We start from the raw sequence: 56,343 nt of genomic DNA on the forward strand, positions 1-56,343 counted from the left end.
TACCGAGGAATCGTTGGCAAACAGATCTCCCAGCAGGCTATCCAGCAGCGCAATACCCCTGTTAAGTACATCCGAGATAATGGCAAGCCCAAACTCCATTGCCACATACAGCAACAGCCGCTCTGTACTGCCTCCGTCACCTGCTGCCAGCAGCACTACTTCATCTATAATCAGCTTGCCAATATACAGCACGGCCAGGGGCACGGCAGCCTTAAAAAGACGTACTGCTACATTACCCAGGGTTAACGATGGACTTGCCTGCCAGATCAGGCGAAAAAAAGCCGGTAGGTGCTTTAGTGCAGACAAGCGCTGCTGGAGGCTTATTTTTTTATCGGGTGGTTTTTGATCTCTGCTTCTCATCCTAAGGTTAAACTACACAATGTCACTTTAACTAAACAACAGAATCACTACAAATGATCATTTCCGGCAACCGGAGCATCTAAAAAGAAATAATAAATAGTAAAATGTTACACCGCGGCAGCGGCGGCAGCTTTGCAATGGTTATGAATGCTAATCCTGATGTTGTTTTTTTGATACTTATTTAGAGATAAGCAAGCGATGTCAATACAGAAGAAACTCAATACTTTTCGCTCCCGCTTTTTACTGATCTATGGTACAGCTGCCTTTATCAGTGTTTTGCTTATAGTATCGGCTGGTATACTCGTTAACCGCGTTACCACAAAGTACCAGACGCTCTCCACTGTTATCGAACCACTGAAATTCAACCTCTTATCCTTTAACAGCGAATCAAACCAGCTTGCTGCCCACCAGCAGGCTTACTTGTTAAGCAACAGCGAGGAGTCTAAGGAATATGTGGCCTACGTTAGCAAAAGACTGCAGGACCGCATCAAGATTCTTACAGGTTATGCAGACACCCTTAAAGATGAAACAGTAAGTGCCGGCACTGAAACTCTTACAGTTGAAATGGGTAAAATGTTTGCCGCCTCCACACTGCTGGAGCACGCTGAAACAGCAGAACGGGAGATTATTATCAAAGACCAGCTGATGCCCGCCGTGCTTAAGATCAGCAAGCTAACAAAGGAGATGAACACCTACCTCTTTGAACAGCACCTAAGTGGCTTTACTGTAATGATGGAACGGCTGGAGAACGTTCAGCTAAGTGCGCTGCTCATTTACACGGTGTTAATGCTGTGCTTTTATTACATAATACATAAAACCTATACCTTTATTGTAGGCCAGGTAAAAAAGCTTGACCAGGAGATTGGTGAACTGGCAAAGGGTAACTTACCTGAAGAACTCTCCGATCCTGAAAATGAGCTGTCGTTTATCTCAAACTCTATAAACCAGTTACTGAAAAACCTGCAGGGGGTAAAGGAATTCTCCATCAGCGTAGGCAAGGGAGATTTTGAAAGTAACATTAGCGTATTTGATAATGCCGGAGACTTGGGTACCGCCCTGGCATCCATGCGCCAGAGCTTAAAAGAAGTATCTGCCGAAGACAAGAAAAGAGATTGGGTAAACCAGGGACTGGCTACTTTCCTTAGTATTATCCGCGATCATGGACATAATACCGAAGAACTGGCCTACCAGGTGCTGGCAAACCTGGTAAAATACATCAAGGCTAACCAGGGAGGCATTTTCATAGCAGACCAGGAACGGCATGAAACAAAGCTGCGGCTAGTTGCCTCCTATGCCTACAACCGTAAAAAGTATGTAGAAAAGGTATTGCTGCCCGGCCAGGGGCTGGTGGGACAGGCTTACCTGGAGCGGGATCACATATACCTGAAGGAGATTCCGCAGAACTACGTGCAAATCACCTCCGGCCTTGGCGATTCCACCCCGAGAACCATCTACATTCAGCCCCTGATAGTAAATGATGAGGTTATGGGTGTGCTGGAGCTGGCTTCTTTTGGCGATATAGCACCTTATGTGCAGGATTTTATTAAAAAAGTAAGCGAATCTGTTGCAGCAGCCATTGGAACCGCCCAAAACACCAGCCGGAACAAACAAATACTGGAGCAATCGCAGGAGCTGGCAGAGCAGTTAAGGGCCCAGGAAGAAGAACTGCGGCAGAATACCGAAGAGCTCCAGGCAACACAGGAAGAAATGCACCGCCGCATTCTGGAGCTTGAAAAAGAAAACCAGCTACTGCAAAGTAACAAACATGCATAATTGCCCTGCTTTTTGCCGGTGCACCATTTCTTAACTCCCTAGTTTGTGTAGATTTGTAAAAAGCTAAAATCTGCATGCAGCGCGAAGAAGCAGGACTACGCATTAAAGAGCTCCAGAACCAACTACATTATTACAACGAGCAGTACTACCAGCATCATAATTCGGTGGTAAGTGATTATGAGTTCGACCAGCTACTGGAAGAACTTATAGGGCTTGAAGCGGCTTTCCCCGAATTCAGAACCCCTGACTCACCCAGCCAGCGGGTAGGTGGCACCATTACCAAAGAGTTTCCTACGGTTTACCACCGTTTCCCGATGCTCTCGCTGGGCAATACCTACAGCGAGGAAGAGCTGCAGGAGTTTGATGCCAGGGTAGCCAAAGCCCTGGGCAGCGAAGCCTATGAATATTTCTGCGAGCTTAAGTTTGATGGCGTAGCCCTAAGCCTTACCTACGAAAACGGCGTGCTGGTGCAGGGTGCTACCCGTGGCGATGGCGTACGCGGTGATGATATTACCCCGAATGTACGCACCATCAACACCATTCCTCTGCGGGTAAATGCACAAGGAATGCCCCAGACCTTTGAGGTACGTGGTGAAGCCTTTATGCCCTTAAGCTCTTTTACACGTATTAACCGCGAGCGCGAGGAAAAAGGAGAAGCCCTGCTGGCAAACCCCCGCAATGCCACCTCCGGTACGCTTAAGATGCAGGATTCAGCCATTGTAGCCCAGCGCAAGCTGGATTGTTATGTTTACTCCCTGCTAAGCGATCAGCTGCAGTTAAACACCCATGCCGATGCTATTGCACTGCTGGAAAAGGCTGGCTTTAACGTATCGCCTACCTACAGGCTCTGCCGCAGCATCCAGGATGTAATCAAATACATAGAGGAATGGGAGTTTAAGCGGACCGAGCTGCCCCTAGAAACAGATGGCATCGTTATCAAGGTAAACAGCCTGGCACAGCAGTCGAGGCTTGGTTTTACAGCAAAGAGCCCGCGCTGGGCCATTGCTTTTAAATATAAAGCCAAGAGTGTAGCCACACAGCTGAATGATATTGAGTACAATGTAGGCAGAACCGGGGCTGTTACACCCGTGGCCCACCTGGAGCCAGTGCTACTGGCAGGCACCGTTGTAAAAAGAGCTTCTGTGCACAATGCCAATTTCATAGCCGATATGGACCTGCGCCGCGGTGATACTGTCTATATTGAAAAGGGCGGCGAGATTATACCTAAAATTACAGGTGTTGAATTTAGCAAGCGCAAACCCGACAGCATGCCTATTGTATTTCCGGAACACTGCCCTGTGTGTGGCACCGGCCTGGTGCGTAAAGAAGGAGAAGCAGCCCATTACTGCCCGAACGAACGTGGGTGTCCGCCACAGATTAAAGCAAAGCTGGAGCACTTTATACAGCGCCGGGCCATGAATATAGAAGGCATTGGTGAGCGCACCATTGAGCAGCTCTATGAGCGTGGGCTGGTGCATACGGTTGCCGACCTGTACAAACTTACCTACGATGAGGTTTTTGCGCTGGAGGGATTCAAGGAGCTTTCTACTCAAAACCTGCTTGCCGGTATTGACCAGTCGCGCCAGGCCCCTTTCGAGAATGTATTGTTCGGACTGGGCATCCGTTATGTGGGCAGAACAGTGGCCGAAAAACTGGCACGCAGCTTTGGTTCCATTGACCGCCTGGCACAGGCCTCATTCGAGGAGCTGATCAGCGTACCCGAAATCGGCGAACGGATTGCCCAAAGCATCCTCGATTTTTTCAGCCAGCCAGAACATAAACAGCTGGTACAAGAACTAAAAGATGCCGGATTACAGTTTGAAACTACAAAGCAGGCCGAAGCACCGGCCGACGGACCTTTAACAGGAAAAACCTTTGTGGTGAGTGGCGTTTTTGCCAATTATGGCAGGGATGAGATCAAGGAAGTAATTGCACAGCATGGAGGCAAGGTTACCTCCTCTATTTCTTCTAAGCTGGATTATTTGCTGGCCGGAGAAAACATGGGCCCTGCTAAAAAGCAAAAGGCAGAAGCAGCCGGCGTTTCCATCATCACGGAAGAAGAGTTTCGGAGCATGATAGGTATTGAAAGCTAATGTCTTTTTTACACGCCACCATATTACCCATGCGTGTACGTACGCAGCTTAGAAATAACAGGTCTAAGCGTGGAAGCGTTACCTACCGGGATGCAAAGAAAGTTGGTATACTCTTTACCATGAACAGCCTTGATGATTATGAATCGATCAGGCAGTTCGAAAACAGGCTAAAAAAAGATGGAAAAGAAGTGAATGTATTAAGTTACCTGCCAAAAAACGTAGAAAACTTTCATTTTCACTACGACATCTTTTCAATAACCGACTTTTCTGCAACAGGCCAGGTAAAAGCGGGCAATATCACTAACTTTCTGGAGCAGAAGTTCGACTACCTGATTTGCCTGGACAAGGAACCAAACCTGTATATTGAGTATATTTTAGCTGCCAGCGCTGCCAGGTGCCGTATTGGCAACTATGTTGAAAATAAAGAGTCCTTGTTTGAATTAATGATACGCCTGAACGGAAATAATTCCGTGAACAACCTTATTCAACAAATTTACCATTACACGAACAAATTCTAATGAATACTAAATTTACCGGTGTAGGCGTGGCACTCGTTACCCCTTTCACGGCAAAGGGAGAAGTTGATTATGATGCCCTGGACCGGCTCCTTCGCCATACTGCCGAGGGAGGAGTAGATTATTATGTGGTTCACGGCACCACCGGTGAATCTGTTACCACTACAGTTGCTGAAAAAGCCGAAGTTTTACGTTTTGTAAGGGAAAATAACCCCCACAAGCTGCCTATCATGTACGGCCTGGGTGGCAATAACACCCCTGCCCTGCTTAAAAAGGTTAAGGAAATGGACCTGGAGGGTGTGGATGCCATTCTTTCCGTAAGCCCCTACTATAACCTGCCTACCCAGGAGGGCCTGTATCAGCATTATAAAGCATTTTCAGAGGCCTCTCCCGTGCCCGTAATGCTCTACAATGTACCTACCCGTACGGCCCGTAACCTTAATGCAGAAACAACACTGCGCCTGGCCGAACTGCCAAACATTATTGGGGTGAAAGAAGCATCGGGCAACCTGGTGCAGTGTGCAGAAATCGCCAGCCATAAGCCGCAAGATTTTCTTCTGATCAGTGGAGATGATATGCTCACCATTCCTATCATTTCTCTTGGTGGCAAAGGCATCATCTCGGTTTTGGCTAACGCTTTGCCTACCCTCTTCCAGACCATGACCCGCAATGCCCTGAAAGGAGACTTTGATACCGCCCGCCAGGCATTATTTGCCTTACTGGAGCTAAATCCCTACATCTACGAAGAAGGTAATCCTGTAGGCGTTAAACAGGCGCTCAAATGCCTGGGCATTTGTGAGAACTCAGTGCGGCTGCCACTTGTACCGGCTTCTTCAAAACTGTGTGAAAAAATAGAGGCAACTGTTCAGAAGCTGAAAGCTATTGCATAAATAAATGCACAATTGATATAAAAGCTTCAGAAGATGGAGCAAAAATAAAAGCGACACTTTGCAGTGTCGCTTTTATTGTATAATAATCTTAGTAAAGTCTGATGCAGTTTATTCAGAATGTAGATTCTTACTTTTGTTCTGCGTCGTTCTTTTTATTCTGAACTTCAACGCGTATCTCCTGGGCAAGATTTTTAAGCTCCTGCATACCTTTGCGAACGCGTGTACCAGCAGCCTGGTTTTCTTTGTCGTAGAACTTCTGGAAGTCTGACTCAAGCGACATTACCAGGTCTCTGATTTGGTCGAAGCGGTTCATAAATTGGCTTAAGTTTGGTTAACTGATTAGGATTTTTATTTTAAAAGCAATATAGCTATTTCATTAAAAATCGCAAATCAATACCCCCTTTTAAGCGTCAAACATGGCCATTTTTGCTGCATATTCGTGGTTTACATATGCACCAGTATCCAGTTTATGCTTGATTTCAGAGAAAGCCTGAATTGTTTGAGCCACATCTTCCAGGGTATGTACCGCTGTAGGTATAATGCGCAGCATGATAACGTCTTTTGGCACTACCGGGTAAATTACCACAGAGCAGAAAATGTTATAATTCTCACGCAAATCTTTGTTAAGAATGGTAGCCGCACTAAGCGCACCTCTTAAAAATACAGGGGTTACGGGAGAGGTAGTAGTTCCAATATCGAAACCTTTCTCACGCAGACCAGACTGCAGTGCATTTACGATCGTCCACAGTTTTTCCCTGTGCTCAGGCTGGGTACGCAGCATTTCCAGACGCTTGCGTGCTCCTTCCACAAAGATCATGGGCAGTGCCTTGGCAAAGATCTGTGAGCGCATGTTGTATTTCAGGTAGTCGATAATATCGCGGTTACCGGCTACAAACGCACCAATGCTCGCCATTGACTTGGCAAATGTAGAGAAGTAAAGGTCAATGTCGGCCTGTACACCCTGAGCTTCTGCAGCACCTGCACCAGTTGGGCCCATAGCACCAAAACCATGTGCATCGTCAATGAAAATACGGAAGTTGTACTTTTTCTTCAGTGCAACGATATCCTTTAGGTTGCCCATGTTGCCCGACATACCGAAAACACCTTCGGTAATAACCAGGATACCGCCACCAGTCTCGGCAGTGATGCGTTCTGCACGCTTCAGCTGTTTCTCCAGGGCCTCCATATCGTTATGCGAGTAAACGAACCGCTTACCCATATGCAGGCGAACGCCGTCTACAATGCAGGCATGGGATTCTGAGTCATACACGATCACATCATGGCGGTCAACCAGGGCATCGATAATAGACACAACCCCCTGGTAACCAAAGTTAAGCAGGTAGGCAGATTCTTTTTGAACAAACTGAGCAAGTTCATTCTCGAGCTGAAGGTGCTGATCTGAATTTCCAGACATCATACGCGCACCCATCGGATAGGCAGCTCCCCAGCGGGCAGCAGCATCGGCATCCGCCTTGCGCACATCAGGATGATTGGCAAATCCAAGATAGTTGTTTAAGCTCCACGTGAGAACTTCTTTACCACGCCATACCATGCGTGGTTTGATCTCACCCTCCAACTTGGGGAACATGAAATAGCCTTCGTCAGCTTGCGAATGCTTTCCTAGAGGTCCCCGGTCCTGCAGTAGTTTTTCAAACAGATCCAAGACTGTTAATAGTTATGTTGTACAATTCTACGGTCAAAACAAAAAACACTCAAAAGTAAAATTAATTCCCGACTGTACAAAATAGGCTATAAAATTCCTGCTGCTTCTTCGGTTTTAGCCCATTAATTAGTAGCATTGTACACTTTCAAAAGTACAAAACAGATTTTTTATTTCAGATATGCATAAAATCAAGAAACTACTGATTGCCAACAGGGGAGAAATTGCGCTTAGGATTATCAGGTCTGCCAGGGAAATGGGTATTCGCACCGTTGCAGTTTTCAGCGAGGCCGACCGCCATGCCCTGCATGTACAGGCTGCCGATGAGGCTGTTTGCCTGGGTCCGGCTCCTTCTGCAGAGTCTTATTTACTGGGTAATCGTATTATTGATGTATGTAAAGCGCTTGGGGTTGATGCCATTCACCCCGGCTATGGTTTTCTTTCTGAAAATGCAGGATTTGCCAAAAAAGTAGAAGAAGCCGGCCTCATCTTTGTTGGCCCCTCCGCTCATGCCATAGAAATTATGGGCAGCAAGCTGGCTGCAAAGGCTGCAGTAGCCAAGTATGATATTCCCCTGGTACCAGGTACAGCCACAGCCCTTACAGATGTTGCCGAGGGCAAACGCAAAGCAGCAGAAATTGGCTACCCGGTGTTGATTAAGGCAAGCGCTGGTGGTGGCGGTAAAGGTATGCGGGTAGTTGAGCAGGCCCAGGATTTTGAAGAAGGCATGCAGCGGGCCATCAGCGAGGCTACCTCTGCCTTTGGTGATGGATCGGTATTCCTGGAGAAATTCATTACCTCCCCGCGCCACATAGAGATACAGGTAATGGGAGACCACCATGGCAACATTGTCCACCTGTTCGAGCGGGAGTGTTCCGTACAGCGCCGGCATCAGAAAGTGATAGAAGAAGCGCCCTCGGCAGTATTGACGGATGAAATACGCAAAGCCATGGGCGAGGCCGCCGTTATGGTAGCCAAAGCCTGTAATTATTACGGCGCAGGTACGGTAGAGTTCATTGTTGATGAGCAGCTGAATTTCTATTTCCTGGAAATGAACACCCGCCTGCAGGTAGAACACCCGGTTACAGAAATGATCACCGGTGTAGACCTGGTAAAGGAACAGATCTATGTAGCAGAAGGCAAGCCACTATCTTTTAAGCAGGAAGATCTGCACATCAATGGCCATGCCCTGGAACTAAGGGTTTATGCCGAAGACCCTGCCAATAACTTTTTGCCGGACATAGGCACACTGCAGACCTATCGCCGCCCCCAGGGTCCCGGCATCAGGGTCGATGATGGCTTTCGGCAGGGCATGCAGATTCCCATTTATTACGATCCCATGATAGCCAAGCTGGTTACCTGGGGCAAGAACCGGGAGGAAGCACGCCTGCGCATGTTAAGGGCTATTGAAGAGTACCAGATTACCGGTATCACTACTACCCTTCCCTTTGGCCGTTTTGTGCTGGAGCATGATGCTTTTATCAGCGGCCGATTCGATACTAAATTCGTAGAAAAATATTTCAGGCCTGAGTTGTTACACCCCAAGCCCGATGCTGATGAAGAAATGCTGGCAGCTGCCCTCGCAATCTATCTTCACAGCAACAAAACCACAAAGGTTAGCAATGAGCAGGCGGTTACAGCAGCGCCCTCTAAATGGCGTAAACGTAGCAAACAATAAGAACAGAACATGGCCGAGATCCAAGCATTCCGGGCCTGGCGCTTTAACCAGGAACGGTTCAGGAACATAGATGAACTTACTTCTCCCCTCTTTGATGTAGTTTCGCAACGTCAGCGGCAGGAGCTCTATCAAAACCCATACAACAGTATACATTTATCGGTACCGGCGGGAGATAATCCTGCCCATGAAGCTGCCATGAGGCTTGAAAACTGGAAGCAGCAAGGCGTGTTGCTGCAGGATAAGCTGCCGACCATTTATGTGCACTACCAGTACTTTACCTTTCCCGGCTCCTCGCAGGAGTTTGTTCGCAAAGGCTTTGTATGCTACATCAGGGCCTACGACTGGGACGAAAAGGTGCTGCTAAGGCATGAAAACACCATTCCCAAATCAGTAAATGACCGTCTTGAGCTGCTGCACGCAACCCAGCTGAATGTTAGCCCTACCCACGGACTCTACACCGATCCTCATTTTGAACTCGAGGGGTACATGGACGAAAGCATGCAGAAACCGGTGTACGAATCTGAAGATTATCAGGGCGTGCGGGACTGCATGAGCGTTATTCATGATGCCAGGGTAATAAAACGGTTCCAGGAAGTACTTTCGGATAAGCAGGTAATTCTGGCCGACGGTCACCACCGCTACGAAAGCTCCCTGATGTACAGAAAGCAGCGCACAAAAGAAAATCCTCACCATACAGGTGCAGAAGGTTATAATTTTCACCTGATGTACCTTACCAACACTGAGGGAGATGACATACGCATTATGCCAACCCACCGCCTGATCAGTGGCCTGGCAGACTTTGATGAAAAAGCATTGCTTCAAAAACTGGATCCCTACTTTATCATCAAGGAGCTTGATAATCCTTATGATGTAAACACCATTATACTGGGTAAAAAATGGGCCTTTGGCCTGATCCTGAAAGACATTACCTACAAGATCAGGCTTAAACCGGAGGTAATAGAACTGTTACACTGGAAGATGCCACAGGAGGTAAAAGAACTGGACTTGACGGTACTTCATTACTTTGTAATAGACAAAGCTTTGGGAATTGCCGGTAAAGACCAGCGGCGATCGGAGCACATTAGCTTTGAGCGAAACTTTGCCAACTGCCTTACCAAAGTTCTGAAACAGGAAGCACAATGTGCACTTATCATCAAGGACATTTCCATGGAAGATGTAAAGCGGGTATGTTACAGCGGCTATACCATGCCACAAAAATCTACCTACTTCTATCCTAAAATGATCAGCGGTTTTTTATTTGGCTCAATTAAGGAAGATGAATTTACCTTACCCGATTATTTTAGCTTCTAACTCGCCGCGCCGCCAGGAGCTGCTCAGGAGTGCGGGCATTTCCTTTTCGGTAAAGGTGAAGGAAACTGACGAAGTGTTTCCTGCAGCTATGCCTGCCGGAGAGGTAGCACGTTTCCTGGCCGAAAAAAAAGCAGATGCTTTTGTGGATGAGCTGGAGGATGCCCTGCTTATAACAGCAGATACTACCGTAGTATTAGGAGAAGAAGTACTCAATAAACCAGCAGATGCAAAAGAGGCGGTAAGCATGCTAAAGCGCCTTTCCGGCACCAGTCACAAAGTAATTACCGGCGTATGCCTGCTGCAACGGAAAAAAAAAGTTATCTTCGATGATATAACAGTAGTCTATTTCAGGCAGTTGGATGAGGAGGAAATAGATTACTATGTTTCCAATTATAAGCCATTTGATAAAGCCGGCAGCTACGGGATTCAGGAGTGGATAGGCATGGTGGGCATCGAAAAGATTGAAGGCTCGTATTACAATGTAATGGGTTTACCTGTTGAAAAACTGTACAAGCACCTCAAACAACTGTAACATGACTTTTAAATGCCTGTCAGCATCACTCTTGATTTTTATTTTACTGCTTTCTGCCTGTAACAAGCAGGAGAAGGTGCCGCTGCCGGAAAACCTGATGCGCCTGACCAATGGCAGCCACAAAGACTGGCGGCTGGAGAAAGTAACATATATTTTATTCAATGTGGTAGACCAGATCCCTGACTGCCAGAGAGATGAAATATACCGCTTTTATTCAGATGGAAGAGGTGAAATACTCAGTGGCCCCAACCCCTGCCCTCCTGCAGACCCGGAAAACCCAACACCAGAACCTGAAGTACAGGCTACCGGCACCTGGTCATTTGTTGGAAATGGAGAAGAAATTCACATCAACTGGCAGGATAAAATGGACTGGGAGGCCAGGGTGGATGAACTGACTGACAGCAAACTGGTGGTTACTGGTATTGTATTTGATAACTACAGGGTAACAGCCACCTTCCGGCCTTTGTGAGAAGGGTATAAAGTTTTAGTTATGAGGTATGGGTAGCTGGTACCGCTGGGAGTATCAAAAAGCATCATAGCTTACGGATCTATTTTCTTTTTCTTACCTCTCGGAGTATAGTAGAACCAGTCGTTTGATTTTTCACCCCCTTTCCAGCTTCCTGTATATTCCAGCTTACCATTATCGCGGTAGTACTTCCACAGACCTTCTTCTTTACCCCCGGTAAAACTTCCCTCCTGCCAGATCTGTCCGTTATCGTAGTAAAACTTCCATTGTCCTTCCGGAAGTCCATTTCTATAGCTACCCTCTCTGATCAGCACTCCAGCCTCATTCCAGAACCTCCAGCGCCCCTGGTGCAGGTTTTTCTCAAACATACCGCTACTTCTGGCTTGCCCGTTGCTGTGGTAGTAATAGGCAGAATCCTGCAGCAGCCCCTGTACATAATGCTCCTTTCCTATCAGCTTTCCGCTGAAATCAAAGCTTAAGACCTCTCCCTGCAAATGGCCCTCACGGTACTGCTCCAGCGCATTGGGAGTACCATCAGGATAAAAATACTGCCACTGCCCTTGCCGCAATCCACCCTTCAGGACTCCGTATGCCTTTACAGCACCATTGGCATAATACAGGGTATCAGCCACTTGTGCATTAGACAAAAAGGGCAGAAAAAGCAATAACAATAAACATTTAACAGCTGTGCCTGATTTATTTAGAAGATTGTCTATGCTACGCATTTTTTTAGTTATTAGTCTGCTAAATGTATACCTGCTTGCAGAAGCCCAGCTTGTTTACCAGCTGACCGGGGCCAGGGCAGCCGGTATGGGCGGTGCTGCTGCACCGGTAACTGATGTGTGGGCACTGCATTACAACATTGGTGCCCTGGCGGGAGTTCAGGAAGCCACGGTTGCTGCCAGCTTCCAGAGCAGGCTTAACATACCGGAACTATCAACTGCCGCAATAACATTTTGTACACCGCTGCACACGGGTGTAGCCGGTGCAGGCATCAGCCGCTTTGGCTTTGGTGCCTACAGCCTTACCGAAGGCAGCCTTGGCTTTGCGCATCAGATCAACTTTGTTTCCATTGGCCTGCAGGCTGGCTTTGTTCAGGCTGCCACAAAAGGGTTCGGCAGCAGAACAGTGCCGCTGCTTTCCTTTGGAGGTACTGCAGAACTGATCCCAAAATTACGGTTTGGCGGCTTCGCATACAATATTACACAATCCCGCCTGAGTCCTGAAACTGGAGAATACATCCCTACCCTGTTGAGAGCAGGGCTGCAGTGGCAGGCTACTGAGCTCTTTTTGCTGGTTGTAGAAACAGAAAAGGATGTGGACTACCCAGCCAGCTTCAAAAGCGGCTTTGAGTACCGGCTGCGTCCATTCCTGGCCTTGCGCAGTGGTTTTAGCACCAGGCCAGAAAGCCTGCACGGGGGCATTGGATTTATAAGCGGGAAATTGAAAATAGATTATGCGCTGCAGCACCATCGCCACCTGGGCCTCTTGCACCATGCTAGCTTTAGCCTCACGTTAAATGACAAGAAATGAAAAAAGGGCTGCTATACATTTCTTTCTTCATTAGCACCTTACCCCTTTTAGCCCAGGAACCACCCCGCCCTGCCATTGATATTGAAAACTTTGCTGAAAGAATTTTTCCTTTACAGGAAGACGACCTTCCCTATGAAGAACTGTACGAGACCCTGCTGCTTTTTTACACCCAGCCCCTGGATCTGAACAGGGCCAGCCGGGAAGAACTACAGTCGCTCTACCTCCTGAACCACCGGCAGATAGAAAGCCTGTTACAGCACATCAACAGAAATGGTCCTCTGCTAAGCCTTTACGAATTACAGGCGGTACCGGGCTGGGATTTGGCTACTATTCAGCAGTTACTTCCATTTGTACGGGTACAGGAAAGGGGTCTGCATTCAGACAATCGCTCCCTGATAGAGCATATGTTTACTACAGGCACCCGCTTTGCGCTGCTAAGATGGGAAAGGCTGGCAGAACCGCAGGCTGGTTTTATTCCGGGGGCAGACTCACTGCCACCCGCCTTTACAGGCTCACCTGATAAATTGTACTTTAGGCTGCGCATGAGCAAAGCCCGCAGTTTTAGCATTGGCTTAACTGCAGAAAAAGATGCAGGGGAACAGCTCTCCTTCAGGCCTGCAGAGAAACAGTATGGAGCAGACTTTTATTCCTTCCATGCCATGATCTGGAACCGGGGACCATTTAAACGAATCGTGGTTGGCGACTACCAGGTACAGTATGGACAAGGGCTGGTGCTGGGAGCAGGCTTTTACCTGGGTAAAGGTTCTGAAACCATTACTACCGTTGCAAGACCCTCCCTTGGTATACGCCCCTACACCTCTGTGGTGGAAAGTGGCTTTTTTAAGGGAGCTGGCGTTACTTTTGGATCCCACAGAAAAGAAATAAGCCTGTTTGCCGGCAGTACTCCCAGGGATGCAAGCATTCGCAGCAGCACCGATAGCCTTGTTACTGCAGAAGATCGTTTCTTCTCTGCATTTCAGACTACAGGGCTGCACCGCACACGCACCGAACTGGCAAACAGAAATACACTGAGAGAAACAAACTTTGGCAGTGCCGGCCGCTGGCAGATAGCTCCGGGAAAATTCAGCATTGGTTACACAAGTTTATACACCCGCTTTAGCCAGCCACAACAGCCCCTGCCTCAGCTTTACAACCGCTTTGCTTTTAGAGGCCGCCATAACTTTACTGCAAGTGTTTTTACAGAAGCACACTGGCATCAGCTTGGGCTTTTTGGAGAATGGGCCATAAGTAAAGGAGGTGGCTGGGGTGGCATTACAGGCGTTATAGCCCCTATAAGCCAGGGGCTTGATGTTTCACTCCTGTACAGGCACTATACAAAAGACTTTTACAGCTTTTATGGCTCCGGCTTTGCAGAAGGTACACGGCTGCAAAATGAAAGCGGCCTGTATTGGGGGCTGAAGTACCAACACAGCAAAGCCTTGTGGCTAACTGCCTATGTTGACCGTTTCTGGTTTCCATGGCTACGATACCGGGTAAGTGCACCATCTGATGGTTATGAATACCTGTTGCGCCTGAACTGGCAACCTGGCAAGCAGCTAATTTTCCACGTCCAGTTCAGGAATGAGCTTAAACAAAGAGACATCTCCGGCCCCGATAAAACCAGAATACTGGCAGCGGGAAGCAAAAAGAACTACCTCCTGAACCTGGATTACAGACCCGATCAGGCACTGCAATTCCGCAGCCGTGTACAGTGGAGCAGCTTTCAGCAGCAGGGCATTTTTAGCCGTGGCTACGCCCTGATACAGGATGCCAGCTATGGTTTAGGCAACTGGCGCATAAGCACCCGTTATGCTCTATTCCATACCGACGATTGGGAGAACAGGCAGTATGCATTCGAGAAGGACGTGCTGTGGTCCTTTACGGTACCGGCTTACTACGGCCGGGGCATTCGTTACTACGCTATGCTGCAATGGAAAGCCGGGCCTAACCTTAGCTTTTGGTTCAGGTGGGCCCGCAGCCGTTACCGCGACAGAGAGGTGATTGGCAGTGGTCTCGAAAGAATTGAAGGCAGCACCCGCAGCAACCTTAAAATTCAGCTAAAATACGACTTTTAGGTCCGAATTTACAGCTACCAACTTTCCTGCAGGCAATCCGTAAAACCCTGATAGTATACAGCATGGTGAGCAGTATTAGATTCAGCCAAATTTGCTCCCATAAACTCTTAAGATTCCGCATGCAAGCTCTTCATTTTTGGATCAAGATCTACCAGCGAGCCGCTATCAAATCTGGTACACATTCAGCATCATCAGACAGATTTCTAATACTTCACACCTTTTTAATTTAAAAAATGCAGACCGTTACAAAGGAACTAATCAGGGCTCATACAGGAATTGCCTTTGAACTTAAGCAGGGACAGCTTTTAAAAGTTACAGACCCGGAGGGGGAGCAGGTGAGCGAGCTTATTTGTTATAACTTAAAAGATCTCGATGAATGGCTGTGCAGTGGCCGCACCCTTGACCATGCCAGAACCTGGGCCATCAGTAAAGGCGATGTACTGTTCAGCAACCGCAGCAACCCTATGTTCAGCATATTGGAAGATACCTGTGGCAGGCATGATTTTTTTCTTGCCCCCTGTAATCAGCACACCATTGAGCAGCATGGCGTAACAGAAAACCATCAGCAGTCCTGCCACCAGAACCTCTACCACAGTCTGATGGGGTGGGATATTGACCCGGATGAAATTTATACCACCTTCAGCATTTTTATGCATGTGAAGTTCAGGCATGATGGCAGCATAAGCATAGAAAAACCAGGCAGTAAAGCAGGTGACTATGTGGTTTTCAGGGCCGAAATGGACATGATCGTTGGACTTACAGCCTGCGCATCAGTACAATATAACAACGGCTCACTAAAGCCCATCGAGTTTGAGATCATGGATGCTTAATTGCTGGGATCCAGGCCTTAGCTAGGGTTAAATAGTGCAAGAGACAGGGGAAATACATTAACAGCAGCTTAAGCTGGCTGCAATTCCTATGACTAATTTTCCCTTCATATACTAAACTTATGTGTTGCGCTGGCTGAACAGAATACACTAAATAACCTTGATGCTACATATCCGTTTAAAGAATAGGATCTAACTTTAAACAATGCCACCAAATCCATTTAACAGCCAGGATGCCAGGCGGTATAGTAACTATAATGCTCTGGATAATACCCCCTACAAAACCGACAGTGAGTTTGGAGACTCGCCGCAACATAATTTTAATGAACATATTGCCAGGAAGTTAAACACCTTCATCATCAATAAAAACCATCCCTGCATCATGGCAAGATCTGCCTTTAGAAGCGGCAGCTGCCGCTTTGGGGTTTATCCGGAGCTGGGAAGTATAAACGCTACGGCAGGGCTTAGCAGAGACCTGATTAGTTTTCTGCACGAGCGTAGCAAAATTCCTGGTGCATACGCCTCATTCATGGCAGTTTTTCAAGCTCCCAAAAGTATGAGTGAAGCAGTATTTGAAGAAAAGCTGTGGCAACAGCTGAATTTGCTACATCAGGCGGCAAAACCATTTTATTCGTGGGACACCACCACCAGCAGCAACCCTGTTGACAGTAAATTTAGCTTTAGCTTTGGCGGAAAGGCTTTTTACATAGTGGGCATGCACCCGAACAGCAGCCGTAAAGCGCGCCGGTTCGAGTACCCCATGCTTGTATTTAACCTGCACGAACAGTTTGAGGCCTTACGCAACGAAGGTATCTATGAAAAGGTGAAATCTGTGGTCAGGCGAAACGACAAAAGGCTTCAGGGAACAGTTAACCCCATGCTGAAGGATTTTGGTGATGCATCAGAAGCCAGACAGTACAGTGGCCGTTCAGTTGCAGATAACTGGAAATGTCCTTTTCTTTCTTAACCCATATCCATCATGAAAAAGCTGATGAAAGGCAGAATATCTCCACAAAGTGGTGTTGCCTTTGAATTGAAAAAGGGGCAGTACCTGAAAATAACAGATCCCCTTGGTGAGCAGGTAAGTGACCTGATTTGCTATAAGCTGCACGACAAAGAGGAATGGTTAAGCAGCGGCCGCACTCTTGATTATGCAAATGCATGGCTGATCAAAAAAGGTCATATACTGTACAGCAACCGCAGCAATCCTATGCTTACTTTACTGGAAGATACCTGTGGCAGACATGACTTTTTGCTGACTCCCTGCAGCCTGGAGATGTTTCATAAACTATACAAAGTTAAAGGACACCACCCCTCCTGCCACGAGAACCTGTACTCTAATTTAAAAGCATGGGGAATAGCACCCGATGAGGTGCCTACTACTTTTAACATTTTCATGAACGTGCAGATATTTCCGGATGGCAGCCTAAGTGTAGAGCCGCCCCTGAGCAAAGCCGGAGACTATGTTATGTTCAGAGCTGAAATGGACCTGGTGGTAGGTCTTACTGCCTGTTCTGCGGGCCAATCGAACAATGGGAGTTTTAAACCTATCGATTATGAAATAAATGAATAACAGCACGAACTTAAATTTTGCGCAAAACGGCAGATAAAATACAGCGAAATAGATCAGCAACAGAGTTGTGAATATATTGCCTGGCTCCCCTCAAGCACCTGGTACAATCGGAACAATATTTTTTAATGTAGTTTGCCGTTGGGGGCAATGCAAACCTGTAAGAGCTGGAAGAAAGCAGCAAGCTAATACAGTGAACGCCAGCTGCTTCGGCACTAGCGTAGATGCAGCGGCATGATGTGGGTAAAATCACTTCCTGTTCTTATGATTATTTTATTTCGCACACGATTTAAAACCAACCATTTACACATTAGGCCGTATTAAATGTCATAAAACAACCGGAGATTTTACATGGCATTTTTTAATCCTTTTTGTAGTGAGGAGGCCATATCACATAGCAATTACCGCACCTTACATCAAAAAGAAATCCCCACCTTTGAGCCTGTTACAGGCCCAATGAAACAGACAACTGAAAAGGTTGCTCAAAAGCTTTCGGCATTTGTATCAACACTTAAGGCACAGGAGCAGCAGCATGGGCTGACAATCAGAAAAAAAAGCTGCAGCTTTGGTGTATACCCCCAGCTTGGAAGTGCTGCCGCTACTGCAGGCCTATGCCGGGATCTGGCCAGGTTTATACATGATCATAAAGAGGGAAAAGCAAAAAGCCCTACTTTCATGGCTGTTTTTACAACGCCTGCCAAGTTATCAGAAGAAGCATTCAATGAAAAGGTACAGGAGCTGACAGCACTAATGCGTAAAGCTGCCGAGCCCTTTTATTGTACCCCAGAATCTGCAAAAGAACAGGACCTGCACGAGGATCACAGTGTATTTTTTGCAGGCAGAATGTTGAAGGTAGTCAGTATTTACCGCAACACTTCACAGGGGCACCTGAAATTTGATTACCCCATGCTGGCCTTTTGTGTGCAGCAACAGGATGGTTCTGAAAACAAAAAGCAGCCTGGCTCCATAAAAAATCCAGTAAGGGCAACAGATTCCTTCAGTAAAATGGCAGGCAGTTACGGCAACGAAAAAGTAAAAGCTTAAAAATGAGGTTTAACAATGAAAAAAGCCTGCAACTTTATAGTTCCAGGCTTTTTTGTGCTTTCAGCATACCACAATTAGGTATGATATAGATGCACTAGTAACTTAAGAAGATGCCAGCTCCAGGATAGTTATTTCTGGAAGAATACCCACACGGCCGGGAAAGCCAAGGTACCCATAGCCACGGTTAACGTACAGGTACTGATTTCCCTCCTGGTACAGGTCGGCCCATTGCTTGTACATCCAGCTGGCAGGGCTCCAGCGGAAATCGCCAATTTCAACCCCAAACTGGAAGCCGTGGGTATGCCCGCTGAAGGTAATATCGATGTCCGGGAAGAGTGGCCTGATCTGACCGTCCCAATGGGTAGGATCATGAGAGAGCAACAGCTTTACGGGCATATCCTGTGTACCGGCATAGGCCTGTTCTAACCTGCCGTACTTGGGCCAGCGGCCGGTTCCCCAGTTTTCCACGCCTAGTATGGCTATTTCTTCCCCAGCGGTTTTTATGCGCCTGTGCTCATTCATAAGCAGGTCCCAACCCATTTGCCTGTGCACCTGAACCATGTTCAGCAGGTTTTGGCGCTTTGCCTCCTGGCTTGGCCATTGTATGTATTCCCCATAATCGTGGTTGCCCAGGGTAGAGTACACACCAAAGGGAGCCTTTAATTTGCTGAATATCGGAACGTAATCACGTACCTCGCTGGTCATGTTGTTTACCAGGTCGCCGGTAAAAAAGATAACGTCAGGCTTTTGCTCCAGGAGCATCTCCACGCCACCGGCAACAGCTGTTTTATTAAAAAAGCTGCCACTGTGAATATCGGAAAGCTGGGCAATTTTAAAGCCGTTAAACGCCTTTGGCAGGTTTGGCAATACCACACGGCGGTGGCGCACGCGGTAATCGTGGGCACCGCTTAAAATGCCAAAGCCCATGGTAACCATGGGCACTGCCGTTGCAACCAGGGCAGATTTTGCCAGAAACTCAGAGCGGGTAATGCCTGCAGGGGTTGTTGGTTGCTGCGGTGCAGAAGATGGAGCCTCCACATTGATGACCAGCTTACGCCAGCACCACATGAACAAGCGCCAGATATCATCTAGCAACAAAAAGAACCCACCCAGTACTTTGGATATGGTATAAGCCACCAGCCAGAACAGGATCCATTGCCTAAGTTCCGGTACCTGCTCCCTGATGTTGGTGAGGTTGTACACCGCCATCAGCACAATGGTAAAAGCAGATAAACCCCAGTAAACAATAAATACCCAGCGTTTTACACTTGCACTGCTGTTCTCTGTCAGCAGCCTTATGGCGCCGAACATATAGAGATCGAGCAGAAAAATAATCAGGCCCAAAATGGCCACTGAAATAAATTTTCCCATAAAATAGAAAAGCTCCTGCCCCCAAGTGGGAGCCGGAGCTCATTAACCAACTAAACTAAACTTTACTGATTCTGTAACTTATCTTATCGGCGATCAGGTACATAACCGGTACAATCACCAATGTTAAGAATGTAGCAAAAGTCAGGCCAAAAATTACTGTCCACGCCATCGGGCCCCAGAAAATTGCGTTATCTCCCCCTACATAAAAATCAGCATCAAACTCTGCAAAAAGGCTAAAGAAGTTGATGTTCATGCCCGTTGCCAGCGGAATAAGACCCAGTACTGTGGTAATAGCCGTAAGCAATACCGGACGCAGACGTACTTTACCGCCATCGATGATACTGTTTACAATCTCATCGTAAGGCAAACGGCCATCTTCAGGGATACCAAGTTCCTGACGGCGGCGGGCCCTGATCAGGTTGGTGTAGTCAATCAATACAATTGCATTATTCACCACCACACCGGCAAGCGATATTATACCAATACCTGTCATGATCACCACAAAGTTCATGTTAAAGATCACCAGCCCCAGGAACACCCCAATGGTACTGAACAATACCGAACACATAATGATGAACGGAGAAATGATAGAGTTGAACTGGGCAACGATGATGAGAAATATTGCAAACACTGCAATCATCAGGGCTCTGCCCAGGAAAGCCATGGACTTGGCCTGCTCCTCCTGCTCACCCCCTATTTTCACCTCGTAGCCCTGCGGCACATCCATATCTGCAACAAGGGTTTGTATCTCACCAACAATCTCGTTAGCGTTATAGCCTTCTTTCACGTTAGAGTACACACTGATTACCTTATCCAGGTCTTTACGCTTGATAGAGCCATAGGTAGAAGCATATTCCACACTGGCTACAGCAGAAATAGGGATCTGGCGCATCTGGCCCTGGTTGTTGCGGAAGGTAACGCGCTTGTTCATCAGCGACTCCAGGTCGTAGCGGAAGCGGTCTTCCAGGCGCAGTTGTATCGGGTATTCGTCTTCACCATCTTTAAACTTGCTCACCTCCAGACCAAACAGAGAGGTACGCAGCTCGCTGGCAATCTGCTGGGTGCTTAATCCATAGCGACGTGCTCTTTCGCGGTCTATTCGCACCACCAGCTCGGGCTTACCTGTTTCCAGATCGGTTTTTAAACCCTCGTAGCCCTTTATATTGCTGTTTTCAATGGTTTCAATTACCTGGTCTGCCAGGTCTATCAGCTTTTCATAGTCTTCCCCTTTTAGCTGCAGGTCAATTGGCTTACCTACCGGAGGTCCGCTGCGGTTCTTTTCTACCGTTACCACTGCACCGGGATAGTCATTCATTTCCTCCCTAATTTTCTCCATCAGCTCGGCTGTAGAAACACCTTTGCGATGCTGAAAATCCTCGAAAGCAACCGTAATACGTGCTTTATGAGGTGTAACGCCACCTTGCGGGCCTGCACCAGGATCGCTGGTACCGGCACCAACCTGTGCCACGATAGACTCCACCATGTAATCATAAGGCTCCATGAGATTCATGATCTTTTCCTCCAGTCGCTGGGTAAAGGCATTGGTGGTTGCTATATCGGTACCAAGCGGCTGCTCTATAAAAACGTTTACATATTGCGGCTCATTTACCGGGAAGAAATCTACCTTAGGCTGCCGTGCAAAGTAAAGCATCACCGAAAAGATCATCAGGGCCAGTGTACCAAAGAAAAATGCATAGGGTCGCCAGCCTGTAAGGGCAAACTTTACAATTTTATAGTAAAGATCTTCCAGGTACACCAGAAACTTGTTCTGGAACCACTCGGTGGCAGGATCCAGGAAGTAAACGTTAATTGGTATTAGTATAGCCAGCAGCAGCAGCAGGTTACCTAACGCCAGGTTACCGGCCAGGTAAAACACAAGTGCTATCAGGGCAACTCCAATGGCCCAGCGCCATATCTTTTTCTTCTTGCGTGCTTCATCTTCGGGCAGTTTCATGAAAATTGCCGAGATAACCGGGTTTATCACCAGGCCCACAAACAGGGATGAAGTAAGTACGATGATGAGCGTAATGGGCAGGAACTTCATGAACTCACCTACCAGACCGCCCCAGAAGGCAAGCGGTAAAAAGGCAGCAAGCGTAGTGGCGGTAGAGGTAATAATTGGCCAGGCCACCTCTCCTACACCTTCTTTAGCCGCCCTTATATTGCTGTACCCCTGCTGTTTGAGGCGGTAAATGTTCTCTACTACCACAATACCGTTATCTACCAGCATACCCAGTGCCAGGATAAGCCCAAAGAGCACCATCATGTTCAGGGTAACGCCTGATAGGTTCAGGATGATAAAAGCCAGGAACATGGAGAGCGGAATGGCAATACCCACAAAGAGTGCATTGCGCAAGCCCATAAAGAACATCAGTACCAGTACTACCAGAATTACACCAAAAATGATGGAGTTCTCCAGGTTTTCTACCTGGTTACGTGTTTGTTTGGACTGGTCGTTATTAATGGTAATCCGCAGCTCTTCGGGAAAGCGGTTTTGCTTGGCATCCTGAATAATCTCCTTTATCTTGTCAGAGGCATCCAGCAGGTTTTCACCACTGCGCTTTTTGATATCAAGTGTTACCACAGGGTCGCCACTCTCACGTGCAAAAGATTCACGCTCCTCGTAGGTATCAGTAACCGTTGCTACATCATTCAGGTATACTATGTTCCCGTTTTCGCTCTTAACAATTATGTTGTTAAGGTCGCTTACCTGTTCAATCTCTGCACGAATGCTAAGCGAGCGGCGGTAGTCGCCCATGAGCAGGTTACCACCAGACATGCTAAGGTTTTCTGCTTCAACAGCATTTCTGATATCGTTGAAGTTTACATTATTAGCTTCCATGCGGTAAGGGTCCGCATCGATCCTGATTTCGCGGTCCAGTGCTCCCCTGATGTCTACACCACTGATCTCCGGAAGCTTTTCAATCTCCTCTTCCAGGTATTCGGCATAGTTTTTCAGCTCATCAATACCAAAATCGCCAGATACGTTCAGGTACATGATCGGGAAGTTTGAGATATCAAACTCCTGCACAAGCGGGTCTGTATCCAGGTCGGTTGGCAGTTCTGCTTTTGCACGGTCTACAGCATCTTTGGTTTCCTGCAGCGCTTTGGTAAGCTCTACAGTAGTGTTGAACTCTGCTGTAATAATGGAATAGTTCTCAATGCTGGTAGAAGTAATCTTCTTGATACCATCCATCGATTTCAGCTCCTTTTCAATAGGCCGTGTAATAAGGTTTTCCATATCCTCTGGTGAGTTACCCGGATACAGCGTATTGATGTACACCATCGGCTGTTTGATTTCCGGAAAGCTCTCCTTAGGCATAATGTTGTAAGCCATTACACCTGCCAGGGCAATCAGAATCGTGAGGATGATGATACTTGTACGGTTATTGACAGCACCACTGCTAAGGCCAAATTCCCGTGCTTTGTTATTTTCGTTAGAATCCATGGCGGAGTCGTTTATTAGTTAGCAGCTACACTCTCCTGAGCAATTTTCACGGCCACGCCTTCAGAGACCTGCCTGAAGCCTTCGTTTACCAGCACATCGCTGGCCTGCAGGCCTGATGTTACCAGGGTTTCGTTGTTGTAGCTTAATCCAGTTTCAACATGTTTTTTTGATACCTGCTTAACACCATCCTTTTCTTCAACCACATATACATAGGAGCCTTTGCGGTCGTGCTGAATAAGGTGGGTTGGCACCACAAGTGCATTCTCTTCTTCAAAATCCTTTACCTTCAGCACTGCAAGCAGGTTGGGGCGCAGCAATTCGCTATCGTTTGGCAAACGTGCCTCCAGGGTAAAAGTACGGTTATTGGGGTTGATTACCTGCCCCACAGCCTTAATGGTAGATTCGTAGGTTTTATTTACAGAAGGAAAGAAAATCTCTACTTTATCGCCTTTTTTGAAGGCACCAACCAGGTTTTCAGAAACATCTGCCTTGATGTACATATCCTGCAGGCTCACCAGCCTAACCAGGGGAGCACCCGGGCTGGCGGCTTCGCCTACGCGTACCATTACCTCTTCGATAGTACCGGCAAAAGGAGCCCTGGCCTGTGCCTGCGCCAGCTGCGACTGCATCATCGACAGGCGATTCTCCAGCGCTTCCTTATTCGATTTGGTCTGCAGAAATTGTACCTCAGTACCTATTTTCTGATCCCACAGGTTTTTCTGACGCTCGTAAACAGCCGTTGCCAGCTCCAGCTGGGTTTTCACTTCGCTGATGTTGTTGCGCAGCACATCTGCATTTACGCTTACCAGCAACTGACCGCGATTTACCTGCTGTCCTTCACTTACCGCTACCTGCTCTACAGTACCCATAGATTCGGCACTGATGGTGATATTTTTCTCTGACTGCACATCACCACTCACCTCCACATAATGTTCAAAGGTTTCCTGCTTAACAGGTAAGGTGGTTACAAGCTGCGTTTCACGTACTTCTTTACCAAAAGAAGGATCGGCAGCGGCAATCTCATTCTCGAGCGATTCTATTTCTGATTTTAGTGCCTGAAGTTCATTCTTCTTTTCCTGAAGCGCTGCTTTCTTTTCAGAAATCTCGTCTCCGGAATTGCAGGCTGTAGCAAAAACAGCCAAGCCTGCCAGTAGCACAAATATTTTAGGTGTATTCATGGTTGTAGGGAAATCTTATTTTTGTAATAGGGTACCCGTTGCTTTGTTATAGGCCACACGGGCAACTAAGGCATTGTAAAGTGCCTGGTAATAGTTAGTTTCTGCAGTTTTCAGAGCATTTTCAGCTTCAATTACTTCAAGGTTACTGCCAATGCCTTCCTGATACTTGATGCTGCTAACCCTGAAAACCTCCTGGGCCAGTTCAATATTTTCCTGCTGGGTTTCCAGCGACTGCAGGCTGTTCCTCAGGTTAACTTGCGCCTGTTCAATTTCAAGGTTAATGGAATTCTCCAGGTTCTGGATCTGAATATCTACCTGGTCTGCTATCAACTTTTTGCGCCTGATGGTATTTGCTTTCAAGAAGCCATCGAACACAGGAATGTTGAGGTTTAGCCCTACCGCTGCATAAGGGTTCCAGGTATCTACCACCTGCTCTATCACTTCTCCATTCTCATTCTCAGAGCGTAACACCGTAGGCTCAAAAAATTCGCCGAAGGTAGTTCTACCGGCAGTGTAACCCGCATTGGCAAAAACCGACAGGTTAGGCAGGTATTGCATGCGCGTATTTTTTATATCCAGCCGTGCCAGTTCCCTGTTGATGTTCAGCTGCTGATATTCAATTCTCTGGCTGTAGGGCACATCTTCAGCAAAAGCAATGTCTTCAAGTTTATAATCGCTGATGTTTTCTGCAAGTTCTATTTCCTGGTCAACAGGAATGCCCATCTGGAATTTCAGCACATTAAGGTTTATGGCCATAGAACGCTCTACGTTCTGGTATTCGGTGCGCAGGTTATTCAGGTTTACCTGTACGCGCTGCACATCTATGGCTTCTGCAAAACCATTTTCATTCATGGCTTTAGTTTCACGGTATAAGGTATCCAGCCTGCCCATGTTCACTGCAAGCAGCTCCAGCCGCTCTTCAGATACCAGAGCCCCATAATAAGCAAGGGCAACTGCCTCGGCCACTTCTATTTTAGCCTTTTCAAGATTTTTAGCCGCAAGCTCTTTGTAGACTTTAGAGGCTTGGAGGCCTACGAAATAAGATCCGTTAAATATGAGCTGGCTTAAAGTAGCCCCGGCATTACTGGTATAAGGGGTACCAAATGCTACTGGCACGAATGTACCTGGCTGGCCAATAAAATCGCCAGGTAAAAAGCTTACCTGCCTTTGTATGTTATAGGTCAGGTTGCCGGCAACATTAATTTGGGGTAATCCCTCAGCAACTGTTTCTTTAACCTGTGCTGTGGCTATACCTTCGTTAATCCTTTCATTTTTTACCGAAGCATTATTCTCCAGGGCATGGGCAATAGCCTCCTGCAGGTTATACACCCGCTTTGGGGCCTGCTGGGCATGCACGGCTGTCCCTGCCATCAAAACTGCCAGTAAAAGCAGAAGAGGTTTAGAAAATGGTTTCATGGGGTGATAGGTTTTTCTTATATTCTTCTAAAAGTTCGCGCCCTTTGGCTGTCATCAGTCCTTCGATAAAATGCCGGAACACCTGTACCTGCACTTCAGTAATATCAAAGCGGTTGCGTGGAAACACACGGTTATCAAAACAAAGCTGCACTTCTTCCATTCGAAGCATCGCCAGTATTTCAGGGTTAAAATCAGGCCTGAAATAGCCATCCTCCTGTCCCCTGATAAGCGAACGCATGAGCGAGTTCAGAAAAACCTTCTTCTTATAGTTTAAAAAGATTTGCCAGCCATCCGGAAAGTACTTTTGCAATTCCATAATGGCAGAAGGGTTAACCGTTGCTACATGCTGCCGTATCATTTTGGTGCACTTCACCAAAAACTCAATTACATTTTCAGACTCCTGCTCCAGTCGGTCCATCTGCTCTTCTTCCCTGCGCAAATGTTCTTCTGTAGCAGCACAAACAATCTCATTCTTATCTTTAAAAAACTGGTAGATCGTTTTTTTCGAAATAGACATTTCACGGGCAATGTCATCCATGGTAACCCGTTTAAAGCCATAGCGAATAAAATGATCCTCGGCTGTTGTAATGATGTTCTGTCGTATATCCACGCTATTTCCTGTACTCATTTTCGACGGCCCAAAACTATGGAAACTCTATTGTTTTACAAAGTTTCCATTGTTAAAGTTTCTTTAATTGTGAAGAGTCGTATTTATTTATGATGAGCGGTTGTTATCATTTTTGAACTATTGTTATGAATGGATTTTTTGAATGTGAAGGTGCAAAACTGCATTGGTGGCGCTGGGGCAATGGTCCTAAGGTTTTACTGGCTTTTCATGGTTTTGGGCAGCACGGACAATACTACTCCCCTTTTGCCAGGGCACTGGCAGATACCCACACTATCTGGAGTTTTGATATGTTTTTCCATGGCCACAGTGTTTGGCCAGACCCGCGCAAACCCCTTAGCCGCGAATTCTGGCACAGGATGATGGGTTCATTCCTGAAACAGAATAGTATCGACCGCTTTGAAATGAGTGGCTACAGCATGGGGGGTAAGTTTGTACTGGCGACCCTGGAAATGATGGCACCGAAAATTGACCGCCTGATCCTGATTGCTCCTGATGGCATACGTACCTCCTTCTGGTACAGCATGGCTACCTACCCCAGCTGGAGCAGGAATTTTTTCCGAAACCTGGTGGAGAAACCGGAACCTCTGTATAAACTGATGCACAACCTGGAGCGTTACCGCCTGATGGATAAAGGCATTCTCAGATTTGCCGACTGGCACATGAGCAATCCCGAAAAACGCATGAAAGTGTATAACAGCTGGACAGTGTTTAGCCCCTTACGCTTCAACATGCGGCATATTGCTGATCTGATTAAAAATAACCACATTAACCTGGAGATGTACCTGGGCCGTTACGACAAAATAATGACCCCACAGGGCATGCAGCGGCTTCTGCGCTACCTGAAGGATTACAAACTAGAGGTGCTCAATACCGGGCACAGCGGTTTGATTGATCTGGTAGCTCACCAGTTGTATGAGCAAAAGAGAGGAAAGTACTCAGATGAAAATACTCGTAGCAACCGATAAATTTAAGGATGCACTCAGTGCTGAAGAAGCCGCAGCTGCCATGGCGGAAGGCATCAGGGCAGCGCTGCCAGCTACCAAAGTACTGCAATTACCGCTTAGCGATGGTGGCGATGGCTTTGCAAGCCTTGCTGCAGGTTATGCCGGGGCTAAGATTATAAAGGTGGAGGTAAATGGTCCGCTGCAGCAGGCACAGATTGCCAGTTATGCCTGGTTGCCACGCCATAAACAGGCTTACATTGAAATGGCAGAAGCCGCTGGCCTGCAGCTGATCCCCCACCACCTGCGCTCCCCCTTAAACACCACCACTTTTGGTGTTGGCCAGTTAATTAAGCACGCTATAGAAATTGGAGCACAGGAAATATATTTGGGTATAGGCGGCAGTGCCACTCATGATATAGGCGTGGGTATGGCAGCTGCCTTGGGCTATCACTTTCTGGATGCAGGCGGCAGACCTTTTCTGCCCACCGGTGGCAGCCTCCACCAGGTTGACCGGATTGGCAAAAGTCACCTATATGAAAACCTGCACAAGGTAAAAATTAAAGTTGCCTGTGATGTAACGAACCCCCTTACCGGTACCAGGGGAGCTGCCCATACTTACGCAGCACAAAAGGGAGCCAGCAGCAAACAGATAGAAATACTCGAGGCTGGCACCATACACCTTGCCCGGCTAATAGCCCGTGACTTAGGAAAGCCTGTAGAAGAAGTAGCCGGTGGTGGTGCCGCTGGTGGCCTTGGCGCCGGAGCCTTGGCCTTTTTAAATGCAAGCCTTGCCCCTGGTGCCGGCATGGTGCTGGAGCTGGCAGGCTTCGCTCCTAAAGCTGCCGAAGCCGATCTGGTATTTACCGGAGAAGGCAAAGCAGACCGGGAAAGCCTGCAGGGAAAGCTGATAGGAGAAGTTGCCCGACAGACAGCAAAGGCAGGCAAGCCGCTAATATTACTGTGCGGCAAACTTGAATTGCCTACCCACCTGCTTTACAAGGCAGGCATCTGGCATGCTGCAGGCATAAGCCCTGCAGATGAGCCCTTAGAAACCAGCCTGCAACGCTGCAGACAACGGCTGGTAGCAGCCACTAAACAAAGCTTGCAGTTGTACTTAAAGGACAAGAAAAAGCCCCTGTAAAGGGGCTTCCAATTTTAAATCCAGTTTAGTTTTGCTGATGCTTAAATCGCATTGAAAATAACCAGAAGTGAATAGATCAGGCCGGGCACGTAGAAGAGAATGGTTAATACCAGACTGATCCAGAACTTAGAATTGATCTCGCCCTGGTGCAGGAAAACACCAAGAGGTGGAATCAACACAGTGACAATTGTAAGCAGCACGGTATTGATACCACTACCGCCTGGCTCTCTCTGAAGATCTTCAGACATTTTCATGCCAAGCTGCTGCTCTTTGAGCTGACGAATTACCTGGTGCTGAAACGCCTGCTTTTCTTCTTTTGTCATACCCTTAAGCTCTTTTCTTAGCTCACGCACCATTTTTCTTTGCTGCTTAGGGGTGATTTCTTTTACTGCAGGTACCTCTGCAGGAACTGCTACGTCTGAAATAACATCACTTGCGCCTGTTTCTATGGCTCTTTTTTCTAGCTCCACAGCTACATCGGCAGGGTTCTCTGCCACAAGTGGAGCAACTTGTTCGCTTTGCTTTTCTACAGAGGCTACATTAGGAGCCTGCTGTGATGGTGTAAAATGAGCGCCATATTTAGGAGAGCAGGAGGCCAGTACCATCAGCAAGGCAAATAAGCAGGGAATCGAGGATCGGTAAAAAATTTTCATGGTAAAAAATTGTTTTGGTTTACCTCTTAACCTGAATTGCAGCAAAAGGTTGAGAACAGCGGTGCAGAATGCTGTGAAAAGCTGGTGTAAAAACAGCTTTTCACAGCATTTTTTTGTCCGGAGTCACCATCTGAAGATTAAGGCTTATTACTGTAGCAATAGCAGCAGGGGGTATAAATTCAATTTTCGAAAAACCCCTGCACAACATGGGTGAAAACAATGAGCAGGGAAATAATTTTACCTATTAGTTTAATATGTAATACAAAAAAAATAGATTAGCACGGCGCCAACACCCCTGGCCTTTTTTATAACATAATTGCCTTGATTGACCTTGAAAGACGTAAAACGACTCTTTGATTGCCTGCAGTATCAGTTACAAAATTTCCCTTTACAAGATATGCTGGCCGGCAAAGAACAGGGTAAATGGAAGACCTGGAGCACCCATGAGGTTGCAGCGCAGGTAAACCGCCTAAGCTCGGGACTCTTAAAGTGGGGCATATCCTGCGGCGATATGTCTGTGGAGAACAGGGATAAGGTAGCCATCCTTAGCAAAAACAGGCCAGAATGGTTAATTACTGATCTGGCTGTACAGCAGACTGGTGCCATTCTGGTACCCATATATCCAAACATAAGCGATCAGGAGCTGCAGTTTGTACTGGCTGATGCAGGTGTGAAAATGGCATTCGTAAACGACAGGGACCTGTGGGACAAGCTTAACAGGCTTAAAAAGCAGTTACCTGAATTTAAACAGGTATACACCTATGAGAAAGTCAGCGGTGCCGATCACTGGTCTGATCTGCTAATTGCACCAGACTCCGCCATTACCGAAACCATCAACAGCATCAGGCAACGTATTACAGAAGAAGATCTGGCCAGCATTCTTTATACCTCGGGCACAACAGGCAATCCCAAAGGTGTTATGCTCTCGCACCGCAACATTGTGAGCGATGTAGAGGGCAGTACCCCTGTGGTACAGGAGGTAGGCATCCAGGGTAAGCGGGCTTTAAGCTTTCTGCCGCTAAATCATGCCTTCGAAAGAGTTGCCACCTACATTTACCTGCTAAATGGTGTATCCATTTACTATGCCGAAAGCATGGAAACGATTGGCGACAACCTGCGGGAGGCTAAGCCTGTGATCTTTACAACAGTGCCACGCCTGCTTGAAAAAGTTTATGAGCGCATTATGGCTAAAGGGGCAGAACTTAGTGGGGTAAAAAAGCTTCTATTTAACTGGTCTATAGGCGTTGCCAAAAATTACCAGATTCAGCAGCCTCAAAGTCTCTCATACAAAGCACAACTGGCACTGGCCGATAAGCTGATCTTCAGCAAATGGCGGGAGGCGCTTGGAGGAGAGGTAAAAGCTGTGATTGTTGGTGCTGCTGCATGCCCGGTAAAACTACAAAAGATCTTTTCTGCAGCAGGTGTGGTAATCATGGAGGGTTATGGCCTTACGGAGGCCTCTCCCATCATTAGCGGCAACCGCTACAGCAAATCAAACCGCATGTTTGGCACCGTTGGTCCTCCCCTGCACAATGTAGAGGTAAAGATTGCCGAAGACGGCGAAATACTCTGCAAAGGCCCCATGGTAATGATGGGCTACTACAACAGGCCCGACCTGACAGCAGAGGTAATGACGGGCGACTGGCTGCATACAGGTGATATTGGTGAAATTGTAGATAATAAATTCCTGAAGGTAACAGACCGTAAAAAAGAGATCTTTAAAACCAGCGGTGGCAAATACGTGGCGCCACAGCCTGTAGAAGTTAAAATGCTGGAGAGTCGCTGGATAGAACAAATTATGGTGGTGGGCGCTGACAGAAAATTTGTTTCTGCGCTGATTGTACCTGCTTTTACTTTTCTGAAGGAATGGTATGCTGAACACGAACAGGCATATCCCGGCAACGAAGCAGCAAGCAGGGACCCAAAGGTACAGGAACTCATGCACAGAAGTATAGAACATCTCAACAAGTCACTGAACCCGGTAGAACAGATCAAGAAATTTGCGCTGCTGGACAGGGAATGGACAGTTGAACATGGTGAACTCACCCCTACCCTAAAATTGAAGCGTAAAGCTATCACCACAAAGTTCAGCAAGATAATAGATGATCTATACAGTTCAGATACAGCTGGTTCCTGAAAAGCAGCCCTATTTTAATCAAGCGTGCTGGCTCTCATTCAGGCACTCACTTCAGAATAATTTATCATGATGAAGAGGGTGCTGATCGTATATTCTACCACAGATGGCCATACCTTAAAAATATGCCAGCGCTTAAAACAGCAGATTGAGCAGCACAACCATTCTGCTGAATTATTATCTGTGGATGACACAACTGCAGGACTGCCTTCTTTTGATAAGATTGTGCTTGGGGCAAGTATAAGGTATGGCAAGCACCATGCAAAGGTGCACAGATTTATTGAGCAGTATAAGAACATATTAGCGGCAAAGCCTAATGCTTTCTTTTCTGTAAACCTGGTTGCGCGCAAGCCGGAAAAAGCAAGTGCAGATACTAATCCCTACGTGAGCAAGTTTCTTAAAAACATCCCCTGGCACCCACAGATTGTAGGCGTTTTTGCCGGCGTGCTCAATTACCCACGCTATAGCTTTTCTGACCGCCTGCTCATCAGGTTAATCATGTGGATTACCAAAGGGCCAACAGATCCAGCCACAGTAGCAGAATATACCGACTGGCAAAAAGTTGATGCATTTGGCCGGCAAATTACCCTGCTTTAGTATGAGAAAGCCTGATCATAATAGCAAGGCTATGTTGATTGCTGTTAAAGCTGCAAGCTGGCTATACCAAACTACTCATGACCTGAAGTTACAGCAGTAGCTTCTTTTGCATCCGATCATTCTCCTACTTATAAGCACCTGGATTGTATTGGTTAAAAAAACAGCCTACTGAAATGCTTTTAACACTTTTCCTGTTTATTTTATATAAATGAAAAGTGGTAAGCAAAATTAAAATGCTGAAATCTCCCCTCACCGACGATCGTAATGCCAGTGCCCTTGAAAAATTATCCGGCATTGTAAAACGGGTTACTTTTCACAGTCCGGAATCTGGCTGGTCTGTGCTCAAGGTGAGCCCCTTTAGCCGGGAGCAGGAAGAAATAGCTGTAACTGTACACCAGTCGAAGGTTTTTGCTGGCGCCACCATAGATTTTTATGGCGAATGGGTTAACCACCCCAAGTTTGGCCGTCAGTTTAAAGCCCTGCGTGTAGAAGAACGCAAGCCTGCAACAGCAAATGCACTTGAAAAATACCTGGGATCCGGCCTGATCAAAGGCGTTGGTCCGGTAACGGCAAAACGAATCGTAAAATACTTTGGCAAGGATACCCTGGATGTTTTTGAGCATGAAATCGAACGACTTGTTGAAGTACCCGGTATAGCAGCACTAAAGCTAAAGTCTATTAGCCAGGCATGGAAGGAACACCAGGAGATCAGGAATGTAATGATGTTCCTGCAGTCGCATGGCATCAGTACTCTATTTGCAGTTAAAATTTACAAGACCTACGGACAGGAGGCGGTGGCAGTGGTATCAGAAAACCCCTACCGGCTGTCACAGGATATTTATGGCATTGGCTTTTTTAGCGCCGACAGGGTTGCCTTAAGCCTTGGCCTGGCACCAGACTCCTCGGCCCGTGTTAAGGCAGCCATTAGCCATGTGCTGCAAAGTGCCCGCGAAGAAGGGCATTGTTACCTTACCAAAGAGCAGATCCTGGAGCAGGTAGAGGAGCTTATTTCGCTTTACAAGCCCAAGCGCATAGAAAGCGAGCTAAAGGACATGGAGAAGGCCGATGAGCTGAAAACCCGCTTTCTGATCAATGAAGAGGAACAGGTAGTTAGCTGCTACTATGCCCACTCCATCTTTTATGACGAAAACTACATTGCTGCAAAAGCAAAACAGCTTGCAAAGGGAAAACTTAAACCCGATGTGCAAAGAATGCAGCAGTGGATTAGCGGTTACTGCCAGCAAAAAGGAATACAGTTAAGCGACGAGCAGGAAGCCAGTGTGTTGCAACTGGTAACCCACCGCATGGGCATCTTAACCGGCGGCCCTGGTTGTGGCAAAACCACTACCACACGGGTATTGGTTGCCCTGCTGCAGGCCATGGGCAAAGATGTGCTGTTAGCAGCCCCTACCGGGCGAGCTGCCCAGCGCATGAGCGAGGTGATTGGCCTGGAAGCTAAAACCATTCACCGCCTGCTGGAGTGGGAACCGGCAGCAGGAGGCTTCAAGAAAAAAGAAGATAATCCCCTAAGCTGCAACTTCCTGATCATCGATGAATCTTCCATGCTGGATGTACACCTGGCCGCTGCCCTGTTGCGGGCAGTACCTAACCAGGCACAACTGCTCCTGATTGGAGATGCCGACCAGCTGCCATCTGTAGGTGCAGGGAATATATTCAAAGACCTGATTGCCTCTGGAGTAGTGCCCTGCGCCCGGTTAACAAAAGTATTCCGGCAGGCACAGGAGTCAAAGATCATTACCTACGCCCACCAGATCAATGGCGGAGCAGTGCCTAAAATAGACTCACCCTTCCATAATCCTAAGCTCTGGGCAGAAAAATCAGACTGCCTGTTTATAGATTCTGAAGAGGCTACCCAGGAGCAGCTACGTTTTATATCACGGGTAAAACGCTCCTATATCCGCGAGCGGGAGGAGGAGCTGCAGCAGGCAGCCGAACCCGATGAGGTTTACATGAAGAGTAGCGAGCTTAGCATCCCTGCAAAATTTGAACATGTGGACCTGGAAAAGCTTGTCCATGCCGATACGCATACCGAAGAGCTCCAGGAAGTGCTGAAGCGAGTGCATCCCTGGTCGTCGCTGCACTGGGGCTATTCTGCAGTAGACATGGTAGAAAAGCTGTATAAGGACATTGTTCCCAAATATTATGGAAAGGGTGCCGAGGTGCAGATCCTCTCCCCCATGAGCAAGGGCAGCCTGGGTACGCACAACCTCAACGAGGTAATACAGAAGGCGGTAAATCCCGCCGGAGGCGGCAAAGTACAGCTCACGCTGGGAGGCCGCACCTTCCGCGAGGGCGACAGGGTAATTCAGCGCCGCAATAATTACGATCTTAACGTATTCAATGGCGATATCGGGCGCATTATCAGCATCGATAGTGAGAGCATGTCGTGCCTTGTGGCCTATGCATCCGGCCAGGAGGTGCGGGAGGTGGCCTATGAAAAGGAGCACCTGCCGGAGCTGGAGCTGGCTTATGCCATCACCATACACAAATCGCAGGGCAGCGAGTTTGAAGTAGTGATCATTCCCCTGGTAAACCAGCATTTTAATATGCTGTTCCGGAACCTGATCTACACAGGACTTACCCGCGCCAGGAGGCTGGCAGTGTTTGTAGGCAGCCGCAATGCCCTTAAAACCTCGGTAAATAAGCAGAACACAGCCTTGCGCCAGACGGCCCTGCAGTGGCTTATGCAGCATGATGTAGCCGCAGATTGATAAAAGCGAGGCTTAAAATCAGGAACTTTAATCTTAATTTTTCCTGTTTCGTATGATAATATAAGATTTCAGAAAATACTAAACCGCTGATTTATACCGAAAAAGCCTATAAAACAGCATTTAGATAAAAAATTATTGAAAAAGAGACTTTGCGGTTTTCAATCAGGCTTCTATATTTGCATCCGTATTCGGGAACGCCGAATAATTCGGAAGAGGTTCTGAAAAATAATCAGAAAATAATCTGAAAAAATTTCGAAATCAGATTTTGCTCCAAAGAATAAAAAACTTTACCTTTGTAGCCCTGATTGAGGAAAGAAATACTGACCTATGGTGTAACTGGCAACACGTCTGATTTTGGTTCAGAAGAGTCTAGGTTCGAGCCCTAGTAGGTCAACTATAAAATCCCGGTCCTTGCGATCGGGATTCCTCTTTTTAGCCCCAACCCATTGCGCCATGACCCCGGTTAAACTTTTTTCAGGTGATTCATCCCGCTACTTGGCAGAAAAGATTGCCGAAGCCTACGGTCAACCTCTTGGCAGCCTCACCCTTCAAAAGTTCAGCGATGGAGAAATGTCTCCCAGCTTCAATGAATCTGTACGAGGCAGCGAGGTTTTCCTGATCCAGTCTACTTTCCCGCCGGCAGATAACATCATGGAGCTACTCCTGATGATTGATGCAGCGCGCAGGGCCAGTGCTCATAACGTGGTGTGTGTAATCCCTTACTTTGGTTATGCCCGCCAGGATCGCAAAGACAAACCCAGGGTGGCTATTGGTGCTAAACTGATTGCAAACATTTTGATGGCAGCCGGTGCCAACCGCATCATGACGTGCGATTTGCATGCAGGCCAGATCCAGGGGTTCTTCGATGTTCCGGTAGACCATATGGATGGCTCCGCCATCTTTGTACCCTACCTGCGCGCGCTTAACCTGGATAAACTGGTATTTGCCTCTCCGGATGTAGGCGGTGTTGCACGTGCTCGCTCCTACGCCAAATATTTTCAGGCCGATATGGTTGTGTGCGACAAGCACCGCAAACGGGCCAATGAAATAGCCTCCATGCAGGTTATTGGCGATGTGGAAGGTGCTGATGTTGTGCTGGTAGACGATTTAGTGGATACTGCCGGAACTATTTGCAAAGCTGCAGGCATTATCCTAGACAAAGGTGCCCGCAGTGTAAGAGCGGTGTGTACGCATGCTGTACTCTCTGGCAAGGCCTATGAGAACATCGAAAATTCAGTACTAGAGGAACTGGTGGTAACCGATACCATTCCCGTTAAGCAGGAGAGCAGCAAAATTAAAGTGTTAACAGTTGCTAACCTGTTTTCAGATGCCATTCAAAAGCTGATGACTCACGGGTCCATTAGCTCCCTTTTCATTTAAGTATTCAATTTCTATTTATTTATAACTATCTATCTTATGAAAACTGTTGAGATTATAGGGTATAACAGAGCAAATCTCGGCAAGACCGAATCCAGAGACCTTAGAGCACAGGGAAGTGTTCCATGCGTACTGTACGGCGGCCAGGATCAAATCCACTTTCATACCCCTGCGTACCTGTTCAAGGATCTGGTTTATACTCCGGATGCAGCATTTGTAAAAGTTAATATCGAAGGCAAGGAATACAATGCCGTTCTTCAGGATGTGCAGTTCCACCCTGTTAACGAAATGATCCTGCATGCTGACTTTCTTCAGCTTTTTGAAGGCAAGCCAGTGAAAATGGACGTTCCCGTTCGCACAGAAGGTACATCTCCAGGCGTAGTGGCTGGTGGTAAGCTTATCTTTAAGCTGCGCAAGCTTACGATCAAAGCATTGCCTAAAGATATGCCTGACTTTATTTCCGTTGATATCAGCGGTCTTGAATTAGGTAAATCTGCTCGTGTGAGTGATGTTAAACCTGAGAACTACCAGATTCTGAACGCACCTGCTACTCCAATTGCAACTGTGGAAATTCCACGTGCACTTCGTGGCAAAACAGAATAATCAAGAGATTTTTGATATTTTCAAATCCTGCCGGCAGCTGTCGGCAGGATTTTTTATTTTTACAGCATGAAATTCCTGATTACAGGCCTGGGCAATCCCGGCCCCGAATATGAGCTAACCCGCCATAACATTGGTTTCCTGGTGCTGGACCGGCTTGCAGACCGTGAAGGAGCAGCTTTTACCACCGCCCGCTATGCCGATAAGGCAGAGATAAAGTTTAAAGGCCGCCAGATCACGCTCATCAAGCCCAATACCTATATGAACCTTAGCGGTAAAGCGGTTAATTACTGGCTGCAGGAGCTTAAGGTACCAAAAGAAAACCTACTGGTGGTGACTGATGACCTGGCCCTACCCTTTGGAAAGCTGCGCATGCGCCAGAAAGGCTCTGCCGCTGGCCATAATGGCCTTACTAATATTGAACAGTTAACCGGGGGGCAGGACTATGCCAGGCTACGCTGCGGCATTGGGAGCGATTATGCCAAAGGCCGCCAGGTAGATTATGTACTGGGCAACTTTCCACAGGAACAAATGGATGCCCTGCTGCCCCTGCTCGACAGGGCCTGCGACATGATCATGGGCTTCTGCACCACTGGTATTGCCCGCACCATGAGCCAGTTTAACGACTAGCTGTTACAGGGTTTTCAGGTATTCGATCACTGCTTTGCGTTCGGCATCGCTTAATTTATCACCGTAGGTGTGGCCGGCATTGCCATAGCCTGGCTTTGTGGTATTGTACACCAGTTTTCCCTTACTTTTAGTGGATTGCTTGTACTTCCAGCCTACCCGTTCAAAATCATAGTCGTCACCATTTGCCTGAGCCGCAGCTGAGCGGTGCCAGCGTGTGGGGCGGCTTTCTGAGTTTAACAGGCTTTCCAGGTCAGGTACGGAACCGTTGTGTAAATAGGGAGCCGTAGCCCATACGCCATCCAGCGGTGGTGCAACATAGCCCAGGGAAGGCAACATTTGTGAGGGTGCACTGCTGGTTGCATACCAGCTGTTATTGTACCAGTTTACCAGGCCTGAATGCTTGTAAAAATACCTGGCATAATAAGGGTCGGTACCAATTTTCGAAAGTGGAATTATTTTATTGGGGTAGCTGCTTTTATCTCCATAGCTGCCGTGGCATTTTCCGCAGTTATCGGCAAATAATACCTTTCCCTCTATGGCCAGTGCTTTATTTATATTGCCAGGCCATTTGGGAGGCTGCAATGAGGCAGCCCAGGCTACTACATCATGAAACTGGTTAAAGACTTTCCTGGCTTCGGTACTGTCTTTGATACCCAGCACAGAAGCCTGCATCAGCAGTTTTCTGAAGTCTCCCCTGCCCATGCCATTATAGTATAAAGCTCTTTTCTTATCTACATTCCAGAGCGGGGGTACATCAGCCACCGGCACCGGTCCTGCTGCCATTGTAAAATTGGGTGCCTCCACATAAGTTAAATCAGCAGGATTTCTGTACATCACGCAGGCTTCCTCTATTCTGAACGCAGGATTAACTCCCTTGACCGGGGTAACAGCTTCCTGCTCTACAACCCGCAGGTACTGCCATACATCTGTAAAGGCTTTATGAGCATCAGTATCTTTCCCTAGCTTTTTAGCGGCAATGGCTGGCAGTAGTTTTGATGTTAAGCCAGGTTTATCAGTAAAATCGCCAGCAGTATTCCCCAGGCCGTAGGTGTACTCCCCCTGGAATGGCCCTCCATGGCAGGTAAAGCAATTCTTCTGCACAATCCAAACCTTACGCCGCTCGTCCAACACAAAATTGAACTCTGGTTCCAGCCTGCTGCGTGTAGCCTTTGTGTCAGCAGTATCAAGCTTTGCCTTAAAGTTTTTTGGCATCAGCTCCAGGGGATACCCGGAGCCAATGTAATTGGCATTCAGCAGATAGTTCAAGCCCTTTTCTGCATCGCCCGGGTAGTGAATTACAGCATCAGGCACAGCATGCACTACTTCTCCTTCTTCCGTAGCATGTTGCACCCAGCCGGGTCCTGAACAACCCAGCATTACAAGCAGCACACCAAAACACCAGTAAAAACGCTCCATCATTTCACTAACATATTACAGTGATTTTCAATGAAACAAAGCCAAACAAAAACTTAGAGGCTGGCTCATTTGCAATAACGGTAATCTTTCTATAGTTATATGCCATGCCTACTATTTTTACATTATTTGCACTCAATTGTAACATTTGTTAAGAAAAACACATATAAATTAAAGTAACCCTCTCTATTTTTTCAATTTTATCTTCCCTTGTTCAATTACTTGCTGAAGTAATATCTGGTTAAAAAGCACAGATATCGCAACTTATTATTTCACCAAATTAGAATTAGAAAAATACCTACAAGGGAATATGGATACATTGAAAGAAACTTTACTCACCCTGATATTGCATCTTATTTTATTTATAAGCTTGTATGCATGTTCAGATGATAGTGCAATGGTTACACCCACGCCTCCTGACGATGCAGTAACACGCCAGCTGACTGAAAATGTAATAGTTGTAGTTATTGATGGACCAAGGTTTTCAGAAACATGGGGCCTGCCCGGCCAATCGCATATTCCTTACATGTCGCAGAGATTAGCCCCAAAGGGCACTTTCTTCTCTAACTTTCAGAATGAAGGCTACACCCTCACCCTACCAGGACACACAGCCATTTTAACTGGTAACTACGAACAAATAAGTAATGACGGCTCCCAGCATCCGTTAGCACCTTCAGTTTTACAACACTACCTGAAACAAACTGGTCTGGATTCAACCAAAGCAGCAATTATTTCCAGTAAAGCCAAACTAAAGGCACTTGCCGACACACAGCATAGCGAATGGAGCGGACGATTCCAGCCTATGAGTAATTGTGGTAACCATGGCCGCAACAGAAGTGATGCGGAAACCCTTCAGGAAGTATTGAATACCATAGATAATTACCAGCCTCACCTGATGATGGTACAATTTTCCGGACCAGATGCCAAAGGCCACGCCAATAACTGGCCAGGCTACCTTTACAGTATTAAAGAAACAGACAGCCTAGTGTATGAGCTCTGGAATTACATTCAGCAACATGAGCAATACAAAGACAAAACAGCTCTACTTATAACAAACGACCATGGCAGGCATGCCGACGGGCATATAGATGGTTTTGTAAATCATGGAGACAGGTGTGAAAGCTGCAAGCATATAAGCCTATTGGCGATTGGCCCCGAATTCGATCACGATACAACTATCACCACCCATTATGAGCAAACAGAAATACCTGTAACCATTAGCAAGCTCCTGCGCTTCAACATGCAATCGCAGCAGAACAAAGCTATCAATCCCCTTCTCCGCCATTTGTAAGAATGTATAAGTATTTATTTGCAAATGCTCATTCTACGACATCTCTTAACTTAATAGTGCAGGCAAGGTTAAAGTTACATGAAGGTTAGAATATTGGTGATAAAACAATAGAAATGGCAACCCTGGGGCTGCCATTTCTCATATAATTGAATGCTGAATATAAAACACCTGCTTAACTGATGGAAGAACCATTGTTTACTTTAGCTTCTGGCTTCACCAGCACCAGCTTTCCACTGGCATCTTCTGCCAGGAGCACCATTCCCTGAGATTCTTCTCCCATCATTGGTCTTGGGGCAAGGTTTACCAGTACCATTACCTGCTGGCCTACCAGCTGCTCTGGTTCAAAATGCTGGGCAATGCCACTTAAAATTGTGCGCTGGTCAATACCTGTGTCAATCAGTAGCTTCAGCAGCTTTTTAGATTTTTTCATCTTTTCCGCCGAAAGTACAGTTCCCACACGCAGATCCAGCTTAACAAAATCGTCGTACACAATTTCAGGCTTAGCTGGCGCAACTTCAGCTGCTGGTGCATTGCCGGCTTGCGCTAGTGCTGCTGCAGTACCCTCAGCCGCTCCTTCAGAGGCTGGAGTAGCCAATGTTCCTGCAGGAGCAGCAGCTGCTTCATTTGCTATTTTAGTGTTTTGCAGTTTTTGAATTTGTTCTTCCACAACGCTGTCTTCTATTTTCTGAAATAATAGTTCTGCCGGGTTAAGCTGTGCTCCTGCAGGTAACAGATCATCCCTGCCCGCCTCCTGCCAGCTCAGTAATGGCAACTGTAACATATTGCGGAGTTTTTCTGCAGTATGTGGCAGAAACGGAGCCGCAACAATGGTGAGGTTAGCAGCTATCTGCAGGCTCAGGTTCATGATGGTTTTTACCCGCTCCGGATTTTCTTTGATAAGTTTCCAGGGCTCGGTGTCGGCCAGGTACTTATTACCCAGGCGGGCAAGCTCCATCATGGCGGCCAGGCCTTCCCTGAAACGGAAATTATCAAGCGCATCGGCTACTTTTCCGGGTAAAACCGACAATTGAGTGAGCACCTCTTTTTCAGCACTGTATATTTCCCCTCTTTCCGGCAGCTTACCTTCGTAATACTTATGAGTAAGGACCATAGCCCTGTTCACGAAGTTACCCAAAATGGCCACCAGCTCATTGTTGTTCTTCGCCTGAAAATCCTTCCAGGTAAAGTCATTGTCTTTGGTTTCTGGTGCATTTGCGGTAAGGGCATAACGCAGCACATCTTCCTTGCCTGTAAAAGCTTCCAGGTATTCGTGCAGCCACACGGCCCAGTTACGGGAGGTAGATATTTTATTGCCCTCAAGGTTCAGGAATTCATTGGCAGGCACGTTTTCAGGCAGGGTGTATGCTCCATGTGCCTTCAGCATGGCCGGGAAAATAATACAGTGGAAAACTATATTATCTTTACCAATAAAATGAAGTAGCCTGGTATCCTCCTGCTGCCAGTAAGGCCGCCAGTCTTTACCATGGCGCTCTGCCCAATCTTTGGTTGCAGATATGTAACCGATAGGTGCATCAAACCATACATATAATACTTTTCCTTCTGCCTCCGGCAAAGGAACAGGCACTCCCCAGTCCAGGTCGCGGGTTACCGCCCGTGCCTGCAACCCCTGATCTATCCAGCTTTTGCACTGTCCGTATACATTGGGCTTCCACTCCTTATGGTCTTCCAGTATCCACTTACGCAGCCAGCCTTCAAAGTCCTGCAGGGGCAGGTACCAGTGCGTGGTGGTGCGCAGTACAGGTTTAGCCCCGCTTAACATGGAACGCGGATCGATCAGGTCTGAAGGACTCAGGCTGGTGCCGCATCGTTCACACTGGTCGCCATAAGCCTCGTTATAGCCGCAATTGGGGCAGGTACCTTTTATGTAACGGTCTGCCAGGAACTGGCTGGCCTGCTCATCGTAGTACTGCTCGCTTTCCTTTACCTCAAATACTCCTTTTTTGTGCAGATTGGTAAAGAACTCAGAGGCTGTCTGGTGATGTACGGGTGCCGAGGTGCGGGAGTACACATCGAAAGAAATACCAAACTGCTGAAATGAATCACGGATGATGGCATGGTATTTATCCACCACCTCCTGGGGGCTTACCCCCTCCTTTTGTGCCCTGATGGTAATGGGTACCCCATGTTCATCGGAGCCGCATACAAAGAGCACATCCTCTCCCTTGCTACGTAAGTAACGTACATATATATCTGCAGGCACATACACCCCCGCCAGGTGACCAATGTGCACCGGACCGTTGGCATAGGGTAATGCAGCAGTAATAGTATGACGTTGGAATCTATTTGTCATTCCTAAAAATTTTTCCAAAAGTATAAAAATATTAAAGGTCTGCCGCCGGAAATGCTAAAAAAACAGACAGACTAAATCCTTACAGGCTCTGGCGCGGGTATAAGATGCATTACTTCAGACTCTGGCAGCAGCACACTAAAGGTGGTCAGGCCATCTTTGCGCTCCAGCTTTACATCTCCATTTAACTTGCGTACCGCCTTGCGCACCATGTACAGGCCTAAGCCCATGCCTGTGGATTTGGTAGAACCCTGGAAGAACATATCAAAAACTTTTTCCTGCAGGTTCTCGGCAATACCGGGACCATTATCCTGCACAGAGAAAGAAAGCTTGTTGCCATGAACCACCTTAGCATTAACCACTATAAAAGGATTATGGTTATCGGCATAGGTGAGGCTGTTGTCCAGCAGGTTTAACAGAATAATGCTCAGCAGGTTTTTGTCTGAAAGAATTGACAGGTTCTGTGGTATCTGGTTCTGGAAGGTAAATGCCTGCTTTTTATGCTGTGCCGGCATATCCTGAATAAGATTTTCCACAAAATCGTAAAAATAGATATGCTCTATATTCAGCATGTGCTGATGAATGTTGTGCACCATGAGCAGGCGCATGAGCAGGTTATGCAGTTCGTTGGAAACCCTGTTGAGCAGATCAAAATAGAAATGGGCCTGGGGGTCACTTGATTCAATCTTACCCAGGTTTATGATTCCCTGCATCCTGGCAATAGGGCCTCTTAAATCGTGCGATGCTTTATAGATAAAGGTATCTAACTCTTCGTTGATCTGAGAGGTTTCCTGGTATGCCTTTTCACGCAGACTAACATCATTGGCAATGCTTAGCACAGATTCTATTTGACCCATTTCATCTGTGAGCACTGAATGGCTCCATTCTACAAAAATAATGTCGCCATCTGCACGCTGGTACACCTGCTGAAAGCTGTGCTGCCTGGTTTGTAAACCCACATGCCCCTGGCGAATACTTTCAAGGAAAGCCTGATGCTGCTCATCTTTCATGAAAGACAAATCCCTTGCCGGGGACCCCAGCACCTGCTGTGCCTTAAAGCCAAAGATCTTTTCTGCCTGCTCGGGCCAGCGCACCAGTGTTAGATTTTTACTCCACTCCAGCACCGCCAGTGGAGTGTTATTGATGTGGAATGATAATTTACGATAGGTATCGGCCAGTGCACGGGTTCTTTCCCGGATTTTATCCTCTAACTGCTCGTTTACCAGCTGCAGTTCACTGTTGTAGTGTTCAATAAGCTTGTTTGCCTGCTGCAACTCAAGATTTTGATGCGTTATAGTCTGGTGCTGCTGCTCAATTTTATCTTTTTGTGCCCTGATTTCCTCGTGGCGCAGCAACAACTGCCTGTGCGCTGTGCGCTCACTCCTGAACCTGCGTACATAAAAAACAGTGAAAACTGCCAGTAGGATCACCATGGGCACCGAGAAAAGCAGAATCAACTCCCGGGTCTTTAACTTGAGCGAGGTTTGTTCTGCTTCTTCCGTTAATACCTTGATTGTTTCTTCTTTCCTGGTCATATCCAGCTCTGCCTGTGCAATAGCAAGCTGAGCTGCTCTTTCCTGGTTAAAGGAACTGTCTTTTAAGTTAATGATCTGGGTGTAGAGTAAGCCAAGGTTACCGGTTTTTCCCTGCTGATCAAAGGCTCGTGCCAGCCCGCTAAGCACCTCAATTTTTTTACTTACGTTCTCAATTGAATCAGCATATAAACTACCTTTCTTATAGTAGTATATTGCCGAATCAGCTCTTCCCATCTGCATCCAGGCTTTACCCAGATAATTGTAGGTGTTGATGAGTCCCAGCTTATCGTCTTGTTCTTTCTTTATTTTTGCAGAGTTATACAAATAGGGCAATGCTTTCTCTGGCAATTTTTGCTCTATATAAATGCTGGCAAGGTTAGAAGAAGCATACGCAACTCCTGTTGGCCTTTCATTATCTTCACTTAAAGCCTTGGCTTTCAGGTAAAATTCTTCTGCATTTTCAAACTCTCCCTGCTCCTGGGCCAAAATACCCAGGTTATTGTATACCTGGCCAATACCCAGGATGTTTTCCTGCTGCTGGTACAGCTCCAGCGCCTCCGTGAGGTACAGCTTTGATTGCTGGTATTGTTTAAGGTATCGGTAGATAATACCCAGGTTATTCAGCAGCGTGGCTCTTTGTAGAGGAGAAAGAATGCTTCTGCCCAGGCTGTAGGCCCTGTTGTACTGCGATAATGCTTTTTCGTAATTGGCGGTTTTCAGATAAACACCACCCAGATTATTGTGAATACGCACCACCATGCTACGGTCTCCTACCTGGTTGGCAAGCGAAAGGCCTCTGTGAAACCATTTGATTGCTTCGGCATATTCCCCTGCATCACTGTTCAGGTCGCCAACATTTTTCATGGCTTCGGCCATTTTCAGGCTGTCCAGAGCAACTGCCGCTGCCCGCAGCATCGAATCGGCATACTGACGCGCCAGTGTAAGGTCTTCCCCCTTTATTTCTGCAACTTTATCCTTATAGTACTCAAAGTTCTGTGGTAGTTGCTTGCGGTCACCACCCTGTGCCTGCACGACAAAAGGGAAAGATGCAAACAACATACTCAGCCACAGCCAATGAGCTAAGGAGAATGTATTATTCAAACATGAAGAATTGATCTTCTGCTTCACCATCACAGAATTTGGAAATTAAAAGCTGCCAAAATAGGCTTATGAAGCTATAAAAATAAAAAAAATACAATGTCAGAAAGGGCTTATGTAATGAAATTTGATATTTATGGCACAAATTGTTCAGATAATGTGTTTTACCTTATATTTCTAAGGCAAAGTGTGCTGTTAACACCAAAGATAATTTGTACCTTTGCGCCGCTATTCTAAAGCTACTATGGTAAATTCTTCAATCCGCAATATTGCAATTATTGCGCACGTTGACCACGGAAAAACAACCTTGGTTGATAAAATCATCCATTATTCACACCTGTTCCGCGACAATCAGGAAAGCGGAGAGTTGATTCTGGATAACAACGACCTTGAGCGTGAACGTGGAATTACAATTCTTTCCAAGAATGTTTCCGTTACATACAAGGGAGTTAAAATCAATATTATCGATACTCCCGGTCACGCCGACTTTGGTGGTGAAGTAGAGCGGGTATTGAAAATGTCTGACGGTGTTTTGTTGCTGGTGGATGCTTTCGAGGGCACCATGCCACAAACACGCTTTGTACTAAGCAAAGCCCTTGGTTTAGGTTTGAAACCTGTTGTTATTGTTAATAAAGTTGATAAACCAAACTGCCGCCCCGATGAGGTGCACGAAGAGGTTTTCGACCTGATGTTTAACCTGGATGCTACTGAAGAGCAGCTGGAGTTTAAAACACTTTACGGCTCAGGCAAAAATGGCTGGTTCTCCCGCGACTGGCGTGAGCCTTCTAACGATATCACGCCGCTGCTGGATACCATCCTGGAAGAAATTCCTGCCCCTCCTATCCGCGAGGGTGTACCTCAAATGCAGATCACTTCGCTGGACTACAATGCCTTTGTTGGCCGTATTGCCATTGGCAGGGTATACCAGGGAACCCTTAAAGAAGGTGCACAGCTGGCCTTAACCAAAAAAGACGGTTCTGTTAAGAAGACCAAAGTTAAAGAACTGATGATTTTTGAAGGCCTTGGCCGTCAGAAAGTTTCCGAAGTTCCATGTGGTGATATTTGTGCTGTTGTAGGCCTTGAGGCTTTTGAAATTGGTGATACCCTTACCAGTGCTGAAAATCCTGAAGCCCTGCCGCGTATTGCTATCGATGAGCCTACCATGAGTATGCTCTTCACAATTAACAACTCTCCTTTCTTTGGCAAAGAGGGTAAGTTTGTAACATCACGCCACCTGCGCGACCGCCTTTTCAAAGAAACGGAAAAGAACCTGGCCCTTCGCATTGAAGAGACTGACACGGAAGATAAATTCCTGGTGTATGGCCGTGGTGTACTTCACTTGAGTGTACTGATTGAAACCATGCGCCGCGAAGGTTATGAGCTGCAGGTAGGTCAGCCTCAGGTGCTTTTCCGTATGATCGATGGCCAGCGCCATGAGCCAATTGAACTCCTGGTAGTGGATGTACCTGAAACAAGTGCCGGTAAGGTAATTGAACTGGTAACCCAGCGTAAAGGTGAGCTTAAGATCATGGAACCTAAAGGCGATTTACAGCACCTTGAGTTTGAGATTCCTGCCCGTGGTATTATTGGCCTGCGTAACAATGTGCTTACTGCTACCAGCGGTGAGGCCATCATGACGCACCGCTTCAAGGAGTACCAACCATATAAAGGCAGCATTCCGGAGCGTTCTAACGGTTCGCTCATTAGCTCAGAAACAGGCAAAGGCACCGCTTACGCCATTGATAAGCTGCAGGACCGCGGTACTTTCTTTGTTGATCCGGGCGAGGAAGTATACATTGGCCAGGTAATTGGCGAAAACAGCCGCGAAAACGACCTGGTTGTGAACATACAGAAAGGTAAAAAACTTACCAACGTACGTGCATCTGGTACTGACGACAGTGCGAAGATCGTTCCAAAGAAAAACTTCTCTCTTGAGGAAGCCCTGGAATACATTCAGAAAGATGAGTACGTAGAGGTAACCCCTAAGGCTATCCGTATGCGTAAGATATACCTGGATGAGAACGAGCGTAAGCGTTACGCCAGCAAGTTTGCTGATTAAGCAGTACTCATTCAGTAAATAAGCAATATTCAATCAAAAAGCCGCTACTATTAACAGTAGCGGCTTTTCTGTTTTTTACTTCTGATGTAACGATCCAGCGTCTAACTGGATGGGGCTCCTTCAATCCATACCTTGTCTGGTGTTACTTTACCATGCTCAAGCTGTTTTTTTTGCAAATTCATATTAATTAATTGACGTACCAACATTACCTGTACGTCAGCTTAATTAAGAAATAATAAATTCTAAAAATGGGGCACCTGCATAAAAACATTGTGCCTGAAATTAAATTATATTACTGTATGAAGTGCTTTGTTAGGCTGGTTCTTTTGCATCCAGAAGCATTTGTGGGCGTTTGATTGTTTTCATTTTATTAATTATTCTACAGCAATAGCTAAGATTTTTTAACGGCCATCCAGGGTCACTTTTATAATTCCTGCTCTTGTTCCAAAGCAACCATTCTGATTTGTTACTACTCCTCTGTTCTCTCTCTCTCATCTCCACCGGAATAACTTTTTACCGTAACGAGACCATTTTTTCTTCATGATTTACGTGTTCTATAACAGTCGTGCTGCCATCAGCATGAAATACCAGAAGTACCTGGAGCAGCTACCTGCTGAATTTCAGAACCAGATTCTGAAGTACAGAAACTGGGAAGATGCGCAGAGGAGTCTGTACGGAAAATTACTGCTGAAACATGGGCTTGAGTATCTGCAACTAAACAGATACAATCTGTCCGATTTAAAATATTCAGCCCATCAGCGGCCTTACCTTGACCCCAGCTTTGATTTTAACATTGCCCATTCAGGAGAATATGTGCTCTGCGCAATAAGCAAAACTCAGAAAGTAGGTGTAGATATCGAAGAAGTGAGAGCAACAGAACTGAATGACTTTCAGGATTATTTCAATGGCCAGGAATGGGAAAAAATATTAAATTCTCCTCATCACTTTCATGAATTTTATAAACTATGGACCCAGAAGGAAGCAATCATCAAAGCATCTGGCGAAGGATTAAGCATTCCATTGAAGGAAGTGTTGATCAGGAACGAGGAGGCTGTTGTTAATAATGAAAAATGGCACTTAATTCCACTAAGCCTGGACCGGGATTACGTTTCTTACCTTGCCACCGATTCTGATTCTTCTGAAGTAACAGTTCGGCAAATAGATTTTGACTAGCAGCCGCCCCCCGCTAGCGTAAAAGCTTAACATTGCCCAGAGAGAATCCCCCTGTGTGCAGATTAATGGCAGCTGTACAGGCATAAATATTTTATGGGGATACTGCGAAATCTGCCAAGGCCTAACAGACACACCCATGCGCAGCTGCAACCTCTGCTGCCCCTCTTACATAGCTATTTCCTCTTCCTTCAGGCTTAGGTGCTCATCTTCTGGTTCTTCGGCAGGGGTAGAAGCAAGGAACTCCAGGAAATTTTTATGGAAGAGCATGAATACAGAAAGCAACACTAAAATGATACCGCAGGACATAAACATTAGCCTTACCCGCTGATCCAGCAGATCTATGATGATACCGGATAAGGCCAGCGACAGCGGTACCACTCCGGAGGTCAGCGTCATCAGGTTCCCTAAAATTCTCCCCCTCATTTCAGATTTGATGCTCATCTGAATAAGGGTTAAAACATTGATCTGAATAAATCCATTCAGAACACCGATCAGGCCAAATGACATTAAGGCTACCCAGAGCAAACTGATGCTGCTAAGGGCCAGAAACAATACTGAGCTGCAGACAAAGGAAAAGATGATGGCATTTTTACGAGCCTTCCCTTCAACTTTAACAACACCCACAATGAGATACCCTACAACTGATCCTAAGCCAAATACACCTGCGATATAACCATACCAATCGGTAGTGGCCATTAATACATCTTCTACATAGAAAGGAAGAATAACATAAACCGGTGCCACAAAAAAATTAAGCAGGGCAAAGATGATAAAGGTTGCCCTCAAACCCTTGTTTTCCAGAATGGCCTTTAGTCCTGAAACTGTATCCTCCCTGAAAGCTTTAAGGGTTCTTTTTGCATTGGCATCTTTTTGCTCTACCACTCTTGGAATCTTGATGAACAATTCCAGTATGCCCGAAAACAGGTAGGAAATACCATCAAGCAGAAAGAGCAAAGGCGCTCCCAGTATCCTGAACAGAACACCTCCCACCCCCTGTCCCAACAGGGCTGATATTTGCACCAGTACCTGCATGGAGGAATTGGCCGCAGCTACCTTTTTTTTCGGAACTATATCAGGAATAGCCGCTACTACTGCCGGGTTAAAAAAAGCTTTGGTAGCAGAAATGAGCACTGATGCAATGACCACACCTGTAAATAACAAGCTTTCTGCCTCTGGAAAAAAGAAAAAGCCACAGGCCAGAACTACCATAAAGCCCCCAATGAGCAGATCGCAGGCAACAATTATATTTCTCCTGGAGTAGTGGTCTGCAAAGGTACCACCTATAGGACTCAGTAGTATTTGTGGTAACAGTGAGAGCATTAAAATGGTACCCACAATAGTGGCTGATTCTGTCTGGTGCTTTATCCAGAAGATCATGGCAATGGCAAATGCCTGTGAGCCCAGCTGGCTCACAAACTGCCCTTGCCATAGCAATAAAAAGTTTTTATTGAAAAGCTTGGATTGCTTATTCATTTATAGGAGTTAAAAATGATGTTGAAGTATAAAAAATGGTTTGTTAATGCTGATAAATTTTCCAGACCTCAACCAATAGTTTAGCCTCTTTCAGGCAAAAGGTGTCTGAAATAATTATCAGCAGTATTCGGATTGTGTACAGGTTTTTCTATTGCATCCCGGTTTAAATAGTTTGAACATCATCTATCTCCAGCACCTTACTATTCAGTTCCTTAGCTATTGTATAAGATTCCACAATCTGCATAATGATGTATTCTGGGTACTGAAAAATAAAGAAATGATCCCCTGGCAGTGCTTTCAGATTGAGCTCGTACTGTGTTTCGTTTTGCCACTTCAAGGCATCTTTCCAGTAAACCAGCTCATCACTTCCTATTCTCACAAATAAAGGAATGGGAAAGGGCTTTTCCATAGGCTGGTACTCATAGTCTTCAACTGCTTTAAAATCTGCACGCAGAAAGGGTTCGAAAAAATCCTTCATCTCTTCATTTTGCAGAATTTCCTCTGGCAGTCCTCCCAGGTCTTTGATTTCCTTCCAGAATGCTTCTCTTCCAAAGCCGGAAATCTTAATCTCCTCTCTTACCCCGGGTGCTCCCCGTCCGGTAAAAAATAAACTGACTGGTGGATTGAGGCCCGCCTGTAAAATTCTTTTTGTTAGCTCATAGCCTAACAAAGTACCCATGCTGTGCCCATAGATAATGTAATCTTGTCCATTGATACGATGGCGGATCTGGTTGAAAACATCATCGGCTGTTTTATTAATATCCATGAGCAGATTTTCATGGATGCGGGCTCCCCGGCCAGGCAATTCTATTGTTTCCCAGCTAAAATGAGATGGAACATAATCGTGCAACACCCTGTAAGAGTATTTGCTACCACCAGCAAAGGGGATTGCAAATATCTTTACTTTCTTTTCTACGCTTTCCATAGTTGATTTTTTAATCTTGAATCCTTTAATTCTCATTCACTTTGTGGAGCAGCTTTAATAAACTAAATCCGGCTCCTTACAAACTCCATTTGCTCAGCATTCAGATCCATGAGCAGGTAAGCTTATCTACCCTTAAAATATCAGCAAAGAGACCAGCACTTCACTGATATTTTAAAAGCAAATCACTATTCTCCCTGGAAAAACCTCGCAGCTTTATCTCTCCAGGAATCGGCTTTCTCTTTTCCATACACCAGCTGCTTTAACTCCTTCACCAGCTGTCTCGCATGCTTTTTCTTTAGCATGCTTTCATGATCGCCATCAATTGTTACCACCTGAACCATCTGTGTGATTTTAGCCCAGCCAAGACTAGGATCATAGCCGTTCCAGTCACTATCCATGGCTTTCATCAGTATCAGTTTTTTACTGATTTTACCTTCAGGACGGTACTTGATGTGCATGTTGACAAATATGACATGGAACAGCCTTTCCAGGGCTTCTGTATCATTGAACTTCAGTCCGTTACGCTTGATGGTATCTTTCACATAAGCAAGCAGTTCTTCAAAGGAGCCCACAGGAAGTTCTTTCCTGATCTTCTGCTTCCACTTCTTGGGCAGGTAGCCTACGCCAAATTCACTTTTGACGATACCCTCTACCATAGAAATGATTTGCTCCCGCTTCTCCCCATCGCTTAGCTTATTATCAGGGGTGGAATCAAGCACGGCTGCGATGTTTACAGATTCTCCTCGCTTTTCAAGCTGTCGAATCATTTCATACACCACCACACCTCCAAAGGAATGCCCCACCAGGTTATAAGGCCCCTCTGGCTGTACTGCTTTAATCCACTGGATGTTTTTGGCTGCTATTTCTTCAATACTATGCAGCGGGCTTTCTCCCTCGAATACGCCCTGCATGCTGATGCCATAAACCGGCTGATCGGTACCAAAAGCCTCTGCCAGCTGATGATAGGGGTCACTGATGCCAAATACGCCCGGCACAATGAACAGAGGTGCTCCTGCTCCTTCGGGCTGCAGTAAATGCAGATGGCTATTTCCCTGCTGCGAAGTACTGGAGGCCTTTTCTTCAATTGCCCTTGCCAGCTGCTGTACTGTTGGATTTCTGAACAGCTCCACAATCGGCAGGTCTTTCAGGCTGAATACTCGCTTAACCCTGCTGGTGAGACGTATGGCAAGCAGGGAATCTCCCCCGGCATCAAAGAAGTTATCTTCTATGCCTATTCGATCTGCTTTGAGCAGCTCCTGCCAGATAGACAGCAGTTTTACTTCTGTTTCTGTGCGGGGTGCTACATAAGCAGCTGTTCGCATTCCGGTAGCTTCCAGCGCCGGCAAAGCTTTCTTATCTACCTTTCCGTTGGTTGTTAATGGAAGCGCCTGCAGCTCCACCAATACCGATGGAAGCATGTAATCGGGTAGCTTGGCCTTCATCTGCTGTAGAATTGCTTCTTTGTGATAAGCGCCCTCGGCCACTACATAACCCACCAGTCGTTTACTGCCTGTTGCATCTGCTTTAGCCAGTACTACAGCCTGCTTAACACCTGTGCATTGCTGCAGCACGTTTTCTACCTCACCTAATTCTATGCGGTAGCCCCTGATTTTCACCTGGTCGTCTATGCGGCCCAGGTACTCCAGGTTTCCATCCGGCAGCCATCTTACTAGGTCACCTGTTTTGTACATCCTGGCTCCGGGCTCCTGTGTAAACGGATCGGCCACAAATTTTTCTGCTGATAGTTCCGGCCTGTTCAGGTAACCCCTGGCCACCTGAACGCCGCCTACCACCAACTCTCCCGGAACCCCAGTTGGCAACAGCTTGCCTGCCTTATCCAACACATAGGTTCTGACATTATGGATGGGTTTTCCAATTGTAACGGTTCCGTTTTTCAGCACCGGCTTATCTGATAAGCTTACACATACTGTATTTTCTGTTGGTCCGTAAGCATTTACCAGGCGAATGCCTTTGGCCTGTATCTGTTCAGCCAGCTCTATATTCAAGGCTTCTCCTGCTGAAACAATCAATTTTAAAGAGTTAAGCTCTTCCCTGATCACATGCTGGTAAGAAGGCGGCAGCACTACTACCGTAACATCATTTTGCTTAATAAGCCTGCTGATACCTTCTACCGAAAGTACATCCTCCCGTGTAGGCATTACCAGGCAGCCTCCGCTCATGAGGGTGTTGAATATTTCGTAGCAGGAGGCGTCAAAGCCTATGGAGGCAAACTGCAGGGTTCTGTCTCCCGCTTTCAGGCGGAGGGCATCGCCCTGGCTTAGGGCCAGGTTCACCACACCCCCATGCTCTACCAGCACTCCTTTTGGCCGGCCTGTAGAGCCCGAGGTATAGATCACATAGGCCAGGTTTGCAGGGCGCAGCGCTGTTTCAGGTTTTACAGCCGGCTCTTGTGCAATCTGGCTCCAGTCCCTATCCATCAGCACAAGTTCCCTGGCTTTTCCCTGCAGCAATCCGGCGGTACTGCTGCTGCTCAGGACCAGGCTTGCCCTGGTATCTTCCAGCATAAAGCTGATCCTGTCTTGCGGATACGAAGGATCTACCGGAACATAGGCGCCACCAGCTTTCATAATGCCCCAAATCCCTACCAGCATTTCAAGTGATCGATCCAGGCAGAGCGGCACCAGGCTTTCTTCTCTTACCCCTTTCTTGCGGAGGTAAGCTGCCAGCTGGTTTGCGCGCGCATCCAGCTCCCTGTAGGTAAGCGTTTCTGCCTTAAATACTGCTGCCATTGCATCAGGTGTTCTGGCAACCTGCTCTTCAAATAGCTGTACCAGGGTTTTATCCTTAGGATAAGAAACTGCTGTTTGGTTGAATTCTTCTGTGAGTTGCAGGCGCTCCTGTGCTGTAACCAATTCCAGCTCATCCAGCTTCAGGTCTGTTTTGCTCACAAACTGCTCCAGTACCCAGGCAAAATGAGATTTAATCTGCAGCACTACCTCTTTACTTAGCAGGCTGGCATTGTAACCAAATTCAACAGTAAGCAGCTTGCCGGTCTGAATCATGACCGACAAGGGGTAATTGGTATGTTCATCCATTTCCAGGCTATCTACCTGCAGCCCCTGGTTCCGGGAGAATACCTCTCCCACCGGGTAATTCTCGAATACCAACAGGGTATCGAACAGGTCTCCCTTTATCCCCAGCCAGTGCTGCATGGACGACAGTTGTGTGTGGGCATGCTCGCGGCCATGGGTGTGCCCCTCCTGCAGTTTTGCTAGCCAGTCTTTTACATAGCCCTCCCTGTTTATAGTGGTGCGCAGTGGCAGTGAGTTAATGTACAAGCCAACCCTTGTTTCAGATCCGGCAAGCTCACCTGGCCTGCCTGCTACGGTAACACCATAGACTGGATCCTGCTGGCCGGTATAAGCGGAAAGCAGGTAAGCCCACACCCCCTGCATAAGGGTGTTAAGGGTAAGGCGATTTTCCTGGCTGTACTCCTGGAGGGCCGCAAAGAGCTCCGCTTCCAGCACCAGTTTCTCCCTCCGGTATTCCTCACCGCCTTTGGTTCTGTCCTGTTTGCTGTTCACAAATGGCAGCAGGGTAGGTTCTTCTACGCCCTCCAAATACTCTTTCCAGAATAGTTCTGCCTCCAGCGGATCCTTTTTCTGCAGGTAGCGGATAAAGTCTTCGTAGCGATCTTCCTCCGGCTGCAAAGGTTCTGCTCCCGCAGTAAGTGATTCTGCTCCCGCAGTAAGTGCATCGTAAGTGCTAAGCAGCTCCTGCATCAGGATCGGCATCGACCAGCCATCCAGCAGCAGGTGGTGGTGTGTCCATACCATCTGCCATGCATCATCGGTTAGCCTGATGAGGGTGAGCCTCAGCAGGGGCGCTTTGCTGAAGTTAAAGCCTTCACGCTTGTCGGCTTCTTTGAACACATTCACTGCTGTCTGCTGCTGCTCCCCGGACAGGTGGCGATAATCCATCACCTCAAAAGGCAGGGCAACCGCATTGTGTACGCATTGTACCGGTACGCCCAGCTCCTGGTGGAAAGAGCTTCTAAGGATGCTGTGCTTTTGCACTAAATAGGCCCAGCTGGCCCTGAAGGGTTCTACCTCCAGACCTGTTATGCGGCAGCTCATCTGCTCCACATACGCCTGAGATCTTTTGTCGTACAGGCCATGGAACAATAAGCCTTCCTGCAGCGGACTTAACCCATAGAGCGCACTGATTTGCTCCCCGAGTGGTTTTTCATCGTACACCATCTGCAGGAACTGCTCCAGTTCTTTGTAGCTTACTTTACCTCCCAGTCCATAATCAGAAGGTGTTTTGCGTGGAGCTGTGTTTTGGCTGCAGTGCCTGATCAGTTCTGTAAGCGTTTCCAGGTATTTTTTTGCCAGCGCCTCTACAGTTTCCTGCTTATACTCATTAGAAGCATAACTCCAGGCAATGTTAAGCCTACCGGCAGAAATGCTTCCGCTAACGCCCAACTTGGTATCAATGCTGTTTTCCGGGCTAACATCATGGCCAGAAGACTCTGGAGCCCCGGCAAACCACTTACTGTTGCTCAAGCTGTTATCCAGCTGTCCCAGGTAGTTGAAGGTAAGCTGGAATGGTTTTTCGGTGGAGAGGCTTTGCCGCACCCCCTCATCCGGATGCAGGTAGCGCAGGGCTCCCCAGCCAAGGCCCTTGTCCGGCACCTGCCGAAGCTGTTCCTTCACCGTCTGTATCACCTCTGATGCCTCCTCTGCTTCTTTGAGCGAGAGCAGCACCGGGTACAGATTGGTGAACCAGCCTATGGTCCTGCTGATGTCCAGCTGTGAAGAAAGATCCTCCCTGCCATGCCCCTCCAGCCCGATGACCACCTGCTGCTGGCTGCTCCAGCTGCCCAGGGTTTTTGTCAGGGCTGCCAGTAAGATGTCATCGATGCGGGTGTTGTATGCCTTATTCACCTCCGTGAGCAGGGCCTGTGTCAGCGCTGCATCCAGAGCTACTTTTACTGTTCGCTGATCCTTTACCAGGGAAGCGCCTACTTCTTTGTCTACAGGTAGGCTAAAATCAGCCCTGGCTACCTTCTGCCAGTAGTCCTGCTGACGAATGGCCTTTGTCTTTGCATACGCCTGCAGGGCCTCCTGCCACTGGCGGTAGGAGCTGCTCTTTGCGCCCAGTGCTACTGCTTTGCCCTGGCTGATCATCTGCAGGCCCTGCTCCAGCTCTTCCAGCAGGATGCGCCAGCTTACCCCGTCTACGGCCAGGTGGTGGATCACCAGCAAGAGTCTGTTTGCCTCTTGCTGCCCTGGGGTTTGCAGCAGCACCATTCTATAGAGCTCGCCCTGCTCCAGTTCCAGGCTCTGCTGGTACTTTTCACAGCACGCCTCTATGCGGCTGCTAAGTTCTTCTGCTTTAACTGTAGTAAGATCTTCTCTGATCAGTGCCCCTTCCCCTGTGCCATATGCCTGCTGCCATACGCCTGCTTCCCGGCTGTAGCGGAAGCGAAGGGCATCATGACGGGCTACTATGGCTTTGACTGCTTTATCCAGTGCTTCTTCGGTGAGCTCCTTGCTTACCTTCAGTAGCAGCGACTGGTTGAAGTGGTTAGGCTGTGCATAGCCCTGCCCGAAGAACCACTGCTGGATGGGCAGTAAGCCTGCTGCTCCCTCCAGCACTCCCTGCTCTGCTTCTATGGCTGCTTCTTTTGCTACTACTCCTGCCAGCGAGGCAATGGTCTGGTGCTCGAACACATCCCTGGGCTGGAATGTAAAGCCTTCTCTTCTGGCCCTGCTCACCAGCTGTATGGTGATGATGGAGTCTCCTCCCAGCTCAAAGAAGTTATCCTCCACCCCTACCTTCTCCACCCCCAGCAGCTCCTGCCAGATGTGGGCCAGCTTTTCTTCTGTTTCTGTTCTTGGCGCTACATAGGCAGCAGTAAGTGCTGCT

41 protein-coding genes and 1 tRNA gene (1 of these 42 running past the window's edge) are annotated in these 56,343 nt (G+C 47.1%); 26 read left to right on the forward strand and 16 right to left on the reverse strand.

The genetic code is table 11. The annotated features are described in order from the left end of the window. Positions 1–360, reverse strand: partial view of an ABC transporter ATP-binding protein gene (locus KWJ01_RS21705; protein WP_224999213.1) — the beginning only. The gene continues 1,473 nt to the left of window position 1, outside the view; the window shows 360 of its 1,833 coding nt (coding positions 1–360); the start codon lies at positions 358–360; the stop codon falls past the left edge of the window. A gap of 198 nt (positions 361–558) precedes the next feature. On the opposite strand from KWJ01_RS21705, the gene KWJ01_RS21710 reads away from it, so the two are divergent. The 4 genes from KWJ01_RS21710 to dapA all read left to right on the forward strand — a co-directional run bounded on the left by KWJ01_RS21710 (position 559) and on the right by dapA (position 5,631). Beyond that, positions 559–2,133: a GAF domain-containing protein gene (locus KWJ01_RS21710; protein WP_224999214.1), complete on the forward strand. Its 1,575-nt coding sequence runs from the start codon at positions 559–561 to the stop codon at positions 2,131–2,133. A gap of 74 nt (positions 2,134–2,207) precedes the next feature. After that, positions 2,208–4,226: an NAD-dependent DNA ligase LigA gene (gene ligA, locus KWJ01_RS21715; RefSeq protein WP_224999215.1), complete on the forward strand. Its 2,019-nt coding sequence runs from the start codon at positions 2,208–2,210 to the stop codon at positions 4,224–4,226. Further along, a complete protein-coding gene (locus KWJ01_RS21720) occupies positions 4,226–4,744 on the forward strand; it encodes a hypothetical protein (RefSeq protein ID WP_224999216.1) in 519 nt (172 codons plus the stop codon). Before ligA ends, KWJ01_RS21720 begins: the two co-directional genes overlap by 1 nt. Next, positions 4,744–5,631 carry a 4-hydroxy-tetrahydrodipicolinate synthase gene (gene dapA / locus KWJ01_RS21725; protein ID WP_224999217.1) on the forward strand — a complete coding sequence of 296 codons (888 nt, stop codon included), beginning with the start codon at positions 4,744–4,746 and terminating at the stop codon, positions 5,629–5,631. The genes KWJ01_RS21720 and dapA overlap by 1 nt, the downstream gene beginning before the upstream one ends. 127 nt (positions 5,632–5,758) lie before the next feature. On the opposite strand, the gene KWJ01_RS21730 is transcribed toward dapA, so the two are convergent. Continuing rightward, complete coding sequence (locus tag KWJ01_RS21730; RefSeq protein WP_224999218.1) at positions 5,759–5,944, reverse strand: histone H1; 186 nt, start codon at positions 5,942–5,944, stop codon at positions 5,759–5,761. A gap of 90 nt (positions 5,945–6,034) precedes the next feature. After that, positions 6,035–7,294 carry an aminotransferase class I/II-fold pyridoxal phosphate-dependent enzyme gene (locus tag KWJ01_RS21735; RefSeq protein ID WP_224999219.1) on the reverse strand — a complete coding sequence of 420 codons (1,260 nt, stop codon included), beginning with the start codon at positions 7,292–7,294 and terminating at the stop codon, positions 6,035–6,037. A 178-nt stretch (positions 7,295–7,472) separates the two neighbouring features. Between KWJ01_RS21735 and accC the strand changes: the two genes are divergently transcribed. Genes accC through KWJ01_RS21755 form a run of 4 tightly spaced genes read left to right on the forward strand, consistent with a single transcriptional unit; the run spans position 7,473 to position 11,281 of the window. Continuing rightward, on the forward strand, positions 7,473–8,969 hold the full coding sequence (gene accC / locus KWJ01_RS21740; protein WP_224999220.1) for an acetyl-CoA carboxylase biotin carboxylase subunit: 1,497 nt from the start codon (positions 7,473–7,475) through the stop codon (positions 8,967–8,969). A gap of 9 nt (positions 8,970–8,978) precedes the next feature. Next, entirely contained in the window at positions 8,979–10,280 is a 1,302-nt protein-coding gene (locus KWJ01_RS21745) for a DUF1015 domain-containing protein (RefSeq protein WP_224999221.1), read from the forward strand. Then, the gene (locus KWJ01_RS21750) at positions 10,246–10,812 is read left to right on the forward strand and encodes a Maf family nucleotide pyrophosphatase (protein WP_224999222.1); all 567 of its coding nucleotides are present in this window, start codon (positions 10,246–10,248) and stop codon (positions 10,810–10,812) included. The genes KWJ01_RS21745 and KWJ01_RS21750 overlap by 35 nt, the downstream gene beginning before the upstream one ends. A 1-nt stretch (position 10,813) precedes the next feature. Then, positions 10,814–11,281 carry a hypothetical protein gene (locus KWJ01_RS21755; RefSeq protein ID WP_224999223.1) on the forward strand — a complete coding sequence of 156 codons (468 nt, stop codon included), beginning with the start codon at positions 10,814–10,816 and terminating at the stop codon, positions 11,279–11,281. Positions 11,282–11,352: 71 nt separating this feature from the next. On the opposite strand, the gene KWJ01_RS21760 is transcribed toward KWJ01_RS21755, so the two are convergent. Further along, positions 11,353–11,910 carry a toxin-antitoxin system YwqK family antitoxin gene (locus KWJ01_RS21760; protein ID WP_224999224.1) on the reverse strand — a complete coding sequence of 186 codons (558 nt, stop codon included), beginning with the start codon at positions 11,908–11,910 and terminating at the stop codon, positions 11,353–11,355. A gap of 82 nt (positions 11,911–11,992) precedes the next feature. Between KWJ01_RS21760 and KWJ01_RS21765 the strand changes: the two genes are divergently transcribed. From KWJ01_RS21765 to KWJ01_RS21790, 6 genes are all read left to right on the forward strand, one after another. Beyond that, complete coding sequence (locus KWJ01_RS21765; RefSeq protein WP_224999225.1) at positions 11,993–12,811, forward strand: hypothetical protein; 819 nt, start codon at positions 11,993–11,995, stop codon at positions 12,809–12,811. Beyond that, positions 12,808–14,886 (forward strand): helix-hairpin-helix domain-containing protein, encoded by a 2,079-nt coding sequence (locus KWJ01_RS21770; RefSeq protein ID WP_224999226.1) that lies wholly within the window; start codon positions 12,808–12,810, stop codon positions 14,884–14,886. Before KWJ01_RS21765 ends, KWJ01_RS21770 begins: the two co-directional genes overlap by 4 nt. Before the next feature lie 233 nt (positions 14,887–15,119). Further along, positions 15,120–15,716, forward strand: coding sequence for a DUF1989 domain-containing protein (locus KWJ01_RS21775; protein WP_224999227.1), 597 nt, complete (start codon positions 15,120–15,122; stop codon positions 15,714–15,716). Between the two features lie 202 nt (positions 15,717–15,918). Continuing rightward, positions 15,919–16,680: a guanitoxin biosynthesis heme-dependent pre-guanitoxin N-hydroxylase GntA gene (gntA, locus tag KWJ01_RS21780; RefSeq protein ID WP_224999228.1), complete on the forward strand. Its 762-nt coding sequence runs from the start codon at positions 15,919–15,921 to the stop codon at positions 16,678–16,680. Between the two features lie 12 nt (positions 16,681–16,692). After that, positions 16,693–17,286 (forward strand): DUF1989 domain-containing protein, encoded by a 594-nt coding sequence (locus tag KWJ01_RS21785; protein WP_224999229.1) that lies wholly within the window; start codon positions 16,693–16,695, stop codon positions 17,284–17,286. A gap of 453 nt (positions 17,287–17,739) precedes the next feature. After that, positions 17,740–18,327: a YqcI/YcgG family protein gene (locus tag KWJ01_RS21790; RefSeq protein ID WP_224999230.1), complete on the forward strand. Its 588-nt coding sequence runs from the start codon at positions 17,740–17,742 to the stop codon at positions 18,325–18,327. A 102-nt stretch (positions 18,328–18,429) separates the two neighbouring features. Here KWJ01_RS21790 and KWJ01_RS21795 read toward each other — a convergent pair whose 3' ends face one another. Genes KWJ01_RS21795 through KWJ01_RS21815 form a run of 5 tightly spaced genes read right to left on the reverse strand, consistent with a single transcriptional unit; the run spans position 18,430 to position 26,368 of the window. Continuing rightward, positions 18,430–19,698, reverse strand: coding sequence for a metallophosphoesterase (locus KWJ01_RS21795; RefSeq protein WP_224999231.1), 1,269 nt, complete (start codon positions 19,696–19,698; stop codon positions 18,430–18,432). 55 nt (positions 19,699–19,753) lie between these two features. After that, positions 19,754–23,146, reverse strand: coding sequence for an efflux RND transporter permease subunit (locus tag KWJ01_RS21800; RefSeq protein WP_224999232.1), 3,393 nt, complete (start codon positions 23,144–23,146; stop codon positions 19,754–19,756). Positions 23,147–23,160: 14 nt separating this feature from the next. Beyond that, positions 23,161–24,324, reverse strand: a complete 1,164-nt coding sequence (locus KWJ01_RS21805) for an efflux RND transporter periplasmic adaptor subunit (protein ID WP_224999233.1) — start codon at positions 24,322–24,324, stop codon at positions 23,161–23,163. A gap of 15 nt (positions 24,325–24,339) precedes the next feature. Then, positions 24,340–25,740 carry a TolC family protein gene (locus KWJ01_RS21810; RefSeq protein ID WP_224999234.1) on the reverse strand — a complete coding sequence of 467 codons (1,401 nt, stop codon included), beginning with the start codon at positions 25,738–25,740 and terminating at the stop codon, positions 24,340–24,342. Beyond that, the gene (locus KWJ01_RS21815; RefSeq protein WP_224999235.1) at positions 25,724–26,368 is read right to left on the reverse strand and encodes a TetR/AcrR family transcriptional regulator; all 645 of its coding nucleotides are present in this window, start codon (positions 26,366–26,368) and stop codon (positions 25,724–25,726) included. Before KWJ01_RS21815 ends, KWJ01_RS21810 begins: the two co-directional genes overlap by 17 nt. 125 nt (positions 26,369–26,493) lie before the next feature. Here KWJ01_RS21815 and KWJ01_RS21820 point away from each other — a divergent pair, with 125 nt between their 5' ends. Together KWJ01_RS21820 and KWJ01_RS21825 are read left to right on the forward strand one after the other, a co-directional pair. Further along, positions 26,494–27,333, forward strand: a complete 840-nt coding sequence (locus tag KWJ01_RS21820; protein ID WP_224999236.1) for an alpha/beta fold hydrolase — start codon at positions 26,494–26,496, stop codon at positions 27,331–27,333. Continuing rightward, positions 27,308–28,453 (forward strand): glycerate kinase, encoded by a 1,146-nt coding sequence (locus KWJ01_RS21825; protein ID WP_224999237.1) that lies wholly within the window; start codon positions 27,308–27,310, stop codon positions 28,451–28,453. Before KWJ01_RS21820 ends, KWJ01_RS21825 begins: the two co-directional genes overlap by 26 nt. Before the next feature lie 41 nt (positions 28,454–28,494). Here the strand turns inward: KWJ01_RS21825 and KWJ01_RS21830 are convergent, their stop codons facing one another. Continuing rightward, positions 28,495–29,106, reverse strand: coding sequence for a YqaE/Pmp3 family membrane protein (locus tag KWJ01_RS21830; protein ID WP_224999238.1), 612 nt, complete (start codon positions 29,104–29,106; stop codon positions 28,495–28,497). 331 nt (positions 29,107–29,437) lie between these two features. Here KWJ01_RS21830 and KWJ01_RS21835 point away from each other — a divergent pair, with 331 nt between their 5' ends. The 7 genes from KWJ01_RS21835 (at position 29,438) to pth (ending at position 37,176) form a co-directional block, all read left to right on the forward strand. Next, positions 29,438–31,243: a long-chain fatty acid--CoA ligase gene (locus KWJ01_RS21835; RefSeq protein WP_224999239.1), complete on the forward strand. Its 1,806-nt coding sequence runs from the start codon at positions 29,438–29,440 to the stop codon at positions 31,241–31,243. 66 nt (positions 31,244–31,309) lie between these two features. Then, positions 31,310–31,837, forward strand: a complete 528-nt coding sequence (gene hemG, locus KWJ01_RS21840) for a menaquinone-dependent protoporphyrinogen IX dehydrogenase (RefSeq protein ID WP_224999240.1) — start codon at positions 31,310–31,312, stop codon at positions 31,835–31,837. A 233-nt stretch (positions 31,838–32,070) separates the two neighbouring features. Continuing rightward, a complete protein-coding gene (locus KWJ01_RS21845) occupies positions 32,071–34,569 on the forward strand; it encodes an AAA family ATPase (RefSeq protein ID WP_224999241.1) in 2,499 nt (832 codons plus the stop codon). A gap of 321 nt (positions 34,570–34,890) precedes the next feature. Beyond that, positions 34,891–34,963, forward strand: a tRNA-Gln gene (locus KWJ01_RS21850). A 59-nt stretch (positions 34,964–35,022) separates the two neighbouring features. Next, positions 35,023–35,949: a ribose-phosphate pyrophosphokinase gene (locus KWJ01_RS21855; RefSeq protein ID WP_224999242.1), complete on the forward strand. Its 927-nt coding sequence runs from the start codon at positions 35,023–35,025 to the stop codon at positions 35,947–35,949. Between the two features lie 36 nt (positions 35,950–35,985). Then, a complete protein-coding gene (locus KWJ01_RS21860) occupies positions 35,986–36,549 on the forward strand; it encodes a 50S ribosomal protein L25/general stress protein Ctc (RefSeq protein ID WP_224999243.1) in 564 nt (187 codons plus the stop codon). Between the two features lie 66 nt (positions 36,550–36,615). Beyond that, entirely contained in the window at positions 36,616–37,176 is a 561-nt protein-coding gene (gene pth / locus KWJ01_RS21865) for an aminoacyl-tRNA hydrolase (protein WP_224999244.1), read from the forward strand. Between the two features lie 3 nt (positions 37,177–37,179). Here pth and KWJ01_RS21870 read toward each other — a convergent pair whose 3' ends face one another. Further along, on the reverse strand, positions 37,180–38,595 hold the full coding sequence (locus tag KWJ01_RS21870; RefSeq protein ID WP_224999245.1) for a c-type cytochrome: 1,416 nt from the start codon (positions 38,593–38,595) through the stop codon (positions 37,180–37,182). Positions 38,596–38,959: 364 nt separating this feature from the next. Between KWJ01_RS21870 and KWJ01_RS21875 the strand changes: the two genes are divergently transcribed. After that, entirely contained in the window at positions 38,960–39,880 is a 921-nt protein-coding gene (locus tag KWJ01_RS21875; protein ID WP_224999246.1) for a sulfatase-like hydrolase/transferase, read from the forward strand. 172 nt (positions 39,881–40,052) lie between these two features. On the opposite strand, the gene metG is transcribed toward KWJ01_RS21875, so the two are convergent. Both metG and KWJ01_RS21885 read right to left on the reverse strand, forming a co-directional pair. After that, complete coding sequence (metG, locus tag KWJ01_RS21880; RefSeq protein WP_224999247.1) at positions 40,053–42,191, reverse strand: methionine--tRNA ligase; 2,139 nt, start codon at positions 42,189–42,191, stop codon at positions 40,053–40,055. 71 nt (positions 42,192–42,262) lie between these two features. Then, positions 42,263–44,782 (reverse strand): tetratricopeptide repeat-containing sensor histidine kinase, encoded by a 2,520-nt coding sequence (locus tag KWJ01_RS21885; protein WP_224999248.1) that lies wholly within the window; start codon positions 44,780–44,782, stop codon positions 42,263–42,265. A gap of 283 nt (positions 44,783–45,065) precedes the next feature. Here KWJ01_RS21885 and typA point away from each other — a divergent pair, with 283 nt between their 5' ends. After that, complete coding sequence (typA, locus tag KWJ01_RS21890) at positions 45,066–46,880, forward strand: translational GTPase TypA (protein WP_224999249.1); 1,815 nt, start codon at positions 45,066–45,068, stop codon at positions 46,878–46,880. 540 nt (positions 46,881–47,420) lie between these two features. Continuing rightward, on the forward strand, positions 47,421–48,053 hold the full coding sequence (locus KWJ01_RS21895; RefSeq protein ID WP_224999250.1) for a 4'-phosphopantetheinyl transferase superfamily protein: 633 nt from the start codon (positions 47,421–47,423) through the stop codon (positions 48,051–48,053). Between the two features lie 165 nt (positions 48,054–48,218). On the opposite strand, the gene KWJ01_RS21900 is transcribed toward KWJ01_RS21895, so the two are convergent. From KWJ01_RS21900 to KWJ01_RS21910, 3 genes are all read right to left on the reverse strand, one after another. Then, positions 48,219–49,526 (reverse strand): MFS transporter, encoded by a 1,308-nt coding sequence (locus KWJ01_RS21900; protein ID WP_224999251.1) that lies wholly within the window; start codon positions 49,524–49,526, stop codon positions 48,219–48,221. Between the two features lie 163 nt (positions 49,527–49,689). Beyond that, the gene (locus tag KWJ01_RS21905) at positions 49,690–50,451 is read right to left on the reverse strand and encodes a thioesterase II family protein (protein ID WP_224999252.1); all 762 of its coding nucleotides are present in this window, start codon (positions 50,449–50,451) and stop codon (positions 49,690–49,692) included. Between the two features lie 185 nt (positions 50,452–50,636). Beyond that, the coding region (locus KWJ01_RS21910) for an amino acid adenylation domain-containing protein (protein WP_224999253.1) at positions 50,637–56,343 on the reverse strand (5,707 nt) is incomplete at its 5' end.

The sequence above is a fragment of the Cesiribacter sp. SM1 genome, from assembly GCF_020178975.1.
Taxonomy (GTDB): Bacteria; Bacteroidota; Bacteroidia; order Cytophagales; family Cyclobacteriaceae; genus Cesiribacter.

Excerpts from the sequence above, each read along its gene's own strand:
- KWJ01_RS21855 (WP_224999242.1), top strand. The coding sequence starts at position 35,023 with ATGACCCCGGTTAAACTTTTTTCAGGTGATTCATCCCGCTACTTGGCA.
- KWJ01_RS21810 (WP_224999234.1), bottom strand. The coding sequence starts at position 25,740 with ATGAAACCATTTTCTAAACCTCTTCTGCTTTTACTGGCAGTTTTGATG.
- KWJ01_RS21720 (WP_224999216.1), top strand. The coding sequence starts at position 4,226 with ATGTCTTTTTTACACGCCACCATATTACCCATGCGTGTACGTACGCAG.
- KWJ01_RS21900 (WP_224999251.1), bottom strand. The coding sequence starts at position 49,526 with ATGAATAAGCAATCCAAGCTTTTCAATAAAAACTTTTTATTGCTATGG.
- dapA (WP_224999217.1), top strand. The coding sequence starts at position 4,744 with ATGAATACTAAATTTACCGGTGTAGGCGTGGCACTCGTTACCCCTTTC.
- KWJ01_RS21790 (WP_224999230.1), top strand. The coding sequence starts at position 17,740 with ATGAAACAGACAACTGAAAAGGTTGCTCAAAAGCTTTCGGCATTTGTA.
- KWJ01_RS21815 (WP_224999235.1), bottom strand. The coding sequence starts at position 26,368 with ATGAGTACAGGAAATAGCGTGGATATACGACAGAACATCATTACAACA.
- KWJ01_RS21885 (WP_224999248.1), bottom strand. The coding sequence starts at position 44,782 with ATGTTGTTTGCATCTTTCCCTTTTGTCGTGCAGGCACAGGGTGGTGAC.
- ligA (WP_224999215.1), top strand. The coding sequence starts at position 2,208 with ATGCAGCGCGAAGAAGCAGGACTACGCATTAAAGAGCTCCAGAACCAA.
- KWJ01_RS21775 (WP_224999227.1), top strand. The coding sequence starts at position 15,120 with ATGCAGACCGTTACAAAGGAACTAATCAGGGCTCATACAGGAATTGCC.
- KWJ01_RS21830 (WP_224999238.1), bottom strand. The coding sequence starts at position 29,106 with ATGAAAATTTTTTACCGATCCTCGATTCCCTGCTTATTTGCCTTGCTG.
- KWJ01_RS21755 (WP_224999223.1), top strand. The coding sequence starts at position 10,814 with ATGACTTTTAAATGCCTGTCAGCATCACTCTTGATTTTTATTTTACTG.
- KWJ01_RS21770 (WP_224999226.1), top strand. The coding sequence starts at position 12,808 with ATGAAAAAAGGGCTGCTATACATTTCTTTCTTCATTAGCACCTTACCC.
- KWJ01_RS21800 (WP_224999232.1), bottom strand. The coding sequence starts at position 23,146 with ATGGATTCTAACGAAAATAACAAAGCACGGGAATTTGGCCTTAGCAGT.
- KWJ01_RS21785 (WP_224999229.1), top strand. The coding sequence starts at position 16,693 with ATGAAAAAGCTGATGAAAGGCAGAATATCTCCACAAAGTGGTGTTGCC.
- gntA (WP_224999228.1), top strand. The coding sequence starts at position 15,919 with ATGCCACCAAATCCATTTAACAGCCAGGATGCCAGGCGGTATAGTAAC.
- KWJ01_RS21860 (WP_224999243.1), top strand. The coding sequence starts at position 35,986 with ATGAAAACTGTTGAGATTATAGGGTATAACAGAGCAAATCTCGGCAAG.
- typA (WP_224999249.1), top strand. The coding sequence starts at position 45,066 with ATGGTAAATTCTTCAATCCGCAATATTGCAATTATTGCGCACGTTGAC.
- pth (WP_224999244.1), top strand. The coding sequence starts at position 36,616 with ATGAAATTCCTGATTACAGGCCTGGGCAATCCCGGCCCCGAATATGAG.
- KWJ01_RS21820 (WP_224999236.1), top strand. The coding sequence starts at position 26,494 with ATGAATGGATTTTTTGAATGTGAAGGTGCAAAACTGCATTGGTGGCGC.
- KWJ01_RS21825 (WP_224999237.1), top strand. The coding sequence starts at position 27,308 with ATGAAAATACTCGTAGCAACCGATAAATTTAAGGATGCACTCAGTGCT.
- KWJ01_RS21795 (WP_224999231.1), bottom strand. The coding sequence starts at position 19,698 with ATGGGAAAATTTATTTCAGTGGCCATTTTGGGCCTGATTATTTTTCTG.
- KWJ01_RS21765 (WP_224999225.1), top strand. The coding sequence starts at position 11,993 with ATGCTACGCATTTTTTTAGTTATTAGTCTGCTAAATGTATACCTGCTT.
- KWJ01_RS21905 (WP_224999252.1), bottom strand. The coding sequence starts at position 50,451 with ATGGAAAGCGTAGAAAAGAAAGTAAAGATATTTGCAATCCCCTTTGCT.
- KWJ01_RS21870 (WP_224999245.1), bottom strand. The coding sequence starts at position 38,595 with ATGATGGAGCGTTTTTACTGGTGTTTTGGTGTGCTGCTTGTAATGCTG.
- hemG (WP_224999240.1), top strand. The coding sequence starts at position 31,310 with ATGATGAAGAGGGTGCTGATCGTATATTCTACCACAGATGGCCATACC.
- KWJ01_RS21730 (WP_224999218.1), bottom strand. The coding sequence starts at position 5,944 with ATGAACCGCTTCGACCAAATCAGAGACCTGGTAATGTCGCTTGAGTCA.
- KWJ01_RS21895 (WP_224999250.1), top strand. The coding sequence starts at position 47,421 with ATGATTTACGTGTTCTATAACAGTCGTGCTGCCATCAGCATGAAATAC.
- KWJ01_RS21750 (WP_224999222.1), top strand. The coding sequence starts at position 10,246 with ATGAATTTACCTTACCCGATTATTTTAGCTTCTAACTCGCCGCGCCGC.
- KWJ01_RS21805 (WP_224999233.1), bottom strand. The coding sequence starts at position 24,324 with ATGAATACACCTAAAATATTTGTGCTACTGGCAGGCTTGGCTGTTTTT.
- KWJ01_RS21710 (WP_224999214.1), top strand. The coding sequence starts at position 559 with ATGTCAATACAGAAGAAACTCAATACTTTTCGCTCCCGCTTTTTACTG.
- KWJ01_RS21745 (WP_224999221.1), top strand. The coding sequence starts at position 8,979 with ATGGCCGAGATCCAAGCATTCCGGGCCTGGCGCTTTAACCAGGAACGG.
- metG (WP_224999247.1), bottom strand. The coding sequence starts at position 42,191 with ATGACAAATAGATTCCAACGTCATACTATTACTGCTGCATTACCCTAT.
- accC (WP_224999220.1), top strand. The coding sequence starts at position 7,473 with ATGCATAAAATCAAGAAACTACTGATTGCCAACAGGGGAGAAATTGCG.
- KWJ01_RS21845 (WP_224999241.1), top strand. The coding sequence starts at position 32,071 with ATGCTGAAATCTCCCCTCACCGACGATCGTAATGCCAGTGCCCTTGAA.